The organism is Bacillus sp. N12A5, from assembly GCF_026790125.1.
In the GTDB taxonomy this organism is placed as follows: Bacteria; Bacillota; Bacilli; order Bacillales; family Bacillaceae; genus Bacillus.
Genome location: NZ_JALAMR010000010.1, coordinates 1 through 55,969, shown reverse-complemented (window position 1 = coordinate 55,969; position 55,969 = coordinate 1). Strand labels below are relative to the sequence as shown.

The window sequence follows — 55,969 nt, the reverse complement described above, 5'->3', positions numbered from 1 at the left end:
AGATTACATGTGCAGAGTAAGATATTGACTATGAAAAGCGTGGTGTTTTTATGAAAGACGTATCTATTTCCTCTTTGGAAAATATGAAATTGAAAGAGCTTTATGAACTTGCAAGACATTATAAAATCTCCTACTACAGTAAACTGACAAAAAAAGAACTCATTTTCGCCATTCTGAAAGCGAATGCAGAACAGGAAGATCTGCTGTTTATGGAAGGCGTTCTTGAGATCATCCAGTCTGAAGGTTTCGGCTTTCTGAGACCGATCAACTACTCTCCAAGCTCAGAAGACATTTACATCTCAGCTTCACAAATCCGCCGTTTCGATTTGCGGAACGGAGACAAAGTATCCGGCAAGGTTCGCCCGCCAAAAGAAAATGAACGTTACTATGGACTTTTGCACGTTGAAGCAGTAAACGGAGATGATCCCGAATCAGCAAAAGAGCGTGTGCATTTCCCGGCTCTTACGCCACTTTATCCAGATCGTCAAATGGTGCTTGAAACAAAGCCGAACTTCCTGTCTACTAGAATTATGGATATGATGGCGCCGGTCGGATTTGGACAGCGCGGATTGATTGTTGCGCCGCCGAAAGCCGGTAAAACGATGCTTCTGAAGGAAATTGCCAACAGCATTACAGCGAATCAGCCTGAAGCAGAGCTCATTGTGCTTCTGATCGACGAAAGGCCGGAGGAAGTAACCGATATCGAGCGCTCTGTAGCTGGGGATGTCGTCAGCTCAACGTTTGATGAAGTGCCGGAAAACCATATCAAAGTGGCCGAGCTTGTGCTTGAGCGCGCGATGCGTCTCGTGGAACATAAAAAAGACGTCATCATCCTGATGGACAGCATCACTCGCCTTGCCCGCGCCTACAACTTAGTGATTCCGCCAAGCGGAAGAACGCTTTCCGGAGGGATTGACCCAGCCGCTTTCCACCGTCCAAAACGCTTCTTCGGAGCTGCGAGAAATATCGAAGAGGGCGGCAGCTTAACCATCCTTGCTACGGCTCTTGTGGATACAGGCTCACGTATGGATGACGTTATTTATGAAGAATTCAAGGGAACAGGCAACATGGAGCTTCACCTTGACCGCTCTCTGGCAGAGCGCCGCATCTTCCCGGCCATCGATATCCGCCGTTCAGGAACGCGCAAGGAAGAGCTGCTTGTGCCTAAAGAGCATCTTGATCGTTTATGGTCGATCCGCAAAACGATGTCTGATTCACCTGATTTCGCAGAAAAATTCATGAGAAAAATGAAAAAAACCAAAACAAACCAGGAATTTTTCGATATTCTCAATCAGGAATGGAAACAGGCAAATCTATCATCTGCTAGAAGATAAATTGTATTTGCAAAAGAAGTAAATCACTGATATAATTTTCTCATATGCGTTTCGGACAATGCTCCGAAATAATAACTCTGTTTCCACACGGGATTCAGGGCGGAAGGAGATGGATACAATGAAAGCAGGAATTCATCCTAATTTCAAAAAAGCAACAGTTAAATGCGCTTGCGGAAATGAATTTGAAACAGGCTCAGTAAAAGAAGAGGTACGCGTTGAGATTTGCTCTGAGTGCCACCCATTCTACACTGGCCGTCAAAAATTCGCTTCTGCTGATGGTCGTGTTGATCGCTTTAACAAAAAATACGGTCTTAAGTAATAATAGATTTTTCAACAGGCAAGAAGCAGTCTTGCCTGTTTTTTATATTGTCTAAAACACAGCTGGCAGAGAGGGGAGCAGAGCCTATGTACATAATGAAACAAAGCGGTTGGCTTGAGCTGATTTGCGGCAGCATGTTCTCGGGGAAATCTGAAGAGCTGATCAGAAGAGTGAAGAGAGCGACTTATGCCAAGCAGGAAGTCAGGGTATTTAAGCCTGTGATTGATAATCGATACAGCGAAGATGCTGTTGTCTCCCATAATGGAACATCTATGACGAGTTATGCCATTTCTTCTGCTGCGGACATTTGGGATCATATCAGTGAAAGTACGGATGTGATTGCGGTTGATGAAGTTCAGTTTTTTGACCGGGAAATTGTTGAGGTGTTATCATCTCTAGCCGATAAAGGCTACCGTGTGATTGCAGCGGGTCTCGATATGGATTTTAGAGGAGAGCCTTTCGGCGTCGTCCCGGACATTATGGCGATTGCGGAGAATGTGACGAAGCTGCAAGCCGTCTGTTCCGTCTGCGGATCACCGGCAAGCAGAACACAGCGCCTGATTGACGGTAAACCTGCTTCTTACGATGATCCGGTCATTTTGGTGGGCGCATCCGAATCGTATGAAGCGAGATGCAGACATCATCATGAAGTCCCAGGAAAAAATAAAAATAACCCAAAACATGGGTAGAAAGATAGAAAGCACCTGCTGAAAACAGCGGTGTTTTTTTTATATTCTGATAATAATCAATTAAAAAATTTAATTAAGTGTATTAAAAAATTAAGTAATTTTCTTCTCTTGAATTTTGATTTTTACAGGCATAAAATAGCTAACGTAATGTAAATAGTTTTGAGACATTGTTCGAATAATTGTCACAAAGTCGCATAAAGATCATGATCGGTTATTTTTTAGATGGGTTATTACTTAACTTGGTTAACTATTTCGAGAAAGAAGGAGATTTGCTTGAATAACATAAAAAAAACAGAAGAAGGCCACTTAGAGACAACTCTTAGAGGAAAAGAAGTTTTATCTATTCCTACTTTGAATAAAGGCGTTGCTTTTTCAGTAGAAGAAAGACAAGAACTCGGCTTAGAAGGACTTTTGCCGCCAACTGTACTTTCTCTTGATCAACAAGCACAACGCGCTTACGAGCAATTCCAAGCGCAGCCTGACCGCCTTCGCCAAAATGTTTACTTAAGTGATCTTGCAAACCGTAACGAAGTTCTTTTCTATAAATTGCTGCAAAACCATCTTCGCGAAATGCTTCCTGTTGTGTACACACCAACAGTTGGTGAAGCGATTCAGGAATACAGCCATGAATATAGAAGACCTCAAGGGATCTACTTGTCAATTGACAACATTGACGGTATTGAAAAAGCGTTTGAAAACCTTCATGCGACAGCAGGCGATATCGATCTTATCGTTGCTACTGACTCTGAAAGTATTCTCGGTATCGGTGACTGGGGTGTAGGCGGTATTAATATCGCTATCGGTAAATTGGCTGTGTACACTGCTGCAGCTGGTATTGACCCTAGCCGTGTTATCCCGGTTGTGCTTGATGTCGGTACGAACAACGAAAAACTTCTAAATGATCCTTTATATATCGGTAATAAGCATGAACGTGTTCAAGGTGAACGCTATGAAGCTTTCATTGACGCTTATGTCAAAGCGGCATTGAAATTCTTCCCTAAAGCGCTTCTTCACTGGGAAGACCTTGGCAACAAAAATGCACGCAATATCATGAAAAAATACAACCATGAAATTCTTACATTTAATGATGATATCCAAGGTACAGGAGCAATCACTCTTGCTGGTGTGCTTGCGGCGATGAAGAAAACTGGCGCTTCTATTAAAGATCAGCGTGTTGTTATCTTCGGTGCTGGTTCTGCCGGTATCGGTATTGCTGACCAAATCCGTGACACAATGGTGCTTGCTGGATTATCTGAAGAGGAAGCTAACAAACGCTTTTACACACTTGATTACAGAGGCTTGCTGACTGAGGAAATCGAAGGCATCCTTGATTTCCAAAAACCTTACCTTCGCACTGCAGATGAAGTGAAAGACTGGAAACGCGATGAAAAAGGCCAAATTCCATTCGATGAAGTGGTTCGCCAAGCGAAACCAACCATCTTAATTGGTACTTCAGGAGTTTCAGGTGCGTTCACAGAGGAAATTGTGAAAGAGATGGCATCTCACGTAGACCGTCCGGTTATCATGCCGATGTCTAATCCGACTCACCTTGCTGAAGCAGTGCCTGAAGATCTATTCAAATGGACTGACGGAAAAGTGCTTATTGCAACAGGAAGCCCATTTGACAATGTAGAATACAACGGTGTTTCTTATGAAATTGGACAATCTAACAACGCATTCGCGTTCCCTGGTCTAGGACTTGGTTCAATTGTAGCTGAAGCGCGTATCATTACGCCTGCAATGTTTGCTGCAACTGCTGATGCGATTGCAGAAATGGTTGATCTTGAAACACCTGGAGCAGGATTGCTTCCAAGCATCGATAAGCTTCAAGAAGTATCTATTCAAGTTGCGATTGCTGTTGCTGAAGCGGCAATTAAAGACGGCGTGGCAAATCGTCAGCCTGAAGATGTGAAACAAGCTGTTCTTGATGCAATGTGGACACCGGAATACAAAAAAGTCATCGCGAAATAATTAGCGAGTAAATTTTTCGTCCGAGGGAAAGCTTTTTGTAAAGCTAAAGTATACGGACATAGGATTTGGAGGAGAATATTTTGAGCATCTTAGATATCTTAATCCTCCTGGCACCGATCTTCTTTGTTATCGTGCTGGGATGGTTTGCTGGACATTTCGGAAGTTATGATGCCAAGTCAGCAAAAGGGGTAAGTACGTTAGTAACGAAATACGCACTTCCAGCTCACTTTATCGCTGGTATTTTGACAACTTCCAGAAGTGAATTTTTATCACAAGTTCCATTGATGGTTTCTTTAATTATTGGGATTGTTGGTTTCTATATCATCATTCTATTAGTTTGCAGATTTATCTTGAAGTATGATTTAACGAACTCATCTGTATTTTCTTTGAACTCTGCACAGCCGACATTCGCATTTATGGGTATCCCGGTATTGGGAAGCTTATTCGGAGCGAATGAAGTTGCGATTCCGATCGCGGTTACAGGTATCGTGGTAAACGCGATTCTTGATCCGCTCGCGATCATTATCGCTACTGTCGGTGAGTCTTCTAAGAAAAACGAAGAGAGTGGCGACAGCTTCTGGAAAATGACAGGGAAATCAATCCTGCATGGTCTATGTGAGCCGCTTGCAGCTGCTCCGTTAATCAGTATGATTTTAGTGCTGGTTTTCAATTTCACTCTTCCTGAGCTGGGTGTCAAAATGCTTGATCAGCTTGGAAGCACAACATCTGGTGTTGCTCTCTTTGCTGTCGGTGTTACCGTTGGTATTCGTAAAATCAAACTCAGTATGCCGGCTATCGGTATTGCGTTACTAAAAGTTGCGGTTCAGCCTGCGTTAATGTTCCTGATTGCTCTTGCTATCGGACTTCCAGCTGACCAAACAACAAAAGCCATCCTTCTTGTAGCATTCCCTGGTTCTGCTGTTGCAGCCATGATTGCGACTCGTTTCGAGAAACAAGAAGAAGAAACTGCGACTGCGTTTGTGGTCAGTGCGATTCTGTCATTGATTTCACTTCCAATTATTATCGCGCTTACTGCGTAATCAAAAAAGCTCCCCGTAAAGGGAGCTTTTTTTTCTTTAGGTTTGAAATTTGAAAAATGACAAAAGCGGTTTTTTTCTTGTTTTGGTTTTTTCGGAAGCAGCAGCGGTCTCGGGGATCGGCTGGGCGGTGAATTCTTCAATTTGCGAGGTCAGTGATTGCAGGTCTGCAAGGATGTCATCAATTTCTCTGCGATGCTGAAGCAACTGATAAGATACACCCTCATCGGCTTTTTGTTTCAGTTGGCGTTCCAGTTCCCCGATCCTTGCCAGCAGAACGTTTTCGTCCTGCTTTTGCTGTAAAAGGGCATCCAGTTTCTGTTCGAGCTGTTCAATTCTTCGTTCTGTGTCGCCATTTGTTGTTTGGACAAGGAAGCCTGTGCGTTTTTTAGCGCTTTGCGGCACATGAATATCCTGAATCGCCGTGCCTTCAGAAATTTGTTTTTGAACAGATTTTAGAATCTTTACATCTTCTGGCGTAAACGAATAGTGTCCAAGCTCATTGCGTTCGGCCGGAAGATTCAGTTGTTTCACCCACCGCTGCACCGTTTTTGCGGAGACGCCGAGTTCACTTGCTACCATATTTGTATTCATGATCCCATACCTCCTTTTTAGCTAGGTATTCGACCATAGAATGCGGTTCCCTTCCTATTAGACAAAACAAGAAAAGATTCGGCAAAGAAAGTGGGGATCTCCTTTATTTCTTCAAAAACCGTTATTGTTCATACAGTTCTAAAGGAAGCTGGTCAGGGTCAAAAAAGAAGGTGAACCGTTTGCCGGTCAGCGGATCTGTTCTGATTGGCTCTGTTTCGATTCCTTTCTCATGAAGCTCCTGAACCGCCTTATCCAAGCAGCCGACTGTAAAGGCGAGGTGGCGGAGGCCTGCCGCTTCAGGCCGGGTTCGGCGTGCGGGCGGGTCGGGAAACGAGAACAGCTCAATGACATACGTGCCGTTAAGCGACAAATCTAGCTTATAGGAGCCGCGCTCTTCACGGTACGTTTCTTGAATCACTTGAAAACCAAGCTTATGTACGTAGAAAGCTTTCGACTTTTCATAATCTGAACATATGATTGCAATATGATGTATGGATTTCAGCATATCATCCCTCCTCAATTCCCAGTATAGCAGAGGAGGCTTTTCCAACTGGGATTGAAATGCTTTTGACTGGGGTTAATCACTATACTATAATGAGAATGTTACGCACAGGAAAACAGAGGTGAAGACCGTGTTAGACCGTTTAAAGTCAATCGAAGAACGATACGAAAAATTAAATGAGCTTTTGAGCGATCCAGAAGTAGTCAACGATCCGAAAAAGCTAAGAGAATATTCAAAAGAGCAATCTGATATACAAGAAACAGTTGACGTATATAGACAATACAGAGATGCGTCAGAACAGCTGGCTGATGCAAAAGCGATGCTTGAAGAGAAGCTGGATGCTGAGATGCGCGACATGGTGAAGGAAGAGATTTCTGAACTTCAGAAGGAAACGGAAACACTGTCAGAACGCCTGAAAGTGCTCCTGATCCCGAAAGATCCGAATGACGACAAAAACGTTATTATGGAGATCCGCGGAGCTGCGGGAGGCGAGGAAGCCGCTTTATTCGCGGGCAACCTGTACAGAATGTATTCCCGCTATGCTGAGCTTCAAGGCTGGAAAACAGAGGTCATGGAAGCGAGTGTAACCGGTACGGGCGGCTACAAAGAGATCATCTTTATGATTACGGGTAACGGCGCGTATTCTAAACTCAAATATGAAAACGGCGCCCACCGTGTACAGCGTGTTCCGGAAACAGAATCCGGCGGCCGTATCCATACATCTACTGCAACAGTAGCATGTCTTCCTGAGGCAGAAGAGGTAGAGGTTGATATTCATGAAAAGGATATTCGCGTTGATACGTTTGCTTCAAGCGGACCGGGCGGACAAAGCGTTAACACAACAATGTCTGCCGTTCGTCTGACGCACTTGCCGACAGGTGTTGTTGTATCATGCCAGGATGAAAAATCTCAAATCAAGAACAAAGAAAAAGCAATGAAGGTTCTCCGTGCCAGAATCTATGATAAATTTCAGCAGGAAGCCCAGGCTGAATATGATCAAACACGGAAATCAGCAGTTGGATCAGGCGACCGCTCTGAGCGTATCCGCACATACAACTTCCCGCAAAACCGTGTGACGGATCACAGAATCGGCCTGACGATCCAAAAGCTTGACCAGATTCTTGAAGGAAAACTTGACGAAGTGGTTGAAGCGCTGATTGTTGAAGATCAGGCAAGCAAGCTTCAGCAGTCGGAAGGTTAAGATGAAGACGATATTTGAAGCCCTGAAATGGGCTTCTTCTTATTTAACCGAAGCGGGAAGAGAAGAAAATGCGGCCGAGCTTCTTTTGCTTTATGATACCGGAATGGACAGAAGCAAGCTGCTGGCCAGCTTACAGGAACCGATTGGCGAAGATGAACTGTATCGCTTTACGCGTCACGTTGAGATGCATAAAGAGGGTGTGCCGGTTCAGTATATTATCGGAAAAGAGTTTTTTTACGGACGGGAATTTATGGTGAATGATGATGTGCTGATTCCTCGGCCGGAAACAGAAGAGGTTGTCTATCATCTGCTTGAAACATATCGTCATGTCTTTTCTTCTGAAGACGGCCGGCTTGATGTCGTTGACGTCGGTACAGGGAGCGGCGCGATAGCCATCACGCTTGCGCTTGAAAACCAAAACTTTTCTGTGTCGGCTGTCGATATTTCGAAAGAGGCGCTGCAAGTCGCCTCTGCCAATGCGGAAAAGCTGGGGGCGGATGTGCGTTTTTATCAGGGCGATCTGCTTGAGCCTTTTATTAAGGCAGGAAAAAAAGCTGATATTATTGTCTCGAATCCTCCATATATTTCAGAGGAAGAAATGGCTGATTTATCGGAGATTGTCCGTTTTCATGAGCCCCTGCACGCTCTCACCGATGGCGGAGACGGGCTGAAGTTTTATAAGCGGTTTATGGAAGACATCCCGCTTGTCATGAAGGATAAAGTGTTTGTCGTTTTTGAAATCGGATGGAAACAGGGGGAAGCGGTCAAAGAGCTGATCCTCAAGGCGTTTAAACATGCGGAAGTGGAAGTGCTGAAAGATATTAATGGAAAAGACAGAACCATATGCGCTGTGATTCATAAAAATAAATAAGCAGCTTGCTGGCGAGTTAATGAATCAAGCTGTTTGAACACCAGCAAAGGGGATGTAAAAGATGAAAAAGGCCCTGACAGCAGGAATCTTGCTCATTGCGATTGAGAGCATGATTAGCACCATTTTTCCGCAGGCACTTTCATATGAAGCAATTTTTGGCGTTGTGTCTCTCGTTTTGGTCGGGCTCGCGATCATCACATCGGGTTTGGCTGTAAGCGGAAGTGATCAGCGGGCAAACTACCACTCAGAAACCAAAGAAAGCCGTACATCCCGCATGAAAATGGCGGCTGCTTTCTTTGTTGCGGCGATACCCTCTATTCTATGTTATTTGCTGACGGTTTTGTTTTAATGAAAAAAAGGAAGCCTCTTAGGCTTCCTTTTTTTGCAGTAAAACAGAATCCCATATCCAATAGACAAGAGCTGTTAATACAGCGAAAATATAAAAGGCTGTATTTTGAAGCAGAGATTGTCCCGAAGGCTGCAGCAAGCCAAAGATGATTGCGTTGGCAATAAAAGCCGCAACAAGATAATACAGCAAATACAAAGGGCTGAACCGTTTCGGCTTTTTATTCATCATGAATTGAAGCGGCAGCGCAAATATCAAATAAGGAAACAGAAAGTAAAATGCCATCGTAATAAGAGCGGCAATAATAAATGAATGAATATAAATAATCGAATAAAGAACCGACATTGTGAATGCTGATAGCAGCACTGTATAATTATATTTCATCTTAAACCTCCTAAAACACTATCGTACCATAAATAAGATTAACAGCTTGCTAGATTTTTTTCACCCTGCACGTTTACCTCAGGCTCTCCTTGTCCATAATAGGGCTAGAAACAAAGCACGGAGAGGAACGGTGGGGACCGATGAAAAAAACAGTTATCATTTGTATATATATCTTTCTTTTATTATCTGGAGCACTTGTAGGGCTGGCAAAAGAAGAGACAGCACAGCAATCAGAGAATCAGCCGGTGGTCATACCGGATGAGGCGATTCGTTTGAGAATATTGGCAAACAGCGATAGGGAACAGGACCAGCAATTAAAACGGCATATCAGAGACGCGGTCAATAAAGAAATCACAACCTGGGTAGAGGATATTACTTCTATAGAAGAGGCTCGTCGTGTCATTCGCTCCAAGCTTCCTGAAATCAAAGAAATTGCAAAGGAAACAATGGAGAAAGAAGGGGCGAACCAGTCCATATCTGTTGATTTTGACAAAATCTCATTTCCGACAAAGCTTTACGGCAACATGGTATATCCCGCTGGTGAGTATGAAGCGATTCTGATTACGCTTGGAAACGGCGACGGCGCCAACTGGTGGTGTGTGCTGTTCCCGCCGCTCTGCTTTCTTGATTTTTCGAATGGGGAAGCCGTAAAAGAACAAGAAGATAAAGAAGCCTCAAAAAAGCAGACTAAAAAAGTGCTTGAGGACGTAACAGCAAAAGCTGAAAAAGCCAAAAAGGAAGAGAAAGAAGAAAAGGAAGACGGCGCAGAGGTGAAGTTCTTCTTAGTCGAATGGATTTCCGACCTTTTTTCCTAATCACCTGGTCTAAAAATAGATTTGCCTCATAGATTGGAAGAAAGAATGCAAAAACGGGGTGAACGGATGTTTTATCAACTGCGGGTGGCAAGGGAAAAAGACGGAGACATGCTCGAGGAATTTTTAAAACAGGCGAAAACCAATTATGAAGGCGTGAAAGAAGGCTTCACCCAGTTTCTTATGCTGGAGGACAGCGAGAAAAACATTGCCGGATGTCTCGGAATTGAAAAAATAAGCTGTGATCAAGGGCTGCTGCGATCACTTGTGATATCGGACAAGCTTCACCAAGGACATATTGTGACGCTCTTTCAGAGCATGGAGCTGCTGTGCGAAAAGCATCAGATTAAAACAATATATTTAATAGCGAATCAGCATTCTTCTGCTGATTTCCTCGCGGCCATGGGTTTTGAACGAGCTGAAAGCGTACCGGAAGAGCTGTTTACTTCCGATCACTTCTGTGAATCGCGGCAAACGGAAGGGGCCGTCTTGATGAAAAAAGCGTCTGGATCAGTGTGATTTATACACATACTTATCCACTTCTTTATTAGCGTTGTCCACAATTTGTGGATAACGCTTGTTTTATGACAGGACATCTTTTATACTTTCAAAAGGATTACACGCGTAAAACAATCGTTTTATTGTTGTGAATAAGGAGTTTGGTCAGAAATGAAAACGAAAAGATGGTTTGTGGATGTAACTGATGAGTTATCCACAAATGATCCACAAATTGCACAAGCAGCCGCTTTGCTTCGGGAGAATGAGGTTGTTGCGTTCCCGACAGAAACGGTATACGGCCTCGGCGCAAACGCGAAAAACACGGATGCCGTCAAAAAAATATATGAGGCGAAAGGGCGGCCGAGTGATAATCCCCTGATTGTCCACATCGCGGACATCAGCCAGCTTGAGGATTTAACGGGTCCGGCGCCGGAAAAGGCGAAAACATTGATGAAACGGTTTTGGCCTGGAGCACTTACGCTCATTCTGCCTTGTAAACCTGGTGCGCTCTCACCTCGTGTAACGGCAGGGCTTGAAACGGTTGCCATTCGAATGCCGGATCATCCGCTTGCCCTTGCATTGATTCGCGAGTCGGGTTTGCCGATAGCGGCACCGAGCGCCAATTTATCAGGCAAGCCAAGTCCGACAAAGGCTGAGCATGTGGCTCACGACTTGGATGGCCGCATAGCAGGCATTATGGATGGAGGCCCTACTGGAATCGGAGTCGAATCAACTGTGCTTTCATGTGCGGGTGATATCCCTGTTCTCCTGCGCCCGGGCGGCATTACGAAAGAACAAATTGAAGCAGAGATTGGGCCGATCCTTGTGGATAAAGGGCTCAGTGATCAAAATGAGAAGCCGATTTCTCCAGGGATGAAATATACCCATTATGCGCCGACAGCACCGCTTGCCATTTGCGAAGGCAGCCCGGAGCGCATTCAGCATCTTATACAAGAATATCAACAGGGCGGAAGACGGGTCGGTGTCCTGACGACAGAAGAAAACGCGGGCGTTTATTCCGCTGATTATGTGAAGAGCTGCGGCAGACGGGCTCAGCTTGAGACTGTCGCGGCCGCGCTGTATGATGCTTTACGCAGCTTTGATGAGAAGAAGGTAGATTTTATTATCGCGGAATCCTTTCCTGACACGGGCGTCGGACTTGCCATTATGAATAGGCTGATGAAAGCCGCTGGAGGAAGAGTGATTCGCTGAATGCATTCAGATGTTCTAACCCTTTTTGGACACGCATAGGCTAAAAAAGCGGGGCGTGTCCAAGGGGGTTATTCATGTATGTCGGATTTGTTTATTGGCGAACTGATTACATTAAGCATCATGGCGTTTGCTTTAGGGATGGATGCTTTTTCTGTCGGTCTCGGAATGGGCATGGTCAAACTCAGAAAAAAGCAGATATTTTATATTGGTTTTATTATCGGCCTCTTTCACGTCATCATGCCTCTCGGGGGAATGGCGGCCGGTAACATGCTGTCAGGGCTCCTCGGTGTGTTAGCGGTTTATATCGGAGGTTCGCTGCTTTTTGTTCTTGGGGTACAAATGCTGATGGCTTCTTTTAAACAGTCAGAAGAACGGTTCATGTCGCCGTCAGGTCCAGGCTTATTGCTGTTTGCCGTCGGCGTCAGCCTTGACAGCTTCTCCGTCGGTTTGAGCTTGGGGATATACGGCTCGCATCCGTTTCTAACAATTACCCTGTTCGGGCTGTTCAGCATGGTGTTGACATGGCTGGGCCTGCTGATCGGGAAACAAGTGCAGTCATGGCTTGGTACATACAGCGAAGCGCTCGGAGGCATTATATTAATCGTATTTGGCCTCAAGCTGCTTTTGCCGATTTAATATACCAATAAAAGAAACGAAGTCGCCGTTTCTTTTTTCTTCATATATAATAGAGAAAAATAAGGGGTGACGACATGAACATTATTTTTGTCTGTACTGGAAATACGTGCCGCAGCCCGATGGCTGAGGCGCTTTTTAAATCAATTGCAGAAACGGAAGGGCTGAATGTCAGTGTCCGCTCGGCAGGTGTGTTTGCTTCACCTAATGGGAGGGCGACGCCTCAGGCAGTCGAAGCGCTGTTTGAAAAACACATCGCCCTTAATCATGTGTCTTCTCCGTTAACTGAAGAGCATATGGAATCGGCTGATTTGGTTCTGGCTATGACCCATCAGCACAAGCAGTTCATTACCAGCCAATTTGAACGTTATCGTGATAAAGTATTTACGCTGAAAGAATACGTCACAGGCAGCTATGGGGATGTCATCGATCCGTTTGGCGGCTCAATTGACATCTATAAACAAACGAGAGATGAGCTTGAAGAGCTTCTTCGGCAGCTGGCAAAACAGCTGAAAAAAGACAGCAAGTAGCTGTCAGAAAATCTGCAAACAGGTCATTTGCAAATCCTGCGTGAAGGAGTAGAATATAGTGAAAAGCACATCATATGGTGTGAATCAAAGAGCGGACAGGCTGCGCGGTCAACAAAGCGGGCGGGCCGCATTACACACGCTGGGAGGAAAAGCAGATGAAAGTAGCCATAGCATCGGATCATGGTGGCGTTCACATTCGAAATGAAATCAAAGACTTAATGGACGAATTGCAAATTGAATATATTGATATGGGCTGTGACTGCGGCAGCGGATCTGTCGATTATCCGGATTATGCTTTTCCGGTGGCCGAAAAAGTGGTAAGCGGCGAAGTTGACAGAGGCATTTTAATTTGCGGGACAGGCATCGGCATGAGCATTTCCGCAAATAAAGTCAAAGGCATCCGCTGCGCGCTTGCACACGATACATTCAGCGCAAAGGCGACGAGAGAGCATAATGACACAAACATCCTCGCGATGGGTGAACGGGTCATCGGCCCTGGTTTGGCGCGGGAAATCGCAAAAATCTGGCTGACTACTGAGTTTACCGGCGGAAGACACCAAAAGCGCATCGGAAAAATCTCAGATTATGAAGAGAAAAACCTGTAGGGGTGCTGTTCGATGAATGAGTTGAAACAAACGTGGAAGACGATGCTGTCTGAGTTCGGGGAACAGGCGGGATTGAAACAAGATCAGCTCTTTGTCCTTGGATGCAGCACGAGCGAAGTGGCCGGCAGCCGGATCGGAACATCAGGCAGCGAAGACATTGCGGAAAGCATATACAGCGGTCTTGCCGAGCTTAAGGGAAAAACGGGTATTCACCTGGCCTTTCAATGCTGCGAGCATTTGAACAGAGCGCTTGTCGTTGAAGAGGAAACCGCTCAGCGGTTCATGCTTCCGGTCGTTTCTGCTGTGCCTGTTCCAAAGGCGGGCGGGGCAATGGCTGCTTATGCATTTAAGCAGATGAAGTCTCCTGTTCTTGTCGAGGCCATTCAGGCTGACGCCGGAATAGACATCGGCGATACGTTTATCGGCATGCATCTGAAGCCGGTAGCTGTCCCTGTACGCGTTTCTCAAAATAATCTCGGGGCGGCACATGTGACACTGGCTCGTACTCGGCCGAAACTGATCGGCGGAGTGCGGGCGGTTTATGGGAGCGAATGAAAGGACTGCATGGCCAGTCTTTTCTTTTATTTTAAAGGCAGAAAAATAAATCCCGAACTTTAATTTAAATTTAAGTTATCAATATTCGTTTTTACCAATGAAAATTTCGATTTTTTTAAAATAATCTTTTACATCGACCTAAAAAACCATGTACAATAGTGATGGTAAAAACAAAGAACAGGATACGGATAGGAGAGGATCTCGCTGATGAAACATTTACCTGCGCAAGACGAACAAGTGTTTAACGCCATTAAAAATGAGCGTGAACGCCAACAGACTAAGATCGAATTGATTGCTTCTGAGAACTTTGTAAGTGAAGCGGTTATGGAAGCACAAGGATCTGTTTTGACGAACAAATACGCTGAAGGATATCCGGGCAAACGCTACTACGGCGGATGTGAGCACGTCGATGTCGTGGAAGATATCGCTCGTGACCGCGCGAAGGAAATCTTTGGAGCAGAGCATGTAAACGTTCAGCCGCATTCAGGCGCACAAGCAAACATGGCAGTGTACTTCACGATTTTAGAGCAAGGCGATACTGTACTTGGGATGAACCTCTCCCACGGCGGTCATTTAACACACGGAAGTCCAGTCAACTTCAGCGGTGTTCAATATAACTTTGTTGAGTACGGCGTAGATAAAGAAACTCAACATATTGATTACGATGACGTGCGTGAAAAAGCCCTCGCTCATAAGCCGAAGCTTATTGTAGCAGGAGCAAGTGCGTATCCTCGTACAATCGACTTTAAGAAATTCCGTGAAATTGCTGATGAAGTCGGCGCTTACTTCATGGTGGATATGGCGCATATCGCAGGACTTGTTGCGGCAGGCCTTCATCCAAACCCGGTTCCTTACGCTGATTTCGTGACAACAACAACACACAAAACACTTCGAGGCCCTCGCGGAGGCATGATCCTTTGCCGTGAAGAGTTTGGCAAGAAAATTGATAAATCCATCTTCCCTGGCATTCAAGGCGGACCGCTGATGCACGTGATTGCTGCAAAAGCTGTTTCATTCGGCGAAGTATTGCAGGACGATTTCAAAACATATGCGCAAAATGTCATTTCAAATGCAAAACGCTTGGCTGAATCGTTGACGAAAGAGGGCATCCAGCTCGTTTCAGGCGGAACTGACAACCACCTTATCCTTGTTGACCTTCGTTCTCTCGGACTGACAGGTAAGGTTGCAGAGCATGTGCTTGATGAAATCGGAATTACGTCTAACAAAAACGCGATTCCATACGATCCAGAAAAACCTTTCGTAACAAGCGGTATCCGTCTTGGTACAGCTGCTGTGACAAGCCGCGGTTTTGACGGAGACGCATTGGAAGAAGTCGGTGCGATCATTGCGCTTGCATTGAAAAACCACGAAGATGAAGGAAAACTTGAAGAAGCAAGACAGCGTGTAGCTGCTCTGACTGATAAATTTCCTTTATATAAAGAATTAGATTACTAAGATTCCAAAAACCCGTTCGGGCTAATGCCCGGCGGGTTTTTTGACGATGTTCTTGAAACTCAATGTCTTTTTTTGTAGAATCAATAGAAGTGTGAAATTGTTGATGGGACAATAAAAAAGGAGCTGAACACAGCATGGGAAAGGTTTATGTATTTGATCATCCTTTAATTCAGCATAAGCTGACATATATACGGAATGAAAATACAGGTACAAAGGATTTTAGAGAGCTTGTAGATGAAGTAGCCACACTGATGGCGTTTGAAATTACCCGCGATCTTCCTTTAGAAGAAGTGGATATCAACACACCTGTTCAGGCTGCGAAATCGAAAGTCATCTCAGGAAAAAAACTCGGAGTGGTTCCTATCCTTAGAGCGGGATTGGGAATGGTTGACGGCATCTTAAAGCTGATTCCTGCGGCAAAAGTGGGACATGTCGGCCTGTACCGTGATCCTGAAACCTTAAAGCCCGTGGAATACTATGTCAAGCTTCCTTCTGACGTGGAAGAGCGTGAATTCATTGTGGTTGACCCGATGCTGGCTACAGGGGGTTCTGCTGTAGAAGCGATTCACAGCCTCAAAAAACGCGGCGCGAAAAATATCCGGTTCATGTGCCTTGTAGCGGCGCCAGAGGGTGTGGAAGAATTGCAGAAGCATCATTCAGACGTGGATATTTACATCGCGGCTCTTGATGAAAAATTAAATGAAAAAGGTTATATCGTTCCGGGTCTCGGAGATGCAGGAGACCGTATGTTTGGAACAAAATAAAAAAAGAAAACCCGAAAAGGGTTTTCTTTTTTTATCCAGATATTTGCTATTCGGTCAATCTGTATACAATTATAGGTGAAAATGTGAACATTCTGTGGAGGCTTACAGTATAAAAAGTTTTTTAACTTTAAACAGATTGACACATGTTAGGGGCTATTGTATGCTAAACGAGGGTATTATGAGAAGGTTTTCATAGCTTTCATTATAGTCCTCATCCTCAACGTAAATCCTCTCAGAAAACCCGTATTATGAGGATTTATTTAAGCGAATGAAACAGCATCCCTGCAAGGCTTGCGGATGAATGATTTTTTCGAACAGGCCCGTTTTGCCGGTCAAAAAAGGTCTTCTACTAGGGTTAACCGCTGATTTATGCCGTATCTAAGCTTTACATTATTTTTTCATCAGGAGACAGATAATTGATGGACGATCCCAAGCTTACATTTAGCAGACAACGCAAATACTTATTGTTCATTTTGGCAGTGTATGTACTGGGTTATGGTTTAACAGCGTATAAAACCGTTTTTTTAGGCCTTATTCTGGGAACTGTTTTCAGTTTGTTTAATTTTTTACTGCTCGTCAGGAGAATGAACGCCTTTGACAGAGCCGTTGAGAAAGGAAAGTCCATACGATCTCTTGGGAGCGCAGCGCGGTGGTGCAATGCGATTCTTGCTGCGGCTGTGGCCTATAAAAATCCCGAGCATTTTCATATGGCAAGTACAGTTATTGGATTAATGACAATCTACCCTGTCATTATGATAGATTCCTTTATCCAGCTTAAACGTTCATCAATGGAAGAGAGGTGAAAACCCTTTGAATCATGAATACAGAACTATTGAATTTCTAGGTCTTACTTTTAATCTGACAAACATTCTGATGATTACTGTGGCGAGTGTGATTGTTTTATTGATTGCTATATTGACGACAAGAACACTTTCGATCCGTCCCGGAAAAGCCCAGAATTTTATGGAATGGGTTGTTGATTTCGTCCGCAATATTATCGGCAGTACAATGGATTTGAAAACAGGGGCTAACTTCTTGGCACTTGGTGTCACATTGCTGATGTACATATTTGTGTCGAATATGCTGGGGCTGCCGTTCTCTATTACAATCGGACATGAGCTCTGGTGGAAATCTCCGACAGCCGACCCTGCCATTACATTAACGCTAGCCGTGATGGTTGTTGCTTTAACCCACTACTATGGTGTGAAGATGAAAGGGCTCAAGGAATATTCCAAAGACTATTTAAGACCTGTTCCATTCATGCTCCCGATGAAAATCATCGAAGAGTTTGCGAATACGCTGACTCTCGGGTTGCGGCTTTATGGTAACATCTTCGCCGGTGAGATTCTTCTCGGTCTGCTTGCGGGTTTAGCGACAAGCCATTATTCGCAAAGCGTGGCTCTCGGTCTAGTCGGTACAATCGGCGCCATTCTGCCAATGCTGGCATGGCAGGCATTCAGTTTATTTATTGGTGCCATCCAAGCGTTTATCTTCACAATGCTGACGATGGTGTACATGTCTCATAAAATCAGTCATGATCATTAAAACATTATATCCAAACGGATAACATTTTAAAGGAGGAACTTTTTCATGAATTTAATAGCAGCTGCGATTGCAATTGGTTTAGGCGCACTTGGTGCAGGTATTGGTAACGGTTTGATTGTTTCACGTACGGTAGAGGGGATTGCCCGTCAGCCGGAAGCAGGTAAAGAACTTAGAACTCTTATGTTCATGGGTATCGCATTAGTTGAGGCCCTTCCTATTATCGCTGTCGTTATCGCATTCTTAGCGTTCTTTGGCTAAGCATAAAAGCCTTATATGAACTAAAAATGGCGAAGATCATTCCAAGAGAACCTTCGCCATTGCTTTATGTCTGATAAGCAACCCGCCTTGCCGGCTGAAAAGAGACAAGTGCGGCTGCTGGATCAGCAAAGAAAAACCTGCAGAAGGGAGTTGCCGTAGTAGATGTCTCAATTACCACTTGAACTAGGACTGTCGTTTAACGGCGGAGATATCCTGTTCCAACTGTTAGCTATGCTAATCTTATTAGCGCTTCTGAAGAAATACGCTTTAGGGCCGCTATTAAACATAATGAAACAGCGTGAAGACCACATCGCTGGAGAAATTACGTCTGCTGAAGAAAAAAATAAAGAGGCGCAGCAGCTGATTGAAGAGCAGCGCGTTCTTTTAAAAGAAGCAAGACAAGAATCCCAAACTCTTATCGAAAACGCAAAGAAACTGGGAGAAAAGCAAAAAGAAGAGATTATTCAGGCTGCACGTGCAGAATCTGAACGTCTGAAAGAAGCAGCAAGAACTGAAATCGTGAAGGAAAAAGAACAGGCGGTTTCTGCTCTCCGTGAGCAAGTAGCGTCTCTTTCTGTCATGATTGCGTCGAAAGTGATCGAAAAAGAACTGGATGAACAAGCTCAAGAGAAATTGATCCAGGACTATCTTAAAGAGGTAGGAGAAAGCCGATGAGTGGATCAGCTGTCTCTAAAAGATATGCGTCAGCTCTTTTTGATATTGCCAATGAGTCCGCTCAGCTGAATCAAGTAGAAGAAGAGCTAACCGTTGTAAAAGAAGTATTTCAAAACGAAAAAGCGCTTAATGATGTGTTAAACCATCCGAAGGTGCCGGCTGCGAAGAAGAAAGAGCTCATTCAGAATGCATTTGGCTCTTTGTCACAGTCCGTGCTCAATACGATTTTTCTTTTGATTGACCGCCATCGGGCAGCAATTGTGCCTGAGCTCACAGATGAGTTTATTAAACTCGCAAATGAGGCACGTCAAACAGAAGACGCAATCGTATATTCAGTAAAACCGCTGACGGATGCGGAAGTTTTATCTTTATCACAAGTATTTGCAAAAAAAGCCGGAGTCGCTTCACTGAGAATCAGAAATGAAGTGCAGACGGATTTAATAGGCGGTATTAAAGTCCGCATAGGAAACCGGATTTTTGACGGCAGCGTAAGCGGAAAGCTTCAGCGCATTGAACGTCAACTAGCCGGGGAAAATCGATAGAAGGGGTGAAACCTAAGTGAGCATCAAAGCTGAAGAGATTAGCACGCTGATAAAACAGCAAATACAAAATTATCAATCTGATATTGAAGTTCAAGACGTAGGTACAGTCATCCAAGTCGGTGACGGTATTGCTCGCGTACACGGCCTTGACAACTGTATGGCCGGTGAACTTGTCGAATTTTCAAACGGTGTTTTGGGTATGGCTCAAAACCTTGAAGAATCAAACGTAGGTATCGTCATCTTAGGACCTTTCAGTGAGATCCGTGAGGGAGACGAAGTAAAAAGAACAGGCCGCATCATGGAGGTTCCTGTCGGTGAAGAATTAATCGGCCGTATTGTGAACCCATTAGGCCAGCCGGTAGACGGACTTGGCCCGATCCTTACAAGCAAAACACGTCCGATCGAAAGCCCTGCACCAGGCGTTATGGACCGTAAATCCGTTCATGAACCGCTTCAAACAGGTATTAAAGCGATCGATGCACTGATCCCAATCGGCCGCGGCCAGCGTGAGCTGATCATCGGTGACCGTCAAACAGGTAAAACATCTGTTGCGATCGATGCGATCCTGAACCAAAAAGACCAAGACATGATCTGCGTATATGTTGCTATCGGTCAAAAAGAATCAACAGTCCGCGGCGTAGTAGAAACATTGCGTAAGCACGGCGCGCTTGATTATACAATTGTTGTCACGGCGTCTGCGTCTCAGCCGGCACCGCTTCTGTACCTGGCTCCGTATGCAGGGGTTACAATGGCAGAAGAATTTATGTACAACGGCAAGCACGTTCTTGTTGTATACGATGATCTTTCTAAACAAGCGGCTGCTTACCGTGAGCTGTCCTTGCTTCTTCGCCGTCCGCCAGGCCGTGAAGCGTTCCCTGGGGATGTATTCTACCTTCATTCCCGTCTGCTTGAGCGTGCAGCAAAGCTTAGCGACGCGAAAGGCGCAGGATCAATTACAGCTCTGCCGTTCGTAGAAACACAAGCCGGGGATATCTCTGCTTATATTCCGACGAACGTTATTTCCATCACTGACGGACAGATCTTCCTGCAATCTGATTTGTTCTTCTCAGGCGTACGTCCAGCGATCAACGCCGGTTTGTCTGTATCCCGTGTCGGTGGTTCAGCGCAAATCAAAGCGATGAAAAAAGTATCAGGTACTTTGCGTCTTGACCTTGCGTCATATCGTGAGCTGGAAGCATTCGCTCAATTCGGATCTGACCTCGACCAAGCGACTCAGGCGAAACTGAACCGCGGTGCGCGTACAGTTGAAGTACTGAAGCAGGATCTGAACAAGCCGCTTCCGGTTGAAAAGCAAGTAGCTATTCTTTATGCGCTGACTAAAGGATATCTCGATGATATTCCAGTAGCGGATATCAGACGTTTTGAAGAAGAGTACTACATGTACCTTGACCAAAACCATAAAGAACTGCTTGACGGAATTGCGAAAACAGGAAACCTTCCTGCTGATGAAGACTTCAAAGCTGCAATCGAAGGCTTCAAACGCACATTTGCACCAAGCAACTAACTCGAATGCTGATGAGAGAAAAAGGTTCTCTTTTTCTCTCTTTTTACGCAGATGAAGAGAAAAGGTGGTGAAATCTTTGGCCTCATTACGCGATATTAAGTCAAGGATCACGTCAACAAAAAAAACGAGCCAGATTACAAAAGCCATGCAGATGGTATCTGCGGCTAAGCTGAATCGTGCTGAAAACAATGCAAAATCATTTGTGCCATATATGGATAAGATCCAAGAGGTCGTATCAAACGTCGGGAGAGTTTCCGGCAACGTGAAGCATCCGATGCTTCTCAGCAGAGAAGTGAAAAAGACAGCATATCTTGTCATTACGTCTGACCGCGGTCTTGCCGGCGCTTTTAACAGTTCGGTTTTACGAAGTGCTTATCAGGCCATGCAAGAACGTCATCAGTCTAAGGATGAGTATGCGGTGATTGTCATCGGAAGAGTGGGCCGTGATTTCTTTAAGAAACGTGAGATTCCGATCATTTCCGAGTTAACAGGACTTGGGGATGAAGTAACGTTTACAGAAATTAAGGATCTTGCCCGACAAACGATCCAAATGTTTATAGATGGTGCGTTTGATGAATTGCACCTTGTTTATAACCATTTTGTCAGCGCCATTTCTCAAGAAGTAACGGAGAAAAAACTTCTGCCGTTATCTGATTTGGGCAGCGGCGGCGGAAAGAGAACGGCGTCTTATGAATTTGAACCGTCTGAAGAGGAGGTTCTGGAGGTTTTGCTTCCTCAATATGCAGAAAGCTTAATTTTCGGTGCGCTTCTTGACAGTAAAGCAAGTGAGCACGCTGCAAGAATGACGGCGATGAAAAACGCGACAGACAACGCGAAGGAACTTATCGATTCACTATCGCTTTCTTACAACCGCGCTCGCCAAGCAGCCATCACACAAGAAATTACGGAAATTGTCGGCGGAGCAGCCGCTTTAGAATAGAAAGAATTTGTCAGGAGGGATAGCGATGAAGAAAGGACGCGTTAGCCAGGTATTAGGACCGGTCGTCGACGTGCGTTTTGAAGACGGTCATTTGCCTGAAATTTATAATGCGATTAAAATTTCACAGCCAGCTACAAGTGAAAACGAAGTAGGTATTGATTTAACGCTTGAGGTCGCTCTTCATTTAGGCGATGATACAGTCCGTACAATCGCAATGGCATCTACGGATGGTGTTCAGCGCGGAATGGAAGCTGTTGATACAGGAGCGCCAATCTCAGTACCAGTTGGTGATGTAACACTCGGCCGTGTATTTAACGTACTCGGAGAAAATATTGATTTGAATGAGCCGGTTCCTGCGGATGCGAAAAAGGATCCGATTCACAGACAGGCGCCTTCATTTGATCAGCTTTCAACAGAAGTTGAAATTCTTGAAACAGGTATTAAAGTTGTTGACTTGCTAGCCCCATACATCAAGGGCGGTAAGATCGGATTGTTCGGCGGTGCCGGTGTAGGTAAAACCGTATTAATCCAGGAATTAATCAACAACATCGCGCAAGAGCACGGCGGTATTTCTGTATTCGCCGGTGTAGGAGAGCGTACTCGTGAAGGAAACGACCTTTTCTATGAAATGAGCGACTCTGGCGTAATTAACAAAACAGCCATGGTATTCGGGCAAATGAACGAGCCGCCGGGCGCACGTATGCGTGTTGCTTTGACAGGCCTTACAATGGCTGAGCACTTCCGTGATGTACAAGGACAGGACGTACTGTTCTTCATCGATAACATTTTCCGTTTCACACAAGCGGGTTCAGAGGTTTCAGCCCTTCTTGGCCGTATGCCTTCAGCGGTTGGTTATCAGCCGACGCTTGCAACTGAAATGGGTCAGCTCCAAGAGCGTATCACGTCTACTAACGTTGGATCAGTTACATCTATCCAGGCGATCTACGTGCCTGCCGATGACTACACTGACCCGGCGCCGGCAACTACGTTCGCTCACTTGGATGCGACAACAAACCTTGAGCGTAAGTTAACTGAAATGGGTATTTACCCTGCGGTTGATCCGTTGGCTTCTACATCACGCGCCCTTGCTCCTGAAATTGTCGGAGAAGAGCATTATGCTGTTGCCCGTGAAGTACAGTCAACGCTTCAGCGTTACAAAGAGCTTCAAGATATCATTGCGATTCTTGGTATGGATGAATTGAGTGATGAAGACAAGCTTGTCGTTCAACGCGCACGCCGCATTCAGTTCTTCCTTTCTCAAAACTTCCACGTGGCTGAACAGTTCACTGGACAAAAAGGTTCTTACGTGCCTGTAAAAGAAACGGTTAAAGGCTTCAAAGAAATCTTAGCCGGCAAATACGACCATCTTCCAGAAGATGCGTTCCGTCTTGTAGGACGTATCGAAGAAGTTGTTGAGAAAGCAAAAGAAATGGGTGTAGAAGTTTAATCTGGTCCTAGGAGGGTAAAAGCATGAAGACCGTTAAAGTCAATATCGTTACTCCCGACGGCCCAGTATACGATGCGGATATCGAAATGGTGAGTGTGAGAGCCGAAAGCGGCGATCTCGGTATTTTGCCAGGTCATATTCCAACCGTGGCTCCTCTTAAAATCGGCGCTGTCCGTCTGAAAAAAGACGGGCAGACTGAATTGGTTGCCGTCAGCGGCGGATTTGTAGAAGTCCGTCCTGATCAGGTCACCATTCTTGCCCAAGCTGCTGAGACAGCGGAAGGCATCGATCAAGAGCGCGCTGAAGCTGCACGCCAGCGGGCTCAGGAGCGTTTGAATTCTCAATCAGATGATACTGACATTCGTCGGGCTGAGCTTGCGTTACAGCGGGCTTTGAACAGATTGGATGTAGCAGGGAAATAAGAAAAAATCCTTCTCTTTATGAGAAGGATTTTTTTATGAACGCACAAGAGAATCAAACAGCGCCAGAAGCGGGTGCTCCTCTTTTTGGCGCAGGTATAAACCATCACAGGCATTCATTGTATGCCACGATTTGCGATGTCTTCTAAAGCCCATTGTATAAGCGCCGTCTGTGTAAGGATAAGGTTTTACCACCCATTCAGCATCTTCATGGTGGGCAATTACGCAATCTATCAGATAAACACTGATCATTTTCTCGAATTCTTCAATCGGTAGATTCCAATCAGCCAGCAAAAGCTCTTGGATACTTTGAAAATAAAGATTTTCAAGCTCTTCAAGGCTTTCTCTCGTGTAGGTAAGAGAAATGTTATAAAACTGACACAATTCATTCAGTTCTTCAATCTGTGACTGTCTATAATCATAATAGAATGCAATTGCTTCCCATTCCTGTTCAAAAATTGGCAGGTCCTCACCATATTGCTTTTCAGGCTGAAAAAAAGAATGATTCACGTTTGCCAGCTCCTTTCCAACAAAGTATACCATGTAAAAGAACCGCACTTTAAGCGGGGATTAGCCCTAGATTTGGCTGATTATTCCGTTCTGTATAAAATGTATCATCTTTATCTGTGCTTCTTATATAATAAGAAAGGGTTACGCGCGGAGAAAGGATGAAAGGAGTGGAATAGATGAGTGTATTGGGACAGCAGGCTGCAATCGGCATCGTTGTTCACCTGATTTTTATAGCGGTGACTTGGTGGGCGCTGCAAGCCGTCAATATTGATCCGTTAATCAAAAAAGGCAAAGTCGTGCAGGCAAGACTCCTGATGATTTTGCTGACAATCGCCATTGGAACGGCCGTTGCGAATTTCTTTTTAGATTACCTCAATTATTCACAGCAGCTTCCTTATCTATTTTAATAGGTTTTGAACATCATCATCTCGGGAATGGTTGGGAATCGGGTTGTAACGAATAACGCGAGTTTTGACGAAGATATTCACGTATGGCTCCTCTTGCCTCCGGTAACACTGGGGATAAGGGGGAGAGATGAACATGAAGAAAAAACAAGTAAGCCACGCCATTATCATATCCGTGATGCTAAGCTTCGTCATTGCTGTTTTCCATACCATTCATGCGAGTGAGTTAACGCCGTTAGCACAAATGGCAGAGGGGATGGAACGTCAAGATGTCTCAATAGATAAGTGGACATTGCATGCAAAACAAAATATGTCGCTGACCGAAAAAGAATTTTATAAAAAAGTGCAACGTTTAAAATCAGAGTATCGTCAATATGATTGGGCGATTGCACGGGAAGATAAAATCATAAAGGCAATTGGCACATATACTGACAAAAAAAATCGTGCTTCTTTTAGACTGCAGCTTGTCACAACCCTCAAAAAACACAACCCAACTTCGTATTTATTATATGAGCAAATGAGTCTTAAGGCACCGGATAGCTGGAATGATACATATGAACAGTTTGAACGGGAGACGCTTGGGATATTCCAAGAAAAAGTAGTTATTTTTACTTGTCTAAATGGTCATTTAGATGATAATATGAATATTGTTTTGCAAAAAAAAGCAAATCAGTTATTAAACGAATTTCAAGCAAGATCAGTAGAACATGTAGTTGAGCCAAATTTCGTTTCTATTTCTGCGTTTACAGATGAGTGGAAAGAGTACATCATGACCTCGAAACATAAAATGAATTTGCAAATTGCACTTAGAAGTGCAGGAATGGGCGGAAAACATACCGTTACGGTTGGCACACCAATCGTTACGACTGAATATTAATATAGAGAATTTAGGGACGCGGAGGGGAATACCTTGGAAAAAATCATCGTCCGCGGCGGTCAAAAGTTAAACGGCACAGTCAAAGTTGAAGGCGCTAAAAATGCCGTTTTACCTGTTATCGCTGCATCTTTATTAGCAAGTGAAGAAAAAAGCGTAATTTGTGATGTACCTACGCTCTCCGATGTATATACAATTAACGAAGTGTTGCGTCATTTAGGAGCAGATGTGCATTTTGAGAATAATGAAGTGACTGTAAATGCTTCATACGCTTTGCAAACTGAAGCACCTTTTGAATATGTTCGTAAAATGCGTGCATCTGTGCTTGTCATGGGGCCGCTTCTTGCGCGTACAGGTCATGCAAGAGTTGCGCTTCCGGGCGGATGTGCAATTGGTTCCAGGCCGATTGATCAGCATTTAAAAGGTTTTGAGGCAATGGGCGCAGAGATCAAAGTCGGCAATGGCTTCATCGAAGCCGAAGTAAAAGGCCGTCTGCAAGGCGCAAAAATCTATCTGGACTTCCCAAGTGTAGGAGCTACAGAGAACCTGATTATGGCAGCCGCTCTAGCGGAAGGAACAACAACGCTGGAGAACGTGGCGAAAGAACCCGAAATCGTTGATTTAGCAAACTATATCAACGGCATGGGCGGAAAAATCCGCGGAGCTGGCACCGGCACCATCAAAATTGAAGGAGTCGAAAAGCTTCACGGCGTAAAACACCATATTATTCCTGACCGTATTGAAGCGGGCACATTTATGGTTGCCGCTGCAATCACTGAAGGAAACGTATTAGTAAAAGGCGCGGTTCCTGAACACCTCACCTCTTTAATTGCAAAAATGGAAGAGATGGGTGTAACGATTAAGGATGAAGGTGAAGGCCTGCGTGTCATCGGTCCGAAAGAACTGAAACCGATTGACATTAAAACAATGCCACACCCGGGCTTCCCGACTGATATGCAGTCACAAATGATGGCGCTTCTGCTTCGTGCAAGCGGCACAAGCATGATTACAGAAACTGTTTTTGAAAACCGTTTTATGCATGCGGAAGAATTCCGCCGTATGAATGGTGATATCAAGATTGAAGGACGTTCTGTCATCATTAACGGCCCTGTACAGCTTCAGGGAGCTGAAGTTGCAGCGACTGACTTGCGTGCAGGTGCAGCGCTGATTCTTGCGGGGTTAGTAGCTGAAGGTCATACACGTGTTACTGAATTGAAGCACTTAGACCGCGGTTATGTTGATTTCCATAAGAAGCTGGCCGCTCTTGGCGCAGACATCGAACGTGTAAATGATGAGTCTGCTTCTGAGCAAGAGAACAAAGAAGTCGTATCTGACTTAAATGCATAAACGACCTGAAAATCAGTATGTCAATCTGGCATACTGGTTTTTATTTTTCGGGTATTATCATCATTATGCGCAAAATAGCAAAAAAGAATACGTAAATAACAAATAAAGTTTCTGTCCAAAACGAGAGTCATATTAGCTTGTCCCTGCCCATAGACTAGACTAGAGTCGAATCCCGAGCAGGAGGCAGCTGAATATGAAACAATTCGTAATCACACTATCCGTACTATTTGCATTGATTCTCTTGGTTCCCACACTCATGGTCATACCGTTCCAGCATAACAAGGAAGCAGGGGCCAGTGTAGAATCAGGAAAGACAGCAGTGAGCACGAAACCAGCATCAAAAGGAGCGGAAACGTTGAAAGCATCGCCTGTTTCTATTCCCGTCTATCGAACCGCAAATCAATCCGTAGAAGACATTCCGCTTGAAGAGTATGTGATTGGAGTCGTCGCCTCCGAAATGCCGGCAACCTTTGAATCTGAAGCGCTGAAAGCCCAGGCTCTTGCCGCCAGAACGTTTATTGTCAGACTGATGGTCGCTCATTCAGCGGTAGAGGCTCCTAAAGGCTCGCTGGTGGATGATACACAGATGTTCCAGGTGTATAAAAGCAAAGCGGAGCTGAAAAAACAGTGGGGCGCAAGCTATGAGGGAAAACTGAAGAAAATCACAGATGCGGTAGCCAGCACGCAAGGCAAAATTTTAACGTACAACAACCAGCCGATTGAAGCTTCATTTTTCTCCACAAGCAACGGCTACACAGAAAATGCTGAAGCCTATTGGACAAGTGCTATCCCATATTTAAAAAGCGTCAAAAGCGCTTGGGATAAAAAGTCGCCGAAATACTTGGCAACGAAAACCTTTACAGCGGCAGAATTTGAGCAAAAGCTTGGCGTTAAGCTGGATGGATCTTCTACAGTCGGAAAGATTACAGGAGAAACACCAGGCCACCAGGTGGCAACAGCCGTTATTAACGGCAAGACGCTGAAAGGAAGAGACATACGTGAAAAGCTGGGCCTTAATTCAGCTGATTTTGAATGGAAGCGAGACGGCGACACGATTACAGTCACGACAAAAGGATTTGGCCACGGTGTCGGGATGAGCCAATATGGCGCGAATTTTATGGCGAAAGAAGGAAAAACGGTTGATGACATTGTGAAGTACTATTATCAAGGCACAAAAATTTCTGAGGCCGATTCGTTTTTGAATAAATATATGGCGAAGAAGTAAAAAGACGCTCAATGAGCGTCTTTTTCTGTTCCTGAATGTCATTTATCTAAGAATGCTTGAAACCGTTCAGAGAGGCTTCTGGCTATCTTTAAGATGACAAGGGAACCAGTTCCTTTTTCCTGATTGCTGACTTTTAAGATTGTGGTAAAGAAATCCACATGTAGCGACAGACTTCGACAGACTCATATAACGAAAGCCGAAAGGCCGACAATCTTCTTTTTTCAGCGTAACGTTAGTCGGAAATCACTAATAAAAATAAAGCTTTCTATGCAAAAGTAAACAACAGCAATGGGGAACCCCGCCCTATTTATTTCTCGGTTTTTGTCGATTACGATAGGTTATGTTCAGCGTTGAACATCTGCACGCAGAAACAAACTTGTAAAGGGGTACAAACATGAAGAAAAGATTTTCACTGATCATGATGACAGGCTTGCTATTTGGATTAACTTCTCCTGCTTTTGCAGCTGAAAAGAAAGAACCTGAAGCTCCGGCAAACGTGGCAGTCTTGCTTGATGCCAGCGGAAGTATGGCCAAAAGAATAGACGGTGTATCTAAATTTAATTCAGCCAAAAAAGAAATTTCAAAGTTCGCAAGCTCACTGCCGGCAGGCACTCAGGTGAAAATGAGTGTGTTTGGTTCAGAAGGCAACAATAAAAATTCCGGAAAAATTCAATCATGTGAATCCATCCGGAACGTATACGGATTCCAAAGCTTTAATGAGCAAAGCTTCCTCAATTCTCTTAATGCAATTGGACCGACTGGCTGGACGCCCATTGCCAAAGCGTTGAAAGAGGCGAAATCTTCTTTTGACCAGCTTGATGCAAAAGGGGAAAAAGTGGTGTATCTGTTGACTGACGGAGAGGAAACATGCGGTGGAAATCCAATTAAAACAGCAAAAGAACTGCATAAAGACAATATCACCGTTAATGTAATCGGTTTTGATTATAAAGAGGGATACAAAGGCCAGCTGAATGCGATTGCGAAAGTAGGCGGCGGTGAATACTTCCCGGCTTATACTCAAAAAGATGTTGAGAAAATCTTCACTCAGCAATCACTGATGTTATCTAAATAAGAAAAAAGAGGCTGGTGAAGTCAGCCTCTTTTTTGTATGTAACAAAATGTTCAAAAGTGATGAGCTGTCTGCTTGTAGCATAGTAGCAGATTTCCGTAACTCAATCATGATTATGGCGAAAAAAGAATGAATGATGTCACAATCTGTATATGATTTCTGGGCGAAAATGGCTAAAAAAGATCGGCGTTTCAAGCGATTTTGTACAGAAAGTGAAAGCCGCACAAAAGGCAGCTTGCCCTATATCATTTTGCATTTTCATATTCTAGCATAAAGAAGAATCCAACTATAGTTGGAAAATTTGATAAAGAAAGGAAGGAAAACATGAAAAAATTGCTGGCTGCCGGTATCATTGGATTGCTGACTGTCTCCTTTGCATCTCCGTCTTTTGCCGCTGAGAAACAAGCTGACACAAATGTAGCTGTTTTGTTTGACGGAAGCGGAAGCATGGTTCAAAAAACGGGGGGAGAGCGCAAAATAGACATTGCAAAAAAATCAGTAAAGTCTTTTGCCGAGCTGCTTCCGAAGGATACAAATCTCATGCTTCGCGTTTTCGGACATGCAGGAAACAATAAACTGTCCGGCAAAGCTCTTTCATGCAGCACGACGGAAACCATTTACGGCCTTCATCCATATGAAGGATCGCTGTTTGACAATTCATTGAGTGAAATCAAGCCGACTGGCTGGACACCGATTGCCAAAGCACTTTCAGATACAAGAAAAGAATTTGAAGCATTTGGCGCTGACGGGAAAAACGTGGTGTATTTAATCACTGACGGTGAAGAAACATGCGGCGGAGATCCAGCGGCGGAAATTGAAAAACTTCGGAAAGCGAATGTGGATACCATTGTAAACATTATTGGCTTTAACTTTGATGTAAAAGGAAACGCAGAGATGAAACAGGCGGCTGTTGCTGGAGGAGGGGAATATATTTCAGCAAACAGCGCGGATGAATTTGAACAGGCTTGGGAAAAAGAAGCACAAAAATTTACTGAGTAATCATTTGAGTGAAGGCGCTCCCCCAGGCGCCTTTTTCAATTGGTTTAAAAACGACCAGTACGGGAATGATACCCTTAAAAGGGGTTGAACATATGAGATTATTAGGAATGATTTTTCTTATAGCTGCCGTGGCGTTTATATTGCTCGGTGTTTTTCTAAAACTGGCAGCCTTCTTTTTTGTCAGTATGCTCACCTTGATCGCAGCCATTGTGCTGTTTACGATCCTGAAAAAGAATCAGCATAATCAAACCTAGAGTCCTTTATATAGAGGGCTCTTTTTATGTCTCAGGATTCGACAAAATCCGAGGAGTGTGAAAAAATATAGAGGCAGGAACATTGCGGAGGGGAAGAAACATTGAATGATAAAGTAACTGCGGTCAGGGATGTATGGCGCTATGAACAAGGGGAAATCAGCAAAATAGAAGACCGGATGGTGACGGAATATCCTTTGACAGTAATACTAAACGGGAGTGAATTTGTGACGCTCGTTTGTACGCCGGAGCATATCAAGGAGCTTGTCATCGGATTTCTCGCATCAGAGGGTGTGATCCGATTTCAAAAAGAGATTAAAAGGTTTACAATAGATGAAAGTCTCGGTTTTGTTTATGTCGATCTCGTTCATCCTGAGACACTGGATCAAAAGGATTATACAAAACGTGTGATCGGCTCATGCTGCGGAAAGGGCCGCCATTTTTACTTTCAGCAGGATGTCAAAACCGCCAAAACGGCTGTCAGCCACATCAAGATATCGCCTGAAGCATGTCTGGCACTTATGAGAGACATGCAACAAGGGAGCGGAACGTTTCAGGATACGGGAGGCGTCCATAATGCGGCGCTTTGCGACACTGAGAAACTGCTGCTGATGCGCACTGATATCGGCCGGCACAACGCGCTTGATAAATTATACGGACACTGTCTTCTGAACGGATTGTCCGTCCGGGACAAACTGATTGTATTCAGCGGCAGAATCTCATCAGAGGTTCTGTTAAAAGCGGCAAAAATCGGCGTGTCGATTGTCATTTCCAAATCGGCTCCGACAGAGCTTGCGATTCAAATGGCAGAAGAATTAAATATCACAGCGATCGGATTTGTCAGAAACGGATCGTTTAATGTATATACACACCCTGAGAGAATCAGGGGATAGGAAGGGGCTGTAGCAATGAATACAGAATCGCGTCAGATGTTGGATAAAAGGAACAGGCCGCTGAGAGACCTTCGCATTTCTGTTACAGACCGCTGCAACTTCCGATGCACGTACTGTATGCCCGCCGAATTATTCGGTCCGGATTATCCTTTTTTAAAGAAAGAGGAGCTGCTCTCATTTGAGGAGCTGGAACGGCTTGCGACACTGTTTGTCACAAAATTCGGTGTTGAAAAAATCCGCTTAACCGGCGGAGAGCCGCTCATGAGAAAAGATATGCCAGAATTAATCAAAAAACTGGCCCGCATCCCGGGTGTCCGTGATATTGCGATGACAACAAATGGATCACTGCTTCCTGTTTATGCAAAGAGGCTTAAGGAAGCCGGGCTGAAAAGAGTCACGGTCAGCCTAGATTCGCTAGAGGACGAGCGATTTAAAAAGATAAACGGACGCGGGATTTCTGTCAGCAAGGTGCTGGAAGGCATTGAAGCGGCGAAGCAAGCGGGTCTCGGTGTGAAAATCAACATGGTCGTCCAAAAGGGCGTCAATGAAAAAGATATTCTGCCTATGGCGCGTTATTTTAAAGAAAAAGGGCATATCCTGAGATTCATCGAATTTATGGACGTGGGCAACACCAACCAATGGGAAAAGAAGGACGTCATGACAAAGGCCGAAATCATTGATTTGATCAATGAACACACGCCTGTGGAGCCGATCGCGCCTAATTATAAAGGTGAAGTGGCTTCTAGATTCCGCTACTTGGACGGTTCTGGAGAAATCGGCGTTATCTCATCTGTATCTGATGCGTTCTGCGGTTCGTGCAACAGGGCCCGTCTTTCTGCGAGAGGAGAGCTGTTTACCTGCTTATTCGCTTCAAGCGGATTTGACCTCAGAGCGCCGGTTCGGCAGGGATTAAGCGATGATGAACTGTCAGAAATGATCGGCACCGTATGGGAAAATCGGATCGATCAGTATTCGGTTGATCGTACGCTATCAAAAGCATCAGGCAAAAAGAAAGTGGAAATGTCTTATATTGGCGGTTAATATGAAATGAAGAGCTTATCGGCACTGTCCGGTAAGCTTTTTTTGATGAGAAAGCGCAAGTGCAAAAAATACATCCAAATACCGAAATATATAAAGATAGGCATAAAGAAGGAATCATTGTAAGAAAATTTTAATTCCAAAGCCATACATTATGATAAGATATAACCAATTAGAAAACAGAAAGGGTTGGAGGGGCATGGCCGCGTACGAGATCCCGTCATCTCAAGTAGGAGTGAAAATCAATAAGTGGTATAAGCACATTTTAGCATTTCAAGTGGCTGATGCCGTTGAACTGAAGAAAGAGATCGATCAGGACATAGAACATATGGAAGAGGATCAACTGCTGTTGCTGTATTACCAGCTGATCAGTTACCGGCACCAAATTATGCTGGATTATGTAAAGCCAGACCTGCACGAGGAATCTCAGCTTCAATATCGTGAATTGATTAAAACGCTGGAAAGCAATCAGGACAGTATTTCCGGATTATCTGAGTATTATTTTCACTTGTTCAAAGGAATGTACGAATTTGAACAGAACAATTATATTTCGGCCATATCCTTTTACCGGAAAGCTGAGAAGATGCTTGCGTTTGTAGAAGATGAAATTGAAAGAGCGGAATTTCATTTTAAAGTGGCAGAAGTTTTTTATATCATGAAGCAGACGCACTTTTCCATGAACCATGCCATACAGGCGCTTGAGACGTATAAGGCGAACGATTTTTACAGAGTCAGAAGAATTCAATGCCATTTCGTGATATCTGGAAACTACATTGACTACAGAAACTATGAAAAAGCGCTGGAGCATTTGGATGACGCGTATCGTCTGGCCTTATTGGAAGGACAGCCCCGTTTGATCGGATCAGCCCTCTATAATATTGGGAATTGCTATGATGACAAAGGAGAACTGGATCAAGCTGCGGACTACTTTGAAAAAGCGCTTCCTGTCTTTGAGGAGCATCAGCTTGAACAGCTTCCGAAAGCGCTCTTCAGCCTGACACGCGTTCTATTCAAAAAACAAGATGTCCAAGCTGCGATGCGGTACTATGAAAAAGGGATTGCCATTGCCCAAAAACGAAACGACTTCTTCAGCCTGGCAAAATATAAATTTCTGCAGGCCTTATATGTGGAATCTGTGAATTTGGATATGATTCAAGACGTATTTGACTATATGGAAGAAAAAGGCCTGTACGTATATATTGAAGAATTTGCTTTGGATGCTGCCTCCTATTTCAGTCATCGCGAACAGTATAAAGAAGCGGTGTATTTTTATGAAAAAGCGGTCAGCATGAGAGAGATGATTCAAAGAAACGATTGTTTATATCAAGTGTAGACAAAACCATCTGCTGCCAGATGGTTTTTTTATATGAAAAAAGGGAGCATCGGAACGTTTATTTCCGGGGAGAACAGGAAAAATCGCAACAGCACTGTTTTTGAGCAAAAGCCGTTTTGGGATGCAGATAAACATGATTGATTGAGGGGGAATTCGATGTTTGGTTTCAATGATATGGTGAAGTTTCTATGGTCTTTCCTCATTGTTCTGCCGCTTGTACAGATCATACATGTTTCAGGGCACAGCTTTATGGCTTTTATTTTTGGCGGAAAAGGCTCATTGGATATTGGAATGGGAAAAACATTGCTTAAGATTGGGCCGATACGGTTCAGAACGATTTATTTTATCGATTCTTTTTGCCGATACGGGGATTTGAAGATTGACAATCGATTCTCAAATGCGCTCGTGTATGCCGGGGGCTGCCTGTTTAACCTGATAACGATTTTTACAGTCAATCTGCTGATTATCCACAGTGTGTTAAAGCCGAATATGTTTTTCTATCAGTTTGTCTATTTTTCTACGTATTATGTGTTTTTCGCCCTGCTGCCGGTTCGATATTCAGAGAAAAAGTCATCAGACGGCCTGGCGATATACAAGGTGCTTCGGTACGGAGAGCGCTACGAAATCGATAATTAACATTCAAATGTTTACTGCCTCTCAGATCGGGAAGGTAACAAGTACACACATAATTGAGGGGAGAGAATGGACATGGGTAACGATAGTGTAAAAGACAAAATGAAAGGCGGCTTCAATAAAGCCAAAGGAGAAGTGAAGGATAAAGTCGGGGATATGACCGATAAAGCGGACATGCAGGCTGAAGGCAAAAAAGATAAGGCAAAAGGCGAGATCCAAAAGGATATCGGGAAAGCAAAGGATACATTCACAGATAAATAGCAGCCATACGGAAGAGGCAGGAAACAATATGTTTCTTGCCTTTTTTGTTCGCTTTTTTGGATGTGAATAAATATAACAAAAAAAGCAGCCGATTTGGTTAAGGTATCTAAATTTTTTAAATATTCTTTGAATTAATGAACCTCTTCTATATAATAGTGACATGAGTTGTTACCTTTTATAACATCATTTGGGGAAATCAGACAAAGGGAGGTTCTGAATGAAAAACAAAGGAGTTAGGATACAGGCTGTTTTTTTGTTGGTTCTGATTATGGTTTTGATGACGGGATGTACTGCGCCGAAGAAAGTGTCGGAAGCCAGCGGGGGCGCGAAACAAACAGTTGATGTCGACACAAGCGGAGATTCAGTGAAGGTCGGAATTCTTCACTCCTTAAGCGGGACAATGGCGATCAGCGAAGTGTCAGTCCATGATGCGGAGTTAATGGCGATTCAAGAAATCAACCAAAAAGGCGGAGTTCTCGGCAAAAAGCTTCAACCCATCGTGGAAGACGGCGCTTCAGACTGGCCTACATATGCGGAAAAAATGAGAAAACTGCTTCAGCAGGATAAAGCAGCTGCTGTTTTCGGCGGATGGACGTCAGCAAGCCGCAAAGCCATGCTTCCGGTTGTGGAGCAAAACAACGGGCTGCTATTCTATCCGGTGCAGTACGAAGGAATGGAGTCATCGCCTAATATTTTTTATACCGGAGCAACGACGAATCAGCAAATTGTGCCGGCTGTTGATTGGCTGCTTAAGAATAAAGGAAAGACCTTCTTTCTGATCGGGTCGGATTACGTGTTCCCTCGAACAGCCAATAAAATCATCAAGGCGCAAGTGAAAGCAGCCGGAGGAGAAATTGCCGGTGAAGAGTATACGCCGCTCGGCCACACGAATTACAGTACGCTCGTCAGCAAAATCAAAGACAAACAGCCCGATGTCATTTTTAATACGTTAAACGGTGACAGCAATGTGGCGTTTTTCAAACAGCTGAAGGATGCGGGGATTTCGGCTGACGATATGCCTGTCATGTCGGCAAGCGTTGCTGAGGAAGAAATTCGGGGGATCGGCCCTGATGTGCTAAAAGGACATTATGCGGTATGGAATTACTTCCAGACAACCAATACGAGCGAAAATCAAACATTCGTGAAGAATTATAAAAAAATGAACGGCGATAGCCGGGTGACGAGCGATCCGATTGAAGCTGGCTATAATGCGGTCTATCTCTGGGCAGCGGCTGTGGAAAAAGCCAAGTCCTTTAATATCGATAAAGTGAAGAAAGCGGCTGACGGGATTGCATTTAAGGCCCCGGGCGGCACAGTAAAAATCGATGGAGATACACAGCATCTTTACAAAACGGTCAGAATCGGGCAAATCACGGGGGATGGACAGTTTAAAGAAGTATGGAACTCAGGGGAACCAGTAAAACCTGATCCTTATTTAAAAACGTACGGCTGGGCAAAGGGGTTATCCCAATAAATCAAAGCCGTTTGCGGGAGAGGAGGCGGAAGATGTCTGTCGTCGTGACTCAATTATTTAACGGGATCAGTCTCGGTTCTATTTTGATTCTCATTGCGATTGGATTGGCGGTTACATTTGGTTTGATGAACATTATTAATATGGCGCACGGTGAGCTGATTATGGCAGGAGCCTACACGACATATGTCATTCAGCAGCTGTTTTTAAGCTATTTGCCTGCTTCTCTGTTTTCTTACTATTTTTTAATCGCTATTATTATGGCATTTGCGGTGGCGGCGCTTATCGGGATTGTCATTGAAAAGGTGATTGTCAGGCGGTTATATGACCGTCCGCTCGACAGCCTGTTGGCGACATGGGGCGTAAGCTTGATTCTGCAGCAGGCGGCCAGATCGATTTTTGGCGCCCCGAACGTGGCCGTCAAGTCTCCTGAGTGGCTGACGGGAGGGGTGACGCTGTTTTCGGTTACCTTTCCGTATAAAAGGCTGTTTATTTTGGCGCTTGTTCTTTTTACGCTGGCGCTGCTCGGTTTCTATTTGTTTCAAACCTCTGCGGGGCGGCGGATGCAGGCTGTTACGCTGAATCGGAGCATGGCATCGTGTCTCGGCGTATCTGTAAGAAAAACAGATACATTGGCATTCGCACTTGGAAGCGGATTGGCCGGTATCGCTGGGAGCTCACTCACATTGCTTGGTTCGATCGGGCCTACACTTGGTTCGTCATATCTCGTCGATGCCTTTATGATCGTCATTTTAGGCGGGATTGGAAAATTAAAAGGAACGATTATCGGCGCTGTGACGGTCGGTTTGCTGAGCACATTCGTTGAGTATTCCACAAGCGCTACGATTGCAAAGGTTGTCGTGTTTGCATGTATTATTCTCTTTCTGCAATGGCGGCCTTCAGGTCTTGCAAGTGTCAGAACGAGATTAATTGATTAGGAGGGGACCGGATGAAGCGGTTTTCACAATTCAGTCCGTATCTGGTGATGTTTGCCCTATTTATTGCCGCTCCGTTTTTTCTTCAGGAGTTTCGATTAGGGCTGTTGGCGAAGTTTTTATGCTTCGCGATTGTAGCGGTCGGCATTTGCCTGATTTGGGGATATACAGGCATTTTGAGTTTAGGGCATGGTGTCTTTTTCGGATTGGGTGCTTACTGCATGGCCATGTATTTAAAGATAGAGGCCTCTCCGTCAGGCATACCTGATTTTATGGAGTGGACCGGCGTCAGTGAACTGCCGTGGATCTGGACAATGTTCAGGTATCCTTTTGCTGCGATTGCCGCGGCTGTCATTGTGCCTGTCTTTCTGGCCTTTTTACTCGGCTACTTTACCTTCCGCAACAACATAAAGGGTGTTTATTTTTCGTTGATCTCTCAGGCTGTTGTTGTGGTGGTTGTCACATTGTTCATCGGCAGCCAGGACATTACCGGCGGAACAAATGGCCTCACGAATTTCTATACCATTTTTCAATATGCTCTGGCTGATCCTGCAATGAAGCAGATTTTGTATTTTACGACAGTCTTTTTCCTCGGTGTTTCTGTCGTGTTCGCTTTGTTTCTGACGAAAAGCCGTTTTGGAAGGCTATTGCAGGCGGTCCGGGACGGAGAAAACAGGGTCCGTTTTTTCGGCTATCATTCGACCGTTTTTAAAGTATTTATTTACTGCGTATCGGCTGCGATGGCGGGGATTGCCGGGATGTTGTTTGTGCTTCAGGACGGAATGATCTCGCCGGAAATGATGGGCATTATCCCTTCAGTGGAGATGGTGCTGTGGGTGGCGATCGGCGGCAGGCACTCCATTTTCGGGGCGGTGCTTGGCGCGCTGTTAACGAACGGCATGAAAAGCTATTTAAGCGAATATTATCCTGACATTTGGCTTTACTTTCTCGGCGCGCTGTTTATCATCGTCGTGCTCTATCTGCCAAAAGGGATTGTAGGGCTGTTCGAGAAGCTTAGAACCCAGCTATCTTCCTCAAAAAAGAGAGGAGCGGCTGTTTATGAAACCGATACTTACCTGCCGTGATGTGAAGGTTGAGTTTGATGGGTTTTGGGCTTTGCAGGGCGCTGATATCAGCGTGCAGGAACGCGATATCCATTTTCTGATTGGGCCAAACGGCGCCGGAAAAACGACCTTGCTGGATATCATTTGCGGAAAAACGAAGCCGCATTCAGGCGAAGTCCTGTTTCAGGAGACGAATGAATTGACGAAGGCTCGGGAATATCAGATTGCCAAACTAGGCGTCGCCAGAAAGTTTCAGGCTCCGAGTGTCTTTACGCAGCTGACGGTGTTTGAAAACCTCGAGCTTGCCATGAAACAGAAAAAAACGATCCTCTCACTGCTGGCAGCGCGCATGACAAAACAGCAAAGTGACAGGATCATTGACATTCTGCAGCTGGTTGGGTTAGAGCACAAACGGGATCTAATAGCTGGCAGCCTGTCACATGGACAGAAGCAATGGCTTGAAATCGGGATGCAGCTCGCCATGGAGCCGAAGCTTTTGCTGCTGGATGAACCGATTGCCGGCATGACGGGGAAGGAACGGGAAAAAACCGGCGCCCTGCTTGAAGAAATTGTGAAAACGTGCTCTGTTCTCATTGTGGAGCACGATATGGATTTTGTGCGCTCGTTTTCCAGAAAAGTCACGGTGATGCATGAAGGCAAAGTCCTTTGTGAAGGCTCGATGGATGACATTACAAGCAATGAAGAGGTGGCCGCAGTGTATTTAGGAAGGAGCGGTGTGTCATGATTGCCGTCACTAATGTTACGTCCGGTTACGCTCAATCAATGGTTTTGCATAGTCTCAGCATGGAAGTTCGCCTGGGGCAGGTTGTCGCTGTATTAGGCCGAAACGGGGTTGGAAAATCCACTTTGCTGAAAACAATCATAGGCCTGCTTCCTGCTAAACAGGGGGATATTTGTTTTAATCAAACGTTTGTTCAAAATGAAAAGGCGGAAACACGGGCAAGGGCGGGGATTGCGTATGTTCCGCAGGGAAGAGACATTTTTTCCACCTTAACCGTTCGTGATAACTTGCTGCTCGGAGAAGAGCCGCTTGCGAAGAAGGAACGGACGGGGCAGATCAAGGAAGAGATTCTTCAGTGGTTTCCCGTTTTAAAGGAGATGCTTGACCGCAAAGGCGGCGATTTAAGCGGAGGACAGCAGCAGCAGCTTGCAATTGCCAGAGCATTGATGGGAAATCCAAAAATTATTTTACTTGATGAACCAATGGAAGGGATTCAACCTTCAATTGTCGAACTAATCAGACAAGTTATCGTAAATATTTCCAGAAAAAAAGACATGTCCGTTATATTAGTCGAGCACAGTCTGGAAAACGCATTAACCTGTGCTGACTACCTTTATGTGATCGATAGGGGAACGGTTGTTGATCATGGAAAGGCCGATGAAGAAACGGCTCGCCGCTTTGAAAGGCATCTTACTGTATGATCTTCATGCTGAAGAAAGGGAGGTGATGTCCCGCCTGCATGTTCCGCAAATTCGCAGTAAACGCATCCGCTTTATAAGACAAAAGAAGGAGGACGACAGATGAAATTGACACCGGTTGAACAAGAGAAGTTGCTCATTTTTGCAGCGGGGGAATTAGCCAAACAGCGAAAGGCGCGGGGTGTTCTGCTGAACTATCCTGAAGCTGCCGCTTATATCACCTGTTTTATCATGGAAGGCGCACGTGACGGGAAGGGAGTAGCGGAGCTGATGGAAGCCGGCCGCCATGTCTTAACGGAAAAAGATGTGATGGAGGGTGTGCCTGAGATGCTGGACAGCATTCAGGTGGAGGCCACATTTCCTGACGGAGTGAAGCTTGTCACGGTACATCAGCCAATTTCTGCGGAGGTGAAGTCATGAAGCCGGGAGCATTTCAGATTGCTGAGGGAACGATTACGATTAATGAAGGACGCGAGACACGGGAGATAGGTGTAAAAAACACCGGATCACGCTCCATTCAAGTCGGATCGCATTTTCATTTTGCAGAAGCCAACGGGGCATTATCATTTGACCGCGAGCAGGCGATCGGCATGCGCCTTGATGTTCCATCAGGCACGTCCGTCCGTTTTGAGCCGGGTGAGCAGAAAACGGTGACGCTTGTGGAAATTGGGGGACGAAAAACAATCAGAGGCCTGAACGGAATGGCTGACACATTTATCGATCAACGCGGCAAAGAAAAAACGTTAGCCAACTTACATCAAGCCGGCTGGATGGAGGGTGTCATCCGATGAAAATGTCACGGGAGCAATATGCGGAGCTGTTTGGGCCGACAACGGGCGATAAAATCAGATTGGGCGATACGGATTTATGGATCGAAGTCGAAAAGGATTTCACTGTATATGGAGAAGAAATGATCTTTGGCGGCGGAAAAACGATCCGTGACGGCATGGGCCAAAACGGCAGAATCACAGGGAAAGACGGCGCTTTGGACTTGGTCATCACCAACGTCGTGCTATTGGATTACACAGGCATTGTCAAAGCGGATGTCGGTGTGAAAGACGGCCGCATTGTCGGCGTCGGAAAAAGCGGCAACCCTGATATTATGGACGGGGTCGATCCGCATATGGTCATCGGCGCAGGTACAGAGGTGATTTCTGGTGAAGGCAAGATTTTAACAGCCGGAGGAGTAGACACACACATTCATTTTATTTGCCCTCAGCAGATGGAAGTTGCGCTTTCTTCAGGTGTGACGACACTATTGGGAGGCGGAACAGGACCAGCTACAGGAAGCAAAGCGACAACCTGTACGTCTGGCGCGTGGTATATGGCAAGAATGCTGGAAGCGGCCGAGGAGTTTCCGGTCAATGTCGGCTTCCTAGGAAAAGGGAATGCATCCGATAAAGCGCCGCTGATCGAGCAGGTGGAAGCCGGCGCCATCGGCCTGAAGCTTCATGAAGACTGGGGTACGACGCCAAGCGCGATCAAAACGTGTATGGACGTCGTGGATGAGGCTGATATTCAAGTTGCTATCCATACCGATACGATTAACGAAGCGGGCTTCCTGGAAAACACGCTCGACGCGATCGGGGACCGGGTCATTCATACCTATCACATTGAAGGAGCAGGAGGCGGCCATGCCCCGGATATTATGAAGCTCGCCTCTTACGCGAACATCCTGCCGTCATCTACAACGCCGACCATTCCTTATACCGTTAATACGATGGATGAGCATCTTGACATGATGATGGTCTGTCACCATTTAGATGCGAAAGTGCCTGAAGATGTAGCGTTCAGCCATTCCAGAATCAGGGCTGCGACGATTGCGGCAGAGGACATTCTCCATGATATTGGCGCGATCAGCATGACATCATCGGATTCCCAGGCGATGGGACGGGTCGGTGAAGTAATCATCCGAACGTGGCAGGTAGCCGATAAAATGAAGAAGCAGCGCGGCGCTCTTGCCGGCGAAAACGGAAATGACAATGTGCGCGCAAAACGCTACATTGCCAAATACACGATTAATCCGGCGATTACGCATGGGCTCAGCCATGAAGTCGGTTCGGTGGAAAAAGGGAAGCTCGCTGATCTCGTTCTGTGGGACCCGGTATTTTTCGGCGTAAAACCGGAACTGGTCTTAAAAGGCGGCATGATTGCACGTGCGCAAATGGGAGATCCGAACGCGTCTATCCCGACTCCTGAACCGGTGTTTATGCGCCAAATGTATGCGTCATACGGAAAAGCCAATCGCTCAACCTCCATTACATTTATGTCTCAGGCGAGCATAGAGCGGGGAGTAGCGGAAAGCTTAGGGCTGGAAAAAAGAATTTCTCCCGTCAAAAATATCAGAAAGCTGAGCAAGCTGGATATGAAGTTGAACGCAGCTTTGCCGAAGATTGAAGTTGATCCCAAAACCTATCAGGTCTTTGCTGACGGAGAGGAATTGTCTTGCCAGCCTGTCGATTATGTTCCGCTTGGACAAAGATATTTCTTATTCTGACAAGACGCGGCCGGAGTGCATCCGGCCGTTCTATTGACTCAAAACGGTGCACAAAAACCCTGCATTTAGTGTATATTAGATGTTGACAAACGAATTAAATGTAACTATTATAGTTACAACGGTGGTGAAAAACATGATTAACAGCCGTCTTGCTGTTGCCATTCATATTTTATCCCTCATTTCGATGGATGAAAAAACATCTTCAGAAATAATCGCAGACAGCGTCAACACCAATCCGGTAGTCGTGCGAAGAATGATCAGCCTACTGAAAAAAGCGGATATTCTGACATCACGTGCTGGGGTCCCAGGTGCAAGCCTCAAAAAAGACCCGGCTGATATTACTCTTTTAGAGGTATATCGGGCTGTCCAAAAGCAAGAAGAGCTCTTTGCAGTTCATGAAAACCCGAACCCGAAATGTCCGGTAGGGAAAAAAATTCAGAACGCACTGGATGAAACGTTTGAAAGTGTGCAAAAAGCGATGGAGAATGAACTGGCAAGCAAGTCATTAAAAGATGTTATGAATCATCTCTTTTAATCAAAAGGGATGACTTCTCACCGCCAACATGTAACTAAAATTGTTACAAATAAGGAGGGAATGAAAAATGAAAATTGGAATCATCGGTGCAAGCGGAAAAGCAGGAAACCAGATTTTAAAAGAAGCAAAAACAAGAGGCCATGAAGTGACAGCCATCGTCCGAAACGCTTCAAAAGTGCAGGAACAGGACGTAGCGATTTTGGAGAAAGATGTGTTTGAACTGACTGCGGAAGACATCAAGCCTTTCGATGCGGTGGTCAACGCATTTGGAGCAGCGCCTGGCCAGGAACATCTTCATGTTGAGGCAGGCAGAGCGCTCATTAGCATCTTAAAGGACGCAAAAAACACCAGATTGCTTGTCGTCGGCGGAGCGGGAAGCCTGTTTGTAGATGAAGCCAAAACAACCCGTTTAATGGATACGCCGGAATTCCCGAAAGAGTATCTGCCAACTGCATCAAATCAAGGAGAGAACCTGAAAGATTTGCAGCAGACAGACTCCATTTCCTGGACGTTCCTAAGCCCTGCGGCATTTTTTGACCCGGCAGGTAAACGGACGGGTTCTTACCAAAAAGGAAAAGACAATGTCATCGTAAACGCTAAAGGTGACAGCTATATCAGCTATGCAGATTATGCCATTGCCGTATTGGATGAGCTAGAACATCCTGCACACCAAAATGAACGCTTCACAGTTGTAAGCGAAGCGGAATAATAAAAAACCCGGAGTCCGCTCCGGGTTTTTCTGATTAATAAGTGCTGTAGGTATCATAATCGCTGAAGATACCGTCAGCAATCCCAAGCATTAAAAAGATGAAGAAGGCGATAATCGCTAGAATGGATACAGCAATGCTTACGATTAAATAAATTCCTTGCATCTTCACAAACTTCGCGTAATTCTCCAGCATTAAGTCCTCAGACTGTCCGCTATGTTGTTCAGCCATTTGGCCCGCTTCTTTGGCTGACCGCATCAAAAAGATTCCGGAAATAATTTGAAGTACGCCCGGCACGGCACCGATCAGAAAAAAGAACGCGCCTGATAGCGCGGTAATTGCGCCCATAATAATAAATAAAATGCCTGTTGCTTTTCCCCATTTTGAAATGCTGATGAGGGTTTTGTTCATTGTTTCAGGATTCATATACACTGGCTCCCCTTTACAAAAAAATACTCACTTTTCTTTTATACACTATTTGTGAGAAGTTTTGTATATAGAATATTATATTTTAGGGATTGACCTTGACGCTGCGTGATTGTTTACGATGAAAAAGAGGAGGCGGCATTGATGAAATACCAAGTCAAACAAGTGGCGGACATAGCTGGTGTCAGTATTCGGACGCTTCATCACTATGACCATATTCAGCTCCTGATTCCATCAGCGCTTACTGATGCAGGGTATCGTTTATACAGTGATGCAGACCTAGAAAGGCTGCAGCAGATTTTATTTTTCAAGGAAATTGGCTTTCGTTTGGAGGATATTAAAGAGATGCTTGATCATCCGGACTTTGACCGGAAAGCGGCACTTCGGTCGCAAAAGGATATATTGATGAAGAAAAAACAAAGAATGGAAGAGATGATTCAAACGATTGACAGGACGCTTCAGTCCATCGAGGGAGGAGAACGTATGAATAAGCGGGATTTATTTGCGGGATTCAGCATGAAAGACATTGAGGAGCACCAGCAGACATATGCTGATGAAGTCAGAAAGCTGTATGGAAGGGAAATTGCAGAAGAAACAGAGAAAAGGACATCTGCATATACGTCGGACGATTGGCGCGTGATCATGGCTGAATTTGATTCGATATACAGACGAATTGCGGCACGAATGATACACGGCCCTGGTGATGCAGAGGTTCAGTCCGTTGTGGGGGCGTACCGTGATCATATTTGCCAATATCATTACGATTGCACACTCGACATTTTCAGAGGGCTTGGAGAAGTGTATATCACTGACGAACGATTTACAAATTCAATCAATCAATATGGAGAAGGCCTTGCCGCTTTTTTGCGGGAGGCGATTATCATTTACTGTGACCAACAGGAAAAACCCCGGCTGTAAAGGCCGGGGTTTTGGCACATCTTATAAAATCGGCGACAACAGCCGCGAGACGGATTCTTTAATTCGAATCCACAAGGAGCGCTGCAGATATTCTTCATAGGTGTATTTTCTGGATACGAGCAAATCTTCTTTAAATGTAGAAACCAGTTTTTTAGCAATGTTGATATCGTAAATAAATGCATTAACCTCAAAATTCAGCCTGAAGCTTCGAACATCAATATTCGCTGTGCCGACTGATGCAATTTCGTCATCCACTACGATAGTTTTCGCGTGAATAAAGCCGTTATCATAGATATAGACAGTGGCTCCGGCTTTTAACAGCTCGCCGATGTACGAAAGTGTCGCCCAGTATACAAAGGCATGATCAGGCTTGTTCGGGATCATAATATTGACGTCAATGCCTGACAGGCACGCGATCCTTAAAGCATCCAGCAGGCTTGCGTCGGGGATAAAATAAGGCGTTTGAATCAATATGGAACGTTTGGCATTCGAAATCATTTTAATGTAGCCATTTTTAATTTGTTCCCATTCGGAATCCGGGCCGCTTGTGACAATTTGCATCCCGACGTTGCCTTTCGGGCCGTAATCAGGAAAGTGATTGGGGATATATGTCAGCGTATGGTGATGGGAAGCTTGGTTCCAGTCAAGGATGAAACGTGTCTGGATGGCATGCACGGCCGTTCCCTGCAGCCGGATATGCGTATCACGCCAATAACCGAATTTCGGATTAAGCCCGAGATACTCATCTCCGACGTTAAAACCTCCGACATAGCCGGTCATTCCGTCTATGATGACAAGCTTTCGATGGTTCCGGTAATTCAGCCGCAAGTTTATCGGCCTGAGCTTTGAAGGGAAGAAGACTTCCACATGCCCGCCGGCCTCGCGGAGCTCTTTAAAAAACTTTTTTCGCAGCGTTCTGGACCCGAGTTCATCATAAAGCACCCTGACCTGAACACCTTCTTTCGCTTTTTCGATCAGAGCGTCCCGTAATTTTTTGCCTAATTCATCACCTTTATAAATATAATATTGTAAGTGGATATGATCCTTAGCCTTTGAAATGTCGTTCAGCAGCCGCTGAAACTTATCCCGTCCATCTGTAATGACGTCAACTGAATTATCCTCAGTGAACACAGCATGATTATTCATAATAAGCATATAAATTAAATCTTTGTTATCAAAGGTTGCCCGGTTGTTGAACTGAAACTGCTTGGTTTCTAAATCTTCAAGCTGATGCTTCAGCAGTCTTTCAATTCCAATCTTTTTTCGATCCTCCCATTGAAACAAATGCTTGCGCCTGAGATTATGGCCGAATAATAAGTATAAAATAAAGCCTAAAACGGGAATAAAGAAAAGAACAAGCAGCCACGCCCAAGATGCGCTGGCATCGCGCCGTTCTTTGAAAATGACAATGATGGCCAAAAGAATATTCAAAATGAAAAAAAGTGATAAAAGGATGGAAGAAATACTCACTTTGTAACCCCGCTCATTCATATTTATCAAGAAGATTGCCATTAGTATTCCATGAATAACAGCGATCTGATTCCCATTACAAATTATAACACTCACATTTTAAAAGAATAAAGTGCAGCGATCCAGATTCTTCGTGAAAAATACGGGCAGATTTCTTTAAAACCAGCGTTCACCTGCGTTAAAATAAACACATATGATAACGTTCGTGAAGACTGCAACATCAAATAAAGGGGGAGGATACCTTGAACTTTTACAGAGTTGAACAAATGCCGGGGTTCATTAAAACAGAAATGCAAAAAATTCAAAAGGCCGTACAGCCTTTCATGAAGAAAACCGTCATGTACCGTTTTCTTGCTTTTCCGCTAGCTGCATTCTCTCTCTTTAATTTGGCTGCTTTTTTATTTCACGCTTCTGCTGACAGGGAGTCCCTGATCAGCGCAGGCATATTTGCACTTCTTGCGGCGCTCGGGCTGGCATTTTTCAAAGAAGCAGGCTATCAGCATAAACAAATCCAAAAAACGGTTCACATCTATATGCTGAACAGGATCAAAAAGAGCGAAATCCTTTCAGAAGAGCGGAAAGACTCCTATACGCGCCAGATCAAAGAAGAACCGTTTGCGATGCGTAGTTTTGTGGAATTTTTGACTGAGGAAGACAGGCGCAAGAAAATGCAGTTTTAAAAGAGCTGAACACTAGAACTGCACCCTGACTGCTGGACAGATCAGGGTGCAGTTTTTTATGGCCATTTCTTCTGTAGTTCTGCAAAGTGCAGAGCGCATTCACAAAGAGGTATCTATATAAACTATATAGAATCCCATCTCAGCGGTGTTCCTGCTGAAATATGTTTCTTGGCTGTTCTGCCAATAATGACATCATAAAATTTTGGTTCCAAACCGTAACCGGGCCGTACGACCTTAATATTTTCTTTTGTGAAAGGCTCGCCGGCTTTTATATCTTTATTTACATAAATCGAACGACGGAATTTGAGCGAAGCTTTTTCCTCGTCAGTGGGTCCATACGTAATCTGTCCTAATGCTTGCCACGCCCTTTCAGTTTCAACGACAAGATGCCTTAGTTCGGATGGTTCCAGTGAAAAGGCGGAATCTACGCCGCCGTCAGCTCTTGATAAAGTAAAATGTTTTTCAATCACAGTTGCACCTAGGGCGACACTAGCGACAGCCACCCCTGTTCCCATGGTGTGATCCGATAAGCCGACTTGGCAGTTAAATAAGTTTTTCATATGAGGAATCGTGGCAATATTGGTGTTTTCCGGTGATGCCGGGTAGGTACTGGTGCATTTTAGAAGTATTACCTCTTTGCAGCCGGCGTCTTTGGCGGCCCTTATTGATTCATCAATTTCTGCTACTGTAGCCATCCCAGTGGAAATGATAATAGGCTTACCAGTAGCAGCGACCTTTTTGATAAGAGGGATATCAGTATTTTCAAATGAAGCGATTTTATATATAGGAACACCCAAGTCCTCCAGAAAGTCGACAGATGATTCATCAAATGGCGTACTCAAAGGGATCATTCCAAGTTCCCGGCATTTATTGAAGATTGGCTTATGCCATTCCCATGGAGTGTACGCTTGTTGGTATAATGTATAGAGCGTTCTGCCGGACCAGAGACTATTCTTATCCTCAATTTTAAAATCTTTCGTATTCATATTTAATGTCATTGTGTCAGCGGTATATGTTTGTATTTTCAAAGCGTGTGCACCTGCTTTAGCCGCTTCTTCTATAATATGAAAAGCACGCTCTAATGATTGATTATGGTTTCCAGACATTTCAGCAATAATAAACGGAGGATGATGCGGCCCAATTTTTCTTCCTTCTATATTGATTTCGTTCATTTTTGCACCTCTTTTTATTTACAGGAATACCGGCCATAAAAGCCAAAGGGCATAAAACACAATTCAAATCATGTTATTAAAATGTGTATCAATGTCTTTACCGTCTATTCCTCTAGCAGCTAATTTCTTCATCACTTTCGGCTTTTCCGCTTCCCATTCTTCCTTTAAAAGACCGTATCGGATCACATCAAGATAGTTGCTATTCCTTGCGATATGGTTTCGAAAGTGACCTTCTTTCCTAAAACCGAATGATTGGTGATAGGACAGACTTTTTTCGTTATTCGACAGGACTTCTCCGTATACTTTCTCAATCTCCAGCTGTTGAAACGCCCATTCTAATGCTAAAAACCCCATGACAGAACCGGACCCTTTTGGACTCTGGGCCTCTCCGATATAAAAACCCCAATAGCAATGGTGATTCTTATGGTCAACATCTTTAAAACTTACAAAGCCGATGTCAGTATGATCAATTGTAAAGATAAAATAATGTTCTGTTTTCGAGGAATTCACTTTCTTGAACCAATGATGATGCTGTTTTTCAGTAATGATTTGATCGTTATACATTGATTGTCTGATTCTATCATCGTTCCGCCAACGGAGGACTGTGTCTAAGTCTTTTTCTTTTAATGTCCTAAGGGAATATTTGAACATAGACTTATCCCTTCCTTACGTTAAAATTTCAAATAAGAGATTTTGGCGATTATCAATATTTCCTTCTAGCAGCATGCGGGCTTTTTGTGACATTTGTATTAATAACAAGGGATTATTTATCATTTCGTTAATAGAAGAGACGATATCTGATTCCTTGACGGATTCTTTAGGCCCCAGATATTGAATGGCGCCTAATTGATCAAGCGTTTCAGCAATCAGTTCTTGATTTTCAGCAACGGTGATTACGATGGCTGGAAGGCCGAGATAACAGCGTTCCCAAGCGGAAGTTCCGCCTGCACCTATTGCGAGATCGGCATTGTACATCAATTCTGCAATATGATTTACTTGGCAATGAAAGCTGCAAAAGTCATGTTTTTTGCAAATGGATTCAATGTCATTCTTATGGGTATTGGTATTTCCAATTACGATATCCAGCTCAATATCATGGAGGTTAAGCTGCTTAAAGGCGTGAATAACCTTTTTCGTTTCATTAGTGGGATCAGTGCCTCCAAAAAAGACAAAAATCTTTTTTATACTGCCGTCACGGTTTTTGTTATTGGGCTGAAATGAATAAAATTCATCCCGCAATAAGACGTATTCAGGCCCTAAAAATTGTTTGCAGCTTTTGGGAACCAGGTTGGCATAACGCTCTTTATAATGAGGATAAAGATTCTGGTCTAATAAAATATCGCAATGATGTAAACGATCAGCAAGGTCATCAATCACCATTATTTTTTTCACATATTTTTTTACCTCCAGCTCCCAATTGATATCAATTGCGTAGTGATCAATGATAAGGAGGGAGATTTCCTTGTTCATGTCTTGAATTGCACGGCTGGTTTCAGCTGAGTCAACATGCCAAGGGACACCGAGCCAATCAGAATGGAGAGTTGATTTAGGTATCAAAACATTCTTTTGAGGTGCTGGGAGCATAATGAGATCAAACTGCTGCTCGCGAATCACCTCAGCTAGATGGCCTTGTAAGCTTCGGCAAACAAATGTAATGTTAGCTCCCTTTTTGCGCAATGCATTAGCAAGCGTAAGGCACCTCATGACATGACCTGTGCCTATTTCAATTGAAGCATCTGTTCTGAAAAGTATGTTCATAACAGCACCTCATCATCATTTGTACTAGTCATTGTTGTCATTTACTATTTCTTTTTGTTCTATTCGGGCGTTGAGTAAAGACCAATCCGGAAACGCGTTCAATAACGCTAATGTATCCTCCAAGCTAAAGTCAGGATTCGTTGGATATAGTTTTTCTATGATTTTTTTGATTAACAAAAAGTCCTCAGGTGTGTCCACAGTCCACCTATGCTGATTCTGATTTTCGTTATAGGTGATATTAGCCAACTTGAACCGACCGGGATTTAGGAAAATGAAGGGTGTTACGTGTTCCCGTTCATGTTCAAGACTGGACTCGGCATAAGCCTTTTCTAATGCTGAAACTGAAAAAACCTCTATATCCATTCCGCGGGGATACGTTCTATTTAGAGTGTTAGACACATAATCATATTGGCCGTTTGAATCTAGATAAAATTTGACTACTTTGTCGATGACACGATGATCGATAATAGGGCAGTCAGAGGTTAAGCGGACAATCGTTTCCGCTTTGTTGATTTTTGCTGCTTCGTAATATCTTGATAAGACATCGTTTTCTGACCCACAATAATAAGTAAGAGACAATCTCTTACTTAACTGGACAATTGGTTTATCATTCTCATTTGTCGTTGTGGCGATCACAATATCATCAATAAGCGCCGCTCTTTTTATTCTTTCAATTTGATATTCCAGCAGAGGTTTATTCAAAACTTTTTTTAATACTTTCCCTGGCAATCTGCTGGACCCCATCCGTGCTTGGATTATAGCCGTTACTTTCAACTCATGACCTCCTACGAATAATAATCCACTACTTTTTTTAATGCTTTGATCACGTCGTCTGCATCTTTTTCGTTCATTGATTGAAACAGAGGTAAGGTGATGATTCCTTTATATAGATTTTCTGCACTTGGACATAGGCCCGCTGGATATCCTAAACGTTGATAGTAAGGGTGTAAATAAACGGGTATATAGTGAACGTTAACTCCTATATTTTCTTTTTGCATAGCGTTGAAAATATCATCGCGGTTTCCTTTTAGCTGATCCAGCTTTAATTGAATAATATAAAGGTGCCAGCTTGAAGTTGAGGCTGCATCTTGTATTGGTAGCTGAATGTGGGAGAGGGTTTTTAACTTTTCGTTATAAATCTCGGCAAGGTGATGCCGTTTTTTAATAAAATCATCTAACTTTTGCAATTGGCTGATCCCTAATGAAGCTTGGATATCTGTCATCCGGTAATTGAAACCAAGGAAGTGCATTTCATAGTACCACGAGCCATGGTTTTGAGTTAACTTTTTAGGATCACGGGTTATTCCGTGACTGCGGAATTGAAGCAGCTTCTCATAATATGTTCTATTATTCGTCGTTATCATTCCGCCTTCGCCTGTTGTAATATGTTTTACAGGATGGAAACTAAACATTGTCATATCACTGATTGAACCGACTTTTTTCCCTTTATATGAAGCGCCTAATGCATGTGCAGCATCTTCGATGACGATTAAGTTATTGTCTTTTGCGATTTTTTGAATCTGATCGTGATTCACTGGCTGTCCCGTGAAGTCTACTGGTATAATGGCCTTTGTTTTTGGAGTGATCAGCTTTTCGATAGAATCAGGATTAATATTGTATGTGAGCGGGTCAATATCTGCGAAAACCGGTTTGGCGCCCATGTACAAAATACAATTGGCACTTGCCGCAAATGTGACGGGTGTAGTAATGACTTCGTCTCCCTGTGAGATACCAGCAGCAAAGCAAGCCGCATGCAACGCAGCTGTTCCGCTGGAAAATGCAACTGCATAGCTGCTGCCAGCATATTCAGCGACTTTTTCTTCGAATAACGCAATTGTTGGTCCTGTCGTCAAATAGTCTCCTCTTAAAATATCGACTACGGATTGTATATCTTCTTCATCCAGCGATTGTCTGCCGTAAGGAAGATAAGAATCTCTGACGGGTTTACCGCCTGAAATGGCCAATTTATTCTCACTTGTCATGTTCAATTCTCCTATTAAATAAGATTCGTGCCCTTAATCCATTCTTCTGTTTTTCTTATTCCTTCCTCCAAACTGACCTGCGGGCTCCAATTGAGGATTTTCTTTGCTTTTTCGTAGTTGCACAGCAATTTTGGAATTTCACTTTGAGGATGTATATGCTCTACATGGTGAATGTTTTGTTTATCGCCTGCGATTAATTCTGCCAAATCATTAATAGAGATATCTCTTCCAAGGCCTGCGTTTATAATTTCACCATTTGCTTTTTTGGAATAACCCGCCTGCACGACGAAATTAGCGCAATCCTCTACATATAAAAGATCACGGGTTTGAGTGCCATCACCATATATATGCAGCTTTTTACCGTCCAATTTATTTTTTATAAAAATAGCGACCACTCCGCCTTCACCGCCTGTTTTCTGGAAAGGCCCATACGTATTGAACGGACGGATAACCACCGCTGGTAGACCATACGCATGATAATAGGAGAGCACCATGTTTTCAGCTGCGATCTTTGCGCCTGCATAAGGGGAAGCGGGTTTAATAGGATCTGTTTCTTTAATGCCTTCAGCAAATGCAGCTCTGTCGTACACCATGCAGGTACTCATGAAAACAACTTTCACATTATGCTTTTTGCATAATTCTAAAATGTTAAAAGTGCCGAGTGTGTCGTTTTCAAATGTGGTTTTCGGATCGTCAATGCTGTCTTGTACGTTTATGCTTGCGCCCAAATGATAGCAAATGTCAAATTGCTTCAGGAAAAGATCTTCTAATGTTTTTTGATCCTTTATATCTCCTTTAATAAACTCAATAAAACCTGGGGCGTTTTTCAATTCTTCTAGGTTTTCTAAACGGCCGTTCGATAAATCATCCAGCACCCATACTTGATGACCGTCTTCTAATAACTTTTTCACAACCCATCTCCCGATAAAACCTGCTCCACCGGTAACGAGAATATTCATGACCATCTTCCTTCCCAGATTAAATTAGTTTTTGCGATTTTAATAATGTAAGGACTTCTCCTTTTGAAATTTGCTCTTGATCATTTGAACTATAGGTTCCTTCAGCTGCTTTTTTTGCTTGAGCATAGTGATTTCTATTCCCATATGTTGAAGGGATCACAAACATTTCAGCCAGATCAAAAGCCATTGTCGATTCATCATACGTCATAAGTTCTTCATACATTTTTTCTCCGGGGCGCAGCCCGATCTCTTGTATTTCAATGTCATCAACATTCAAATTGTGTTTTTTGCATGTTTCTTCAACAACAACTGTCACTAAGTCGCGCAGTGAGATAACCGGCATCTTTAATATAAAAATTTCTCCGCCTTGAGATTCTTTAAGCGCACTAATTAATAATGATGTTGCCTGATCCAGGGTCATCATAAAGCGATTCATGTTTAAATCCGTAACAGTCACTTTTTTTTGGGTTAAGATTTGTTCTGTAAACAATGGAACCACGGAACCTCTTGACCCAATTACATTTCCAAACCGAACACAAGAAAAAACCGTCTCGGCTTTTCCTTTGCTGTATTCTGCTGCGGAAATTAATCTTTCAGCTGTGAGTTTTGTTGCTCCATATGCATTCGTTGGAGATATTGCCTTATCTGAACTTGTGAAAACGACCTTTTTCACGTTTTGAGCAACTGCTGCTTTAATGACATTATTGGTTCCTATAATATTTGTTAGGACCGCTTCATACGGATTGTATTCGCAAGCGGGAACATGCTTCATGGCAGCTGTGTGGAAGACGTAGTCAATGCTGTCCATTGCATTTAACACCCGGTCATAATCTCGCACATCGCCTATTAAAAATCGAATATCCTTTCTGGGTCCGATTTCGTTTTCTAGCATAAATTGTTTATATTCATCCCTGCTGAATATTCGAACAACCTTTGGCTGGTCTTTAAGAATTTGTTTTAGAAGGCTTTTTCCAATCGTGCCTGTTCCGCCAATTATGAGTATTTTTTTATCTTTGAAAAACACAAGTATACCCACTTCCTTTTTTCTTGAATTGATAAAACAATGTCGGTTATTGGAGTATATGCTTGTAAGAAAACTCTGTGTTTGCTCTAGCCTATCTGATTCACCTATAATTTTGTCCATTCATAGAAATAGAAATGGAATAGCCCGGCTGTAACTGTAGATCCTGTGGGGCGGGGGAGAGTGAATAATGCAGAAAAACATAATAAAAAGGCATGAGTCCGGTCAATACCTAACTCATGCCTCTGCTATCTCTGTCTATCTTTTTGATTTATTCAAACACCGGGTCATCCTCATAATAATAGGAATCCGGATCTTCATACGTATCGGTGTTTTCATAGGCGGCTATGCCGACAATCACCAGCAAGAAAATGGCCAAAATGATGCCGATCACGCCCATGGCGATACTGGATGCTGCGTAAAACAGCTGCATTTTAATAAACGTTCCATAATTCTCAAGCATGCTTTCGCCAGCGGTGCCGGTAAGATTTCCGTCAGCTTCCGCGGCTGCTTTTGCTGAACGCGTCAAAAAGACGCCTGAAATAATAAGCAGTACGCCCGGGATGGCGCCGATCACTGTCACCAGAGTGGACAAAGTGACCAGCGATCCCATAATGATCAGCAAAATGCCCGACACTTTGCCCCACTTGGCGATGTCTGATAGCGACTTGACAGCGGAAGCGCTCAGCTGGCGGCTCTCGTTTTCCGCAGGCACAATTTCCTGTTCCGCGGGACTGCTTTCTTCATTATGATGTTCAATTTCGTTTTCGTCTTTATCCAAACTAATCATGACAGCTCTCTCCCTAAAATTTTTAAATCGTATCTTTTGCCGTCCATTTCGGCGATGCCGGGGAAGAGTCCCCATTCTGCAAACCCGTGCTTTTCAAACAGCTTCAGGCTTGGTTTATTATGCCCAAAAATGAAGGCCATAAGTGAGCGGATGCCAAGACCCGGCGCAATGCGGAGCGCTTCCTGAAGCAAATACGATCCGACGCCTTTGCCGCGGCATGCTTCGTCAATGTATATGCTGACCTCCGCTGTTTTATTATAGGCGGGCCTTCCGTAAAAGGTTTCAAAGCTGATCCAGGCAGCGACGTTCCCGCTTTCGTCCTCGGCCACATAAAGCGGACGCGCCTCGGTATGCCCCAAAAACCACTCCATCCGGTCTTCAGGTGTTACCGGTTCAGTATCGGCTGTTACCATTCGAGAAGCAATCGTTGAATTATAAATCGCAACAACAGCCTCCAGATCTTTATGTTCAGCAAGACGCAATGTCATGTTCATGCGTATTTGGCACTCCTCTCAAAAAAATGACATATTTTCGTATTAGTCTGCGCAAACTACGTCTAAAAAAAGTTTTTTTGTATAGGTGTATATATTTTCAGAAAAGTGTTCAGAATGTTGCTGAGGTGATGAAACAATGAGAGAGGAAGAAAAGAAAACTTCTCAAGTCAAAAAACTTCAGCAGTTTTTTCGTAAACGCTGGGTGTTCCCTGCAATTTACTTAGTCAGTGCGGCCGTCATTTTAACAGCTGTCCTTTGGTATCAATCTGTATCAAATGATGAGGTAAAGGATCAGTTGGCTGATAACGGCGGAAACTCCGCATATGACAACAACGACGATGCAGTTGAAGTAGGAAAGTCAATGGAAAATGTCGCAATGCCGGTTGTTGATTCTGAAAACGTTTCTGTTGTGAAAAAGTTCTATGAAACCGATGCCGCTAAAGAAGAGAAAGAAGCAGCACTCGTTACCTATAATAACACGTACAGCCTAAGCAAAGGAATTGACTTAGCTGAGAAAGACGGAAAAGATTTCGATGTTTCTGCTTCTCTGAGCGGTACGGTTGTCAAAGCTGAAAAAGATCCAGTGCTGGGATATGTTGTGGAAGTTGAACATGCCGATGGTTTATCAACTGTGTATCAATCTCTTTCTGAGGTAAGTGTCGAGCAAGGTGACAAGGTAAAACAAAACCAAGTGATCGGAAAGTCTGGCAAGAACCTTTACAGTGAAGACAGCGGAAACCACGTGCATTTTGAAATCCGTAAAGACGGAGTCGCGATGAACCCGCTGAACTTTATGGACAAACCGGTTTCTTCTATTGAAAAAGCAGCAGCTGCTGAAGAAAAAGCTGCCACTGAAGAAACAGAAGAATCCATTCAGCAATCTTCCGAGAAAAAGGATGGATCAACTGAAAAAGGAACTGAAGAAAAATCCGGTGAGAAATCGGATGACTCAACTGACAAATCTGGTTCTAAAGAAAGCAGCACAACAGAAGACACTGAACAGTCTTGATGAAGAAAAACGTCTATCCGTGGGGACTGACCCCATAAGATGAGACAAATAAAAAACACCTTCAAGTTTGAAAACGGATGATTGTTATCCGAAATTAGACTTGGAGGTGTTTTTTCTATGGGGACAAGAGTGAGTTAACAG

Annotated in this window: 66 protein-coding genes and 1 pseudogene (1 of these 67 cut by a window edge); 52 read left to right on the top strand and 15 right to left on the bottom strand. The window is 44.1% G+C overall.

Annotated features, from left to right (window positions below; translation table 11 throughout):
* From MOC09_RS13450 to MOC09_RS13425, 6 genes and pseudogenes are all read left to right on the top strand, one after another.
* Positions 1-20 (top strand): annotated as a pseudogene (locus tag MOC09_RS13450) (hypothetical protein) (it extends 143 nt beyond the left edge of the window).
* 30 nt (positions 21-50) lie between these two features.
* Positions 51-1,334 (top strand): transcription termination factor Rho, encoded by a 1,284-nt coding sequence (rho, locus tag MOC09_RS13445; RefSeq protein WP_003221939.1) that lies wholly within the window; start codon positions 51-53, stop codon positions 1,332-1,334.
* Positions 1,335-1,452: 118 nt separating this feature from the next.
* Positions 1,453-1,653 carry a 50S ribosomal protein L31 gene (gene rpmE, locus MOC09_RS13440; protein WP_003151132.1) on the top strand — a complete coding sequence of 67 codons (201 nt, stop codon included), beginning with the start codon at positions 1,453-1,455 and terminating at the stop codon, positions 1,651-1,653.
* 86 nt (positions 1,654-1,739) lie between these two features.
* On the top strand, positions 1,740-2,342 hold the full coding sequence (locus tag MOC09_RS13435; protein WP_268359988.1) for a thymidine kinase: 603 nt from the start codon (positions 1,740-1,742) through the stop codon (positions 2,340-2,342).
* Positions 2,343-2,615: 273 nt separating this feature from the next.
* Complete coding sequence (gene malS / locus MOC09_RS13430; RefSeq protein WP_268359989.1) at positions 2,616-4,313, top strand: oxaloacetate-decarboxylating malate dehydrogenase; 1,698 nt, start codon at positions 2,616-2,618, stop codon at positions 4,311-4,313.
* Between the two features lie 80 nt (positions 4,314-4,393).
* On the top strand, positions 4,394-5,353 hold the full coding sequence (locus tag MOC09_RS13425; protein WP_268370804.1) for an AEC family transporter: 960 nt from the start codon (positions 4,394-4,396) through the stop codon (positions 5,351-5,353).
* Positions 5,354-5,389: 36 nt separating this feature from the next.
* Here the strand turns inward: MOC09_RS13425 and racA are convergent, their stop codons facing one another.
* Positions 5,390-5,944: a chromosome-anchoring protein RacA gene (gene racA / locus MOC09_RS13420; RefSeq protein ID WP_268359991.1), complete on the bottom strand. Its 555-nt coding sequence runs from the start codon at positions 5,942-5,944 to the stop codon at positions 5,390-5,392.
* A 121-nt stretch (positions 5,945-6,065) separates the two neighbouring features.
* The gene (locus MOC09_RS13415; protein WP_268359992.1) at positions 6,066-6,449 is read right to left on the bottom strand and encodes a VOC family protein; all 384 of its coding nucleotides are present in this window, start codon (positions 6,447-6,449) and stop codon (positions 6,066-6,068) included.
* A gap of 127 nt (positions 6,450-6,576) precedes the next feature.
* Between MOC09_RS13415 and prfA the strand changes: the two genes are divergently transcribed.
* From prfA to MOC09_RS13400, 3 genes are all read left to right on the top strand, one after another.
* A complete protein-coding gene (gene prfA / locus MOC09_RS13410) occupies positions 6,577-7,647 on the top strand; it encodes a peptide chain release factor 1 (protein ID WP_268360007.1) in 1,071 nt (356 codons plus the stop codon).
* 1 nt (position 7,648) lies between these two features.
* Positions 7,649-8,518: a peptide chain release factor N(5)-glutamine methyltransferase gene (gene prmC, locus MOC09_RS13405; protein ID WP_268359993.1), complete on the top strand. Its 870-nt coding sequence runs from the start codon at positions 7,649-7,651 to the stop codon at positions 8,516-8,518.
* A 61-nt stretch (positions 8,519-8,579) separates the two neighbouring features.
* Entirely contained in the window at positions 8,580-8,867 is a 288-nt protein-coding gene (locus tag MOC09_RS13400; RefSeq protein WP_268359994.1) for a DUF5316 family protein, read from the top strand.
* 18 nt (positions 8,868-8,885) lie between these two features.
* On the opposite strand, the gene MOC09_RS13395 is transcribed toward MOC09_RS13400, so the two are convergent.
* The gene (locus MOC09_RS13395; protein ID WP_268359995.1) at positions 8,886-9,248 is read right to left on the bottom strand and encodes a UPF0715 family protein; all 363 of its coding nucleotides are present in this window, start codon (positions 9,246-9,248) and stop codon (positions 8,886-8,888) included.
* Between the two features lie 140 nt (positions 9,249-9,388).
* Here MOC09_RS13395 and spoIIR point away from each other — a divergent pair, with 140 nt between their 5' ends.
* From spoIIR to MOC09_RS13305, 18 genes are all read left to right on the top strand, one after another.
* Positions 9,389-10,063: a stage II sporulation protein R gene (gene spoIIR / locus MOC09_RS13390; protein WP_268359996.1), complete on the top strand. Its 675-nt coding sequence runs from the start codon at positions 9,389-9,391 to the stop codon at positions 10,061-10,063.
* A gap of 66 nt (positions 10,064-10,129) precedes the next feature.
* Complete coding sequence (locus MOC09_RS13385; protein ID WP_268359997.1) at positions 10,130-10,579, top strand: GNAT family N-acetyltransferase; 450 nt, start codon at positions 10,130-10,132, stop codon at positions 10,577-10,579.
* 150 nt (positions 10,580-10,729) lie between these two features.
* Positions 10,730-11,770 (top strand): L-threonylcarbamoyladenylate synthase, encoded by a 1,041-nt coding sequence (locus MOC09_RS13380; RefSeq protein ID WP_268359998.1) that lies wholly within the window; start codon positions 10,730-10,732, stop codon positions 11,768-11,770.
* A gap of 78 nt (positions 11,771-11,848) precedes the next feature.
* Positions 11,849-12,406 (top strand): manganese efflux pump MntP family protein, encoded by a 558-nt coding sequence (locus tag MOC09_RS13375; RefSeq protein WP_268359999.1) that lies wholly within the window; start codon positions 11,849-11,851, stop codon positions 12,404-12,406.
* Between the two features lie 74 nt (positions 12,407-12,480).
* Positions 12,481-12,933, top strand: coding sequence for a low molecular weight protein arginine phosphatase (locus MOC09_RS13370; protein WP_268360000.1), 453 nt, complete (start codon positions 12,481-12,483; stop codon positions 12,931-12,933).
* Positions 12,934-13,088: 155 nt separating this feature from the next.
* Positions 13,089-13,538, top strand: a complete 450-nt coding sequence (rpiB, locus tag MOC09_RS13365; protein ID WP_268370802.1) for a ribose 5-phosphate isomerase B — start codon at positions 13,089-13,091, stop codon at positions 13,536-13,538.
* A 12-nt stretch (positions 13,539-13,550) separates the two neighbouring features.
* Complete coding sequence (locus MOC09_RS13360; protein ID WP_268360002.1) at positions 13,551-14,093, top strand: TIGR01440 family protein; 543 nt, start codon at positions 13,551-13,553, stop codon at positions 14,091-14,093.
* 207 nt (positions 14,094-14,300) lie between these two features.
* Positions 14,301-15,548 carry a serine hydroxymethyltransferase gene (gene glyA / locus MOC09_RS13355; protein ID WP_268360003.1) on the top strand — a complete coding sequence of 416 codons (1,248 nt, stop codon included), beginning with the start codon at positions 14,301-14,303 and terminating at the stop codon, positions 15,546-15,548.
* A gap of 134 nt (positions 15,549-15,682) precedes the next feature.
* Entirely contained in the window at positions 15,683-16,312 is a 630-nt protein-coding gene (gene upp, locus MOC09_RS13350) for a uracil phosphoribosyltransferase (RefSeq protein ID WP_003227670.1), read from the top strand.
* A 419-nt stretch (positions 16,313-16,731) separates the two neighbouring features.
* The gene (gene atpI / locus MOC09_RS13345; RefSeq protein WP_003221899.1) at positions 16,732-17,115 is read left to right on the top strand and encodes an ATP synthase subunit I; all 384 of its coding nucleotides are present in this window, start codon (positions 16,732-16,734) and stop codon (positions 17,113-17,115) included.
* A gap of 7 nt (positions 17,116-17,122) precedes the next feature.
* The gene (gene atpB / locus MOC09_RS13340; protein ID WP_003221896.1) at positions 17,123-17,857 is read left to right on the top strand and encodes a F0F1 ATP synthase subunit A; all 735 of its coding nucleotides are present in this window, start codon (positions 17,123-17,125) and stop codon (positions 17,855-17,857) included.
* A gap of 45 nt (positions 17,858-17,902) precedes the next feature.
* Positions 17,903-18,115, top strand: coding sequence for a F0F1 ATP synthase subunit C (gene atpE, locus MOC09_RS13335; protein ID WP_003151167.1), 213 nt, complete (start codon positions 17,903-17,905; stop codon positions 18,113-18,115).
* 162 nt (positions 18,116-18,277) lie between these two features.
* Positions 18,278-18,790, top strand: a complete 513-nt coding sequence (gene atpF / locus MOC09_RS13330) for a F0F1 ATP synthase subunit B (protein ID WP_003244051.1) — start codon at positions 18,278-18,280, stop codon at positions 18,788-18,790.
* Positions 18,787-19,332, top strand: coding sequence for a F0F1 ATP synthase subunit delta (locus tag MOC09_RS13325; RefSeq protein WP_268360004.1), 546 nt, complete (start codon positions 18,787-18,789; stop codon positions 19,330-19,332). The genes atpF and MOC09_RS13325 overlap by 4 nt, the downstream gene beginning before the upstream one ends.
* A 16-nt stretch (positions 19,333-19,348) precedes the next feature.
* Positions 19,349-20,857, top strand: a complete 1,509-nt coding sequence (gene atpA / locus MOC09_RS13320) for a F0F1 ATP synthase subunit alpha (protein ID WP_014115501.1) — start codon at positions 19,349-19,351, stop codon at positions 20,855-20,857.
* A gap of 76 nt (positions 20,858-20,933) precedes the next feature.
* Positions 20,934-21,797: an ATP synthase F1 subunit gamma gene (atpG, locus tag MOC09_RS13315; RefSeq protein WP_003235766.1), complete on the top strand. Its 864-nt coding sequence runs from the start codon at positions 20,934-20,936 to the stop codon at positions 21,795-21,797.
* Positions 21,798-21,822: 25 nt separating this feature from the next.
* A complete protein-coding gene (atpD, locus tag MOC09_RS13310; protein WP_268359431.1) occupies positions 21,823-23,244 on the top strand; it encodes a F0F1 ATP synthase subunit beta in 1,422 nt (473 codons plus the stop codon).
* Positions 23,245-23,267: 23 nt separating this feature from the next.
* The gene (locus MOC09_RS13305; RefSeq protein WP_268359433.1) at positions 23,268-23,666 is read left to right on the top strand and encodes a F0F1 ATP synthase subunit epsilon; all 399 of its coding nucleotides are present in this window, start codon (positions 23,268-23,270) and stop codon (positions 23,664-23,666) included.
* A gap of 33 nt (positions 23,667-23,699) precedes the next feature.
* Here the strand turns inward: MOC09_RS13305 and MOC09_RS13300 are convergent, their stop codons facing one another.
* Positions 23,700-24,173 carry a hypothetical protein gene (locus tag MOC09_RS13300; RefSeq protein WP_268359435.1) on the bottom strand — a complete coding sequence of 158 codons (474 nt, stop codon included), beginning with the start codon at positions 24,171-24,173 and terminating at the stop codon, positions 23,700-23,702.
* Between the two features lie 176 nt (positions 24,174-24,349).
* Here MOC09_RS13300 and MOC09_RS13295 point away from each other — a divergent pair, with 176 nt between their 5' ends.
* The 22 genes from MOC09_RS13295 to MOC09_RS13190 all read left to right on the top strand — a co-directional run bounded on the left by MOC09_RS13295 (position 24,350) and on the right by MOC09_RS13190 (position 43,151).
* Positions 24,350-24,580 carry a DUF1146 family protein gene (locus MOC09_RS13295; protein WP_003227691.1) on the top strand — a complete coding sequence of 77 codons (231 nt, stop codon included), beginning with the start codon at positions 24,350-24,352 and terminating at the stop codon, positions 24,578-24,580.
* A gap of 133 nt (positions 24,581-24,713) precedes the next feature.
* Positions 24,714-25,454 (top strand): YwmB family TATA-box binding protein, encoded by a 741-nt coding sequence (locus MOC09_RS13290; protein ID WP_268370795.1) that lies wholly within the window; start codon positions 24,714-24,716, stop codon positions 25,452-25,454.
* Positions 25,455-25,487: 33 nt separating this feature from the next.
* On the top strand, positions 25,488-26,798 hold the full coding sequence (gene murA / locus MOC09_RS13285) for a UDP-N-acetylglucosamine 1-carboxyvinyltransferase (RefSeq protein ID WP_014478251.1): 1,311 nt from the start codon (positions 25,488-25,490) through the stop codon (positions 26,796-26,798).
* Positions 26,799-26,991: 193 nt separating this feature from the next.
* Positions 26,992-28,023 (top strand): stage II sporulation protein D, encoded by a 1,032-nt coding sequence (spoIID, locus tag MOC09_RS13280; RefSeq protein ID WP_268370793.1) that lies wholly within the window; start codon positions 26,992-26,994, stop codon positions 28,021-28,023.
* Positions 28,024-28,417: 394 nt separating this feature from the next.
* Positions 28,418-29,095 carry a vWA domain-containing protein gene (locus tag MOC09_RS13275; protein WP_268370791.1) on the top strand — a complete coding sequence of 226 codons (678 nt, stop codon included), beginning with the start codon at positions 28,418-28,420 and terminating at the stop codon, positions 29,093-29,095.
* Between the two features lie 321 nt (positions 29,096-29,416).
* Positions 29,417-30,091, top strand: a complete 675-nt coding sequence (locus MOC09_RS13270; protein ID WP_268359442.1) for a vWA domain-containing protein — start codon at positions 29,417-29,419, stop codon at positions 30,089-30,091.
* Between the two features lie 92 nt (positions 30,092-30,183).
* The gene (locus MOC09_RS13265) at positions 30,184-30,345 is read left to right on the top strand and encodes a hypothetical protein (RefSeq protein ID WP_019259723.1); all 162 of its coding nucleotides are present in this window, start codon (positions 30,184-30,186) and stop codon (positions 30,343-30,345) included.
* A gap of 101 nt (positions 30,346-30,446) precedes the next feature.
* A complete protein-coding gene (gene fdhD / locus MOC09_RS13260; RefSeq protein WP_268359444.1) occupies positions 30,447-31,235 on the top strand; it encodes a formate dehydrogenase accessory sulfurtransferase FdhD in 789 nt (262 codons plus the stop codon).
* Between the two features lie 15 nt (positions 31,236-31,250).
* Positions 31,251-32,276 (top strand): GTP 3',8-cyclase MoaA, encoded by a 1,026-nt coding sequence (gene moaA, locus MOC09_RS13255; protein ID WP_268370788.1) that lies wholly within the window; start codon positions 31,251-31,253, stop codon positions 32,274-32,276.
* Between the two features lie 196 nt (positions 32,277-32,472).
* The gene (rapB, locus tag MOC09_RS13250) at positions 32,473-33,606 is read left to right on the top strand and encodes a response regulator aspartate phosphatase RapB (RefSeq protein ID WP_268370786.1); all 1,134 of its coding nucleotides are present in this window, start codon (positions 32,473-32,475) and stop codon (positions 33,604-33,606) included.
* A gap of 156 nt (positions 33,607-33,762) precedes the next feature.
* Positions 33,763-34,242: a hypothetical protein gene (locus MOC09_RS13245; protein WP_268359448.1), complete on the top strand. Its 480-nt coding sequence runs from the start codon at positions 33,763-33,765 to the stop codon at positions 34,240-34,242.
* A gap of 72 nt (positions 34,243-34,314) precedes the next feature.
* Entirely contained in the window at positions 34,315-34,500 is a 186-nt protein-coding gene (locus MOC09_RS13240; protein ID WP_268359449.1) for a CsbD family protein, read from the top strand.
* A 217-nt stretch (positions 34,501-34,717) separates the two neighbouring features.
* The gene (urtA, locus tag MOC09_RS13235) at positions 34,718-35,974 is read left to right on the top strand and encodes an urea ABC transporter substrate-binding protein (protein WP_268359451.1); all 1,257 of its coding nucleotides are present in this window, start codon (positions 34,718-34,720) and stop codon (positions 35,972-35,974) included.
* A 32-nt stretch (positions 35,975-36,006) separates the two neighbouring features.
* Positions 36,007-36,909 carry an urea ABC transporter permease subunit UrtB gene (gene urtB, locus MOC09_RS13230; RefSeq protein WP_268370784.1) on the top strand — a complete coding sequence of 301 codons (903 nt, stop codon included), beginning with the start codon at positions 36,007-36,009 and terminating at the stop codon, positions 36,907-36,909.
* A gap of 11 nt (positions 36,910-36,920) precedes the next feature.
* Positions 36,921-37,991 (top strand): urea ABC transporter permease subunit UrtC, encoded by a 1,071-nt coding sequence (gene urtC, locus MOC09_RS13225; RefSeq protein WP_268370782.1) that lies wholly within the window; start codon positions 36,921-36,923, stop codon positions 37,989-37,991.
* The gene (urtD, locus tag MOC09_RS13220) at positions 37,966-38,715 is read left to right on the top strand and encodes an urea ABC transporter ATP-binding protein UrtD (protein WP_268370781.1); all 750 of its coding nucleotides are present in this window, start codon (positions 37,966-37,968) and stop codon (positions 38,713-38,715) included. Before urtC ends, urtD begins: the two co-directional genes overlap by 26 nt.
* Positions 38,712-39,413: an urea ABC transporter ATP-binding subunit UrtE gene (urtE, locus tag MOC09_RS13215; RefSeq protein ID WP_268359458.1), complete on the top strand. Its 702-nt coding sequence runs from the start codon at positions 38,712-38,714 to the stop codon at positions 39,411-39,413. Before urtD ends, urtE begins: the two co-directional genes overlap by 4 nt.
* A 99-nt stretch (positions 39,414-39,512) precedes the next feature.
* On the top strand, positions 39,513-39,830 hold the full coding sequence (gene ureA / locus MOC09_RS13210) for an urease subunit gamma (protein WP_003227724.1): 318 nt from the start codon (positions 39,513-39,515) through the stop codon (positions 39,828-39,830).
* Entirely contained in the window at positions 39,827-40,201 is a 375-nt protein-coding gene (gene ureB / locus MOC09_RS13205; RefSeq protein WP_268360194.1) for an urease subunit beta, read from the top strand. The genes ureA and ureB overlap by 4 nt, the downstream gene beginning before the upstream one ends.
* Positions 40,198-41,907 carry an urease subunit alpha gene (ureC, locus tag MOC09_RS13200; protein ID WP_268360195.1) on the top strand — a complete coding sequence of 570 codons (1,710 nt, stop codon included), beginning with the start codon at positions 40,198-40,200 and terminating at the stop codon, positions 41,905-41,907. Before ureB ends, ureC begins: the two co-directional genes overlap by 4 nt.
* 133 nt (positions 41,908-42,040) lie before the next feature.
* The gene (locus MOC09_RS13195) at positions 42,041-42,442 is read left to right on the top strand and encodes an Rrf2 family transcriptional regulator (protein WP_268360196.1); all 402 of its coding nucleotides are present in this window, start codon (positions 42,041-42,043) and stop codon (positions 42,440-42,442) included.
* 67 nt (positions 42,443-42,509) lie between these two features.
* Complete coding sequence (locus MOC09_RS13190; protein WP_268360197.1) at positions 42,510-43,151, top strand: NAD(P)-dependent oxidoreductase; 642 nt, start codon at positions 42,510-42,512, stop codon at positions 43,149-43,151.
* Positions 43,152-43,185: 34 nt separating this feature from the next.
* Here MOC09_RS13190 and MOC09_RS13185 read toward each other — a convergent pair whose 3' ends face one another.
* Positions 43,186-43,575 carry a DUF5362 family protein gene (locus MOC09_RS13185; protein WP_268360198.1) on the bottom strand — a complete coding sequence of 130 codons (390 nt, stop codon included), beginning with the start codon at positions 43,573-43,575 and terminating at the stop codon, positions 43,186-43,188.
* A gap of 144 nt (positions 43,576-43,719) precedes the next feature.
* On the opposite strand from MOC09_RS13185, the gene MOC09_RS13180 reads away from it, so the two are divergent.
* Complete coding sequence (locus tag MOC09_RS13180) at positions 43,720-44,493, top strand: MerR family transcriptional regulator (RefSeq protein ID WP_268360199.1); 774 nt, start codon at positions 43,720-43,722, stop codon at positions 44,491-44,493.
* Positions 44,494-44,514: 21 nt separating this feature from the next.
* Here the strand turns inward: MOC09_RS13180 and cls are convergent, their stop codons facing one another.
* Positions 44,515-45,963 carry a cardiolipin synthase gene (gene cls, locus MOC09_RS13175; protein WP_268360200.1) on the bottom strand — a complete coding sequence of 483 codons (1,449 nt, stop codon included), beginning with the start codon at positions 45,961-45,963 and terminating at the stop codon, positions 44,515-44,517.
* Positions 45,964-46,205: 242 nt separating this feature from the next.
* Here cls and MOC09_RS13170 point away from each other — a divergent pair, with 242 nt between their 5' ends.
* On the top strand, positions 46,206-46,643 hold the full coding sequence (locus MOC09_RS13170; protein WP_003235711.1) for a DUF5392 family protein: 438 nt from the start codon (positions 46,206-46,208) through the stop codon (positions 46,641-46,643).
* A 122-nt stretch (positions 46,644-46,765) separates the two neighbouring features.
* On the opposite strand, the gene pseI is transcribed toward MOC09_RS13170, so the two are convergent.
* From pseI to MOC09_RS13125, 9 genes are all read right to left on the bottom strand, one after another.
* On the bottom strand, positions 46,766-47,815 hold the full coding sequence (gene pseI, locus MOC09_RS13165; RefSeq protein ID WP_268370779.1) for a pseudaminic acid synthase: 1,050 nt from the start codon (positions 47,813-47,815) through the stop codon (positions 46,766-46,768).
* A gap of 63 nt (positions 47,816-47,878) precedes the next feature.
* A complete protein-coding gene (pseH, locus tag MOC09_RS13160) occupies positions 47,879-48,466 on the bottom strand; it encodes a UDP-4-amino-4,6-dideoxy-N-acetyl-beta-L-altrosamine N-acetyltransferase (protein ID WP_268360202.1) in 588 nt (195 codons plus the stop codon).
* A gap of 15 nt (positions 48,467-48,481) precedes the next feature.
* Positions 48,482-49,573: a UDP-2,4-diacetamido-2,4,6-trideoxy-beta-L-altropyranose hydrolase gene (gene pseG, locus MOC09_RS13155; protein ID WP_268360203.1), complete on the bottom strand. Its 1,092-nt coding sequence runs from the start codon at positions 49,571-49,573 to the stop codon at positions 48,482-48,484.
* Positions 49,574-49,597: 24 nt separating this feature from the next.
* Positions 49,598-50,347, bottom strand: a complete 750-nt coding sequence (locus tag MOC09_RS13150; protein ID WP_268360204.1) for a glycosyltransferase family protein — start codon at positions 50,345-50,347, stop codon at positions 49,598-49,600.
* An 11-nt stretch (positions 50,348-50,358) separates the two neighbouring features.
* Positions 50,359-51,555 (bottom strand): UDP-4-amino-4,6-dideoxy-N-acetyl-beta-L-altrosamine transaminase, encoded by a 1,197-nt coding sequence (gene pseC, locus MOC09_RS13145; RefSeq protein WP_268360205.1) that lies wholly within the window; start codon positions 51,553-51,555, stop codon positions 50,359-50,361.
* Between the two features lie 14 nt (positions 51,556-51,569).
* On the bottom strand, positions 51,570-52,514 hold the full coding sequence (locus MOC09_RS13140) for a dTDP-glucose 4,6-dehydratase (RefSeq protein ID WP_268360206.1): 945 nt from the start codon (positions 52,512-52,514) through the stop codon (positions 51,570-51,572).
* A gap of 19 nt (positions 52,515-52,533) precedes the next feature.
* Positions 52,534-53,538 (bottom strand): SDR family NAD(P)-dependent oxidoreductase, encoded by a 1,005-nt coding sequence (locus tag MOC09_RS13135; protein ID WP_268360243.1) that lies wholly within the window; start codon positions 53,536-53,538, stop codon positions 52,534-52,536.
* A 268-nt stretch (positions 53,539-53,806) separates the two neighbouring features.
* Positions 53,807-54,325 (bottom strand): DUF5362 family protein, encoded by a 519-nt coding sequence (locus tag MOC09_RS13130; RefSeq protein ID WP_268370777.1) that lies wholly within the window; start codon positions 54,323-54,325, stop codon positions 53,807-53,809.
* Entirely contained in the window at positions 54,322-54,813 is a 492-nt protein-coding gene (locus tag MOC09_RS13125; RefSeq protein ID WP_268360244.1) for a GNAT family N-acetyltransferase, read from the bottom strand. Before MOC09_RS13125 ends, MOC09_RS13130 begins: the two co-directional genes overlap by 4 nt.
* A 142-nt stretch (positions 54,814-54,955) precedes the next feature.
* On the opposite strand from MOC09_RS13125, the gene spoIIQ reads away from it, so the two are divergent.
* Entirely contained in the window at positions 54,956-55,828 is an 873-nt protein-coding gene (gene spoIIQ, locus MOC09_RS13120; protein ID WP_268360208.1) for a stage II sporulation protein spoIIQ, read from the top strand.
* The last annotated feature ends 141 nt before the right edge of the window (positions 55,829-55,969 follow it).

What these genes read in the sequence shown, in the direction of transcription:
- MOC09_RS13400 (WP_268359994.1), top strand. Translation starts at nt 8,580, where the DNA reads ATGAAAAAGGCCCTGACAGCAGGAATCTTGCTCATTGCGATTGAGAGC.
- MOC09_RS13130 (WP_268370777.1), bottom strand. Translation starts at nt 54,325, where the DNA reads ATGATTAGTTTGGATAAAGACGAAAACGAAATTGAACATCATAATGAA.
- MOC09_RS13380 (WP_268359998.1), top strand. Translation starts at nt 10,730, where the DNA reads ATGAAAACGAAAAGATGGTTTGTGGATGTAACTGATGAGTTATCCACA.
- MOC09_RS13275 (WP_268370791.1), top strand. Translation starts at nt 28,418, where the DNA reads ATGAAGAAAAGATTTTCACTGATCATGATGACAGGCTTGCTATTTGGA.
- pseC (WP_268360205.1), bottom strand. Translation starts at nt 51,555, where the DNA reads ATGACAAGTGAGAATAAATTGGCCATTTCAGGCGGTAAACCCGTCAGA.
- prmC (WP_268359993.1), top strand. Translation starts at nt 7,649, where the DNA reads ATGAAGACGATATTTGAAGCCCTGAAATGGGCTTCTTCTTATTTAACC.
- MOC09_RS13290 (WP_268370795.1), top strand. Translation starts at nt 24,714, where the DNA reads ATGAAGAAAAAACAAGTAAGCCACGCCATTATCATATCCGTGATGCTA.
- MOC09_RS13270 (WP_268359442.1), top strand. Translation starts at nt 29,417, where the DNA reads ATGAAAAAATTGCTGGCTGCCGGTATCATTGGATTGCTGACTGTCTCC.
- spoIIR (WP_268359996.1), top strand. Translation starts at nt 9,389, where the DNA reads ATGAAAAAAACAGTTATCATTTGTATATATATCTTTCTTTTATTATCT.
- MOC09_RS13140 (WP_268360206.1), bottom strand. Translation starts at nt 52,514, where the DNA reads ATGAATATTCTCGTTACCGGTGGAGCAGGTTTTATCGGGAGATGGGTT.
- moaA (WP_268370788.1), top strand. Translation starts at nt 31,251, where the DNA reads ATGAATACAGAATCGCGTCAGATGTTGGATAAAAGGAACAGGCCGCTG.
- rapB (WP_268370786.1), top strand. Translation starts at nt 32,473, where the DNA reads ATGGCCGCGTACGAGATCCCGTCATCTCAAGTAGGAGTGAAAATCAAT.
- MOC09_RS13395 (WP_268359995.1), bottom strand. Translation starts at nt 9,248, where the DNA reads ATGAAATATAATTATACAGTGCTGCTATCAGCATTCACAATGTCGGTT.
- urtC (WP_268370782.1), top strand. Translation starts at nt 36,921, where the DNA reads ATGAAGCGGTTTTCACAATTCAGTCCGTATCTGGTGATGTTTGCCCTA.
- urtA (WP_268359451.1), top strand. Translation starts at nt 34,718, where the DNA reads ATGAAAAACAAAGGAGTTAGGATACAGGCTGTTTTTTTGTTGGTTCTG.
- MOC09_RS13125 (WP_268360244.1), bottom strand. Translation starts at nt 54,813, where the DNA reads ATGACATTGCGTCTTGCTGAACATAAAGATCTGGAGGCTGTTGTTGCG.
- atpF (WP_003244051.1), top strand. Translation starts at nt 18,278, where the DNA reads ATGTCTCAATTACCACTTGAACTAGGACTGTCGTTTAACGGCGGAGAT.
- MOC09_RS13305 (WP_268359433.1), top strand. Translation starts at nt 23,268, where the DNA reads ATGAAGACCGTTAAAGTCAATATCGTTACTCCCGACGGCCCAGTATAC.
- MOC09_RS13435 (WP_268359988.1), top strand. Translation starts at nt 1,740, where the DNA reads ATGTACATAATGAAACAAAGCGGTTGGCTTGAGCTGATTTGCGGCAGC.
- MOC09_RS13190 (WP_268360197.1), top strand. Translation starts at nt 42,510, where the DNA reads ATGAAAATTGGAATCATCGGTGCAAGCGGAAAAGCAGGAAACCAGATT.
- MOC09_RS13245 (WP_268359448.1), top strand. Translation starts at nt 33,763, where the DNA reads ATGTTTGGTTTCAATGATATGGTGAAGTTTCTATGGTCTTTCCTCATT.
- MOC09_RS13375 (WP_268359999.1), top strand. Translation starts at nt 11,849, where the DNA reads ATGTCGGATTTGTTTATTGGCGAACTGATTACATTAAGCATCATGGCG.
- glyA (WP_268360003.1), top strand. Translation starts at nt 14,301, where the DNA reads ATGAAACATTTACCTGCGCAAGACGAACAAGTGTTTAACGCCATTAAA.
- racA (WP_268359991.1), bottom strand. Translation starts at nt 5,944, where the DNA reads ATGAATACAAATATGGTAGCAAGTGAACTCGGCGTCTCCGCAAAAACG.
- rpmE (WP_003151132.1), top strand. Translation starts at nt 1,453, where the DNA reads ATGAAAGCAGGAATTCATCCTAATTTCAAAAAAGCAACAGTTAAATGC.
- spoIID (WP_268370793.1), top strand. Translation starts at nt 26,992, where the DNA reads ATGAAACAATTCGTAATCACACTATCCGTACTATTTGCATTGATTCTC.
- urtD (WP_268370781.1), top strand. Translation starts at nt 37,966, where the DNA reads ATGAAACCGATACTTACCTGCCGTGATGTGAAGGTTGAGTTTGATGGG.
- atpE (WP_003151167.1), top strand. Translation starts at nt 17,903, where the DNA reads ATGAATTTAATAGCAGCTGCGATTGCAATTGGTTTAGGCGCACTTGGT.
- MOC09_RS13370 (WP_268360000.1), top strand. Translation starts at nt 12,481, where the DNA reads ATGAACATTATTTTTGTCTGTACTGGAAATACGTGCCGCAGCCCGATG.
- atpD (WP_268359431.1), top strand. Translation starts at nt 21,823, where the DNA reads ATGAAGAAAGGACGCGTTAGCCAGGTATTAGGACCGGTCGTCGACGTG.
- MOC09_RS13295 (WP_003227691.1), top strand. Translation starts at nt 24,350, where the DNA reads ATGAGTGTATTGGGACAGCAGGCTGCAATCGGCATCGTTGTTCACCTG.
- MOC09_RS13195 (WP_268360196.1), top strand. Translation starts at nt 42,041, where the DNA reads ATGATTAACAGCCGTCTTGCTGTTGCCATTCATATTTTATCCCTCATT.
- atpI (WP_003221899.1), top strand. Translation starts at nt 16,732, where the DNA reads ATGGACGATCCCAAGCTTACATTTAGCAGACAACGCAAATACTTATTG.
- urtE (WP_268359458.1), top strand. Translation starts at nt 38,712, where the DNA reads ATGATTGCCGTCACTAATGTTACGTCCGGTTACGCTCAATCAATGGTT.
- MOC09_RS13240 (WP_268359449.1), top strand. Translation starts at nt 34,315, where the DNA reads ATGGGTAACGATAGTGTAAAAGACAAAATGAAAGGCGGCTTCAATAAA.
- pseI (WP_268370779.1), bottom strand. Translation starts at nt 47,815, where the DNA reads ATGAACGAAATCAATATAGAAGGAAGAAAAATTGGGCCGCATCATCCT.
- rpiB (WP_268370802.1), top strand. Translation starts at nt 13,089, where the DNA reads ATGAAAGTAGCCATAGCATCGGATCATGGTGGCGTTCACATTCGAAAT.
- upp (WP_003227670.1), top strand. Translation starts at nt 15,683, where the DNA reads ATGGGAAAGGTTTATGTATTTGATCATCCTTTAATTCAGCATAAGCTG.
- MOC09_RS13325 (WP_268360004.1), top strand. Translation starts at nt 18,787, where the DNA reads ATGAGTGGATCAGCTGTCTCTAAAAGATATGCGTCAGCTCTTTTTGAT.
- rho (WP_003221939.1), top strand. Translation starts at nt 51, where the DNA reads ATGAAAGACGTATCTATTTCCTCTTTGGAAAATATGAAATTGAAAGAG.
- ureA (WP_003227724.1), top strand. Translation starts at nt 39,513, where the DNA reads ATGAAATTGACACCGGTTGAACAAGAGAAGTTGCTCATTTTTGCAGCG.
- pseH (WP_268360202.1), bottom strand. Translation starts at nt 48,466, where the DNA reads ATGTTCAAATATTCCCTTAGGACATTAAAAGAAAAAGACTTAGACACA.
- MOC09_RS13180 (WP_268360199.1), top strand. Translation starts at nt 43,720, where the DNA reads ATGAAATACCAAGTCAAACAAGTGGCGGACATAGCTGGTGTCAGTATT.
- MOC09_RS13185 (WP_268360198.1), bottom strand. Translation starts at nt 43,575, where the DNA reads ATGAATCCTGAAACAATGAACAAAACCCTCATCAGCATTTCAAAATGG.
- pseG (WP_268360203.1), bottom strand. Translation starts at nt 49,573, where the DNA reads ATGAACATACTTTTCAGAACAGATGCTTCAATTGAAATAGGCACAGGT.
- MOC09_RS13385 (WP_268359997.1), top strand. Translation starts at nt 10,130, where the DNA reads ATGTTTTATCAACTGCGGGTGGCAAGGGAAAAAGACGGAGACATGCTC.
- MOC09_RS13265 (WP_019259723.1), top strand. Translation starts at nt 30,184, where the DNA reads ATGAGATTATTAGGAATGATTTTTCTTATAGCTGCCGTGGCGTTTATA.
- MOC09_RS13415 (WP_268359992.1), bottom strand. Translation starts at nt 6,449, where the DNA reads ATGCTGAAATCCATACATCATATTGCAATCATATGTTCAGATTATGAA.
- spoIIQ (WP_268360208.1), top strand. Translation starts at nt 54,956, where the DNA reads ATGAGAGAGGAAGAAAAGAAAACTTCTCAAGTCAAAAAACTTCAGCAG.
- MOC09_RS13360 (WP_268360002.1), top strand. Translation starts at nt 13,551, where the DNA reads ATGAATGAGTTGAAACAAACGTGGAAGACGATGCTGTCTGAGTTCGGG.
- urtB (WP_268370784.1), top strand. Translation starts at nt 36,007, where the DNA reads ATGTCTGTCGTCGTGACTCAATTATTTAACGGGATCAGTCTCGGTTCT.
- ureB (WP_268360194.1), top strand. Translation starts at nt 39,827, where the DNA reads ATGAAGCCGGGAGCATTTCAGATTGCTGAGGGAACGATTACGATTAAT.
- ureC (WP_268360195.1), top strand. Translation starts at nt 40,198, where the DNA reads ATGAAAATGTCACGGGAGCAATATGCGGAGCTGTTTGGGCCGACAACG.